The organism is Aporhodopirellula rubra, from assembly GCF_014192335.1.
In the GTDB taxonomy this organism is placed as follows: domain Bacteria; phylum Planctomycetota; class Planctomycetia; order Pirellulales; family Pirellulaceae; genus Rhodopirellula; species Rhodopirellula rubra.
On sequence record NZ_JACHXU010000014.1, the window covers coordinates 115343 to 173013 of the forward strand.

The 57671-nt window shown below is 56.5% G+C and carries 43 protein-coding genes and 1 CRISPR repeat array (1 of these 44 cut by a window edge); of the genes, 19 read left to right on the forward strand and 24 right to left on the reverse strand.

Features of this window, described 5'->3' with window-relative positions:
* Nucleotides 1-2288, reverse strand: partial view of a hypothetical protein gene (locus tag FHS27_RS18725; RefSeq protein WP_184306410.1) — the 5' portion only. 52 nt of this gene lie to the left of the window's left edge; the window shows 2288 of its 2340 coding nt (coding positions 1-2288); its start codon is at nucleotides 2286-2288; the stop codon falls past the left edge of the window.
* A gap of 252 nt (nucleotides 2289-2540) precedes the next feature.
* Between FHS27_RS18725 and FHS27_RS18730 the strand changes: the two genes are divergently transcribed.
* The 6 genes from FHS27_RS18730 to FHS27_RS18755 all read left to right on the forward strand — a co-directional run bounded on the left by FHS27_RS18730 (nucleotide 2541) and on the right by FHS27_RS18755 (nucleotide 9896).
* Nucleotides 2541-3149 (forward strand): putative molybdenum carrier protein, encoded by a 609-nt coding sequence (locus tag FHS27_RS18730; RefSeq protein WP_246420141.1) that lies wholly within the window; start codon nucleotides 2541-2543, stop codon nucleotides 3147-3149.
* A 112-nt stretch (nucleotides 3150-3261) separates the two neighbouring features.
* On the forward strand, nucleotides 3262-3504 hold the full coding sequence (locus FHS27_RS18735) for a hypothetical protein (RefSeq protein WP_246420143.1): 243 nt from the start codon (nucleotides 3262-3264) through the stop codon (nucleotides 3502-3504).
* Nucleotides 3501-4910 (forward strand): tRNA (N6-isopentenyl adenosine(37)-C2)-methylthiotransferase MiaB, encoded by a 1410-nt coding sequence (gene miaB, locus FHS27_RS18740; protein ID WP_009105362.1) that lies wholly within the window; start codon nucleotides 3501-3503, stop codon nucleotides 4908-4910. Before FHS27_RS18735 ends, miaB begins: the two co-directional genes overlap by 4 nt.
* 249 nt (nucleotides 4911-5159) lie before the next feature.
* Nucleotides 5160-6512: a M16 family metallopeptidase gene (locus FHS27_RS18745; RefSeq protein WP_184306411.1), complete on the forward strand. Its 1353-nt coding sequence runs from the start codon at nucleotides 5160-5162 to the stop codon at nucleotides 6510-6512.
* Nucleotides 6505-7764, forward strand: coding sequence for a M16 family metallopeptidase (locus tag FHS27_RS18750; RefSeq protein ID WP_184306412.1), 1260 nt, complete (start codon nucleotides 6505-6507; stop codon nucleotides 7762-7764). Before FHS27_RS18745 ends, FHS27_RS18750 begins: the two co-directional genes overlap by 8 nt.
* Nucleotides 7761-9896 (forward strand): hypothetical protein, encoded by a 2136-nt coding sequence (locus tag FHS27_RS18755; protein ID WP_184306413.1) that lies wholly within the window; start codon nucleotides 7761-7763, stop codon nucleotides 9894-9896. The genes FHS27_RS18750 and FHS27_RS18755 overlap by 4 nt, the downstream gene beginning before the upstream one ends.
* Nucleotides 9897-10272: 376 nt before the next feature.
* On the opposite strand, the gene FHS27_RS18760 is transcribed toward FHS27_RS18755, so the two are convergent.
* Nucleotides 10273-10572, reverse strand: a complete 300-nt coding sequence (locus tag FHS27_RS18760; RefSeq protein WP_221225226.1) for a hypothetical protein — start codon at nucleotides 10570-10572, stop codon at nucleotides 10273-10275.
* Here FHS27_RS18760 and FHS27_RS18765 point away from each other — a divergent pair.
* Entirely contained in the window at nucleotides 10544-12376 is a 1833-nt protein-coding gene (locus tag FHS27_RS18765; RefSeq protein ID WP_184306415.1) for a heavy metal translocating P-type ATPase, read from the forward strand. The two genes, FHS27_RS18760 and FHS27_RS18765, sit on opposite strands and share 29 nt — an antisense overlap.
* Nucleotides 12377-12434: 58 nt before the next feature.
* Here the strand turns inward: FHS27_RS18765 and FHS27_RS18770 are convergent, their stop codons facing one another.
* Nucleotides 12435-14654, reverse strand: a complete 2220-nt coding sequence (locus tag FHS27_RS18770) for a serine/threonine protein kinase (protein ID WP_184306416.1) — start codon at nucleotides 14652-14654, stop codon at nucleotides 12435-12437.
* Between the two features lie 317 nt (nucleotides 14655-14971).
* Between FHS27_RS18770 and FHS27_RS18775 the strand changes: the two genes are divergently transcribed.
* Nucleotides 14972-15340, forward strand: a complete 369-nt coding sequence (locus tag FHS27_RS18775; protein ID WP_184306417.1) for a GxxExxY protein — start codon at nucleotides 14972-14974, stop codon at nucleotides 15338-15340.
* Between the two features lie 1394 nt (nucleotides 15341-16734).
* Here FHS27_RS18775 and pstB read toward each other — a convergent pair.
* Genes pstB through pstS form a run of 4 tightly spaced genes read right to left on the reverse strand, consistent with a single transcriptional unit; the run spans nucleotide 16735 to nucleotide 20588 of the window.
* The gene (gene pstB / locus FHS27_RS18780) at nucleotides 16735-17565 is read right to left on the reverse strand and encodes a phosphate ABC transporter ATP-binding protein PstB (RefSeq protein WP_184306418.1); all 831 of its coding nucleotides are present in this window, start codon (nucleotides 17563-17565) and stop codon (nucleotides 16735-16737) included.
* 8 nt (nucleotides 17566-17573) lie between these two features.
* Nucleotides 17574-18491: a phosphate ABC transporter permease PstA gene (gene pstA / locus FHS27_RS18785; RefSeq protein WP_184306419.1), complete on the reverse strand. Its 918-nt coding sequence runs from the start codon at nucleotides 18489-18491 to the stop codon at nucleotides 17574-17576.
* The gene (gene pstC / locus FHS27_RS18790) at nucleotides 18488-19465 is read right to left on the reverse strand and encodes a phosphate ABC transporter permease subunit PstC (RefSeq protein WP_184306420.1); all 978 of its coding nucleotides are present in this window, start codon (nucleotides 19463-19465) and stop codon (nucleotides 18488-18490) included. Before pstC ends, pstA begins: the two co-directional genes overlap by 4 nt.
* A 52-nt stretch (nucleotides 19466-19517) precedes the next feature.
* On the reverse strand, nucleotides 19518-20588 hold the full coding sequence (pstS, locus tag FHS27_RS18795; RefSeq protein WP_184306421.1) for a phosphate ABC transporter substrate-binding protein PstS: 1071 nt from the start codon (nucleotides 20586-20588) through the stop codon (nucleotides 19518-19520).
* Between the two features lie 532 nt (nucleotides 20589-21120).
* Here pstS and FHS27_RS18800 point away from each other — a divergent pair.
* The 4 genes from FHS27_RS18800 (at nucleotide 21121) to FHS27_RS18815 (ending at nucleotide 24822) form a co-directional block, all read left to right on the forward strand.
* Complete coding sequence (locus FHS27_RS18800) at nucleotides 21121-21519, forward strand: hypothetical protein (protein WP_184306422.1); 399 nt, start codon at nucleotides 21121-21123, stop codon at nucleotides 21517-21519.
* Nucleotides 21520-21741: 222 nt separating this feature from the next.
* Nucleotides 21742-22371, forward strand: a complete 630-nt coding sequence (locus tag FHS27_RS18805) for an ECF-type sigma factor (protein ID WP_184306423.1) — start codon at nucleotides 21742-21744, stop codon at nucleotides 22369-22371.
* A 236-nt stretch (nucleotides 22372-22607) separates the two neighbouring features.
* Complete coding sequence (locus FHS27_RS18810) at nucleotides 22608-22799, forward strand: hypothetical protein (protein WP_009099256.1); 192 nt, start codon at nucleotides 22608-22610, stop codon at nucleotides 22797-22799.
* Between the two features lie 463 nt (nucleotides 22800-23262).
* Nucleotides 23263-24822 (forward strand): S10 family peptidase, encoded by a 1560-nt coding sequence (locus FHS27_RS18815; protein ID WP_246420149.1) that lies wholly within the window; start codon nucleotides 23263-23265, stop codon nucleotides 24820-24822.
* A gap of 111 nt (nucleotides 24823-24933) precedes the next feature.
* Here FHS27_RS18815 and FHS27_RS18820 read toward each other — a convergent pair whose 3' ends face one another.
* Both FHS27_RS18820 and FHS27_RS18825 read right to left on the reverse strand, forming a co-directional pair.
* Nucleotides 24934-26742 carry a LamG-like jellyroll fold domain-containing protein gene (locus FHS27_RS18820; protein ID WP_184306425.1) on the reverse strand — a complete coding sequence of 603 codons (1809 nt, stop codon included), beginning with the start codon at nucleotides 26740-26742 and terminating at the stop codon, nucleotides 24934-24936.
* Nucleotides 26739-27290, reverse strand: a complete 552-nt coding sequence (locus FHS27_RS18825) for a sigma-70 family RNA polymerase sigma factor (protein ID WP_184306426.1) — start codon at nucleotides 27288-27290, stop codon at nucleotides 26739-26741. Before FHS27_RS18825 ends, FHS27_RS18820 begins: the two co-directional genes overlap by 4 nt.
* Before the next feature lie 196 nt (nucleotides 27291-27486).
* Between FHS27_RS18825 and FHS27_RS18830 the strand changes: the two genes are divergently transcribed.
* The 4 genes from FHS27_RS18830 (at nucleotide 27487) to FHS27_RS18845 (ending at nucleotide 33810) form a co-directional block, all read left to right on the forward strand.
* Complete coding sequence (locus tag FHS27_RS18830) at nucleotides 27487-27657, forward strand: hypothetical protein (RefSeq protein ID WP_009099271.1); 171 nt, start codon at nucleotides 27487-27489, stop codon at nucleotides 27655-27657.
* Between the two features lie 131 nt (nucleotides 27658-27788).
* Complete coding sequence (locus tag FHS27_RS18835) at nucleotides 27789-29048, forward strand: DUF1559 domain-containing protein (RefSeq protein WP_184306427.1); 1260 nt, start codon at nucleotides 27789-27791, stop codon at nucleotides 29046-29048.
* A gap of 289 nt (nucleotides 29049-29337) precedes the next feature.
* Nucleotides 29338-32310 (forward strand): PSD1 and planctomycete cytochrome C domain-containing protein, encoded by a 2973-nt coding sequence (locus FHS27_RS18840; protein WP_184306428.1) that lies wholly within the window; start codon nucleotides 29338-29340, stop codon nucleotides 32308-32310.
* A 9-nt stretch (nucleotides 32311-32319) separates the two neighbouring features.
* Nucleotides 32320-33810, forward strand: coding sequence for a DUF1501 domain-containing protein (locus FHS27_RS18845; RefSeq protein WP_184306486.1), 1491 nt, complete (start codon nucleotides 32320-32322; stop codon nucleotides 33808-33810).
* Nucleotides 33811-33818: 8 nt separating this feature from the next.
* Here the strand turns inward: FHS27_RS18845 and FHS27_RS18850 are convergent, their stop codons facing one another.
* The 8 genes from FHS27_RS18850 to FHS27_RS18885 all read right to left on the reverse strand — a co-directional run bounded on the left by FHS27_RS18850 (nucleotide 33819) and on the right by FHS27_RS18885 (nucleotide 41991).
* Entirely contained in the window at nucleotides 33819-34634 is an 816-nt protein-coding gene (locus FHS27_RS18850; protein ID WP_184306429.1) for an ATP-grasp domain-containing protein, read from the reverse strand.
* Nucleotides 34635-34774: 140 nt separating this feature from the next.
* The gene (locus tag FHS27_RS18855; RefSeq protein ID WP_184306430.1) at nucleotides 34775-35956 is read right to left on the reverse strand and encodes a glycoside hydrolase family 71/99-like protein; all 1182 of its coding nucleotides are present in this window, start codon (nucleotides 35954-35956) and stop codon (nucleotides 34775-34777) included.
* Between the two features lie 251 nt (nucleotides 35957-36207).
* A complete protein-coding gene (locus FHS27_RS18860; RefSeq protein ID WP_184306431.1) occupies nucleotides 36208-36462 on the reverse strand; it encodes a (2Fe-2S)-binding protein in 255 nt (84 codons plus the stop codon).
* A gap of 5 nt (nucleotides 36463-36467) precedes the next feature.
* On the reverse strand, nucleotides 36468-38468 hold the full coding sequence (locus FHS27_RS18865; RefSeq protein ID WP_246420151.1) for a GntP family permease: 2001 nt from the start codon (nucleotides 38466-38468) through the stop codon (nucleotides 36468-36470).
* 48 nt (nucleotides 38469-38516) lie between these two features.
* Entirely contained in the window at nucleotides 38517-39095 is a 579-nt protein-coding gene (cyaB, locus tag FHS27_RS18870) for a class IV adenylate cyclase (protein ID WP_184306432.1), read from the reverse strand.
* Nucleotides 39096-39134: 39 nt separating this feature from the next.
* Nucleotides 39135-40127, reverse strand: a complete 993-nt coding sequence (locus tag FHS27_RS18875; RefSeq protein WP_184306433.1) for a hypothetical protein — start codon at nucleotides 40125-40127, stop codon at nucleotides 39135-39137.
* Nucleotides 40124-41257: a thiamine phosphate synthase gene (locus FHS27_RS18880; RefSeq protein ID WP_184306434.1), complete on the reverse strand. Its 1134-nt coding sequence runs from the start codon at nucleotides 41255-41257 to the stop codon at nucleotides 40124-40126. The genes FHS27_RS18875 and FHS27_RS18880 overlap by 4 nt, the downstream gene beginning before the upstream one ends.
* Nucleotides 41254-41991, reverse strand: a complete 738-nt coding sequence (locus FHS27_RS18885) for an apolipoprotein acyltransferase (protein ID WP_184306435.1) — start codon at nucleotides 41989-41991, stop codon at nucleotides 41254-41256. Before FHS27_RS18885 ends, FHS27_RS18880 begins: the two co-directional genes overlap by 4 nt.
* An 818-nt stretch (nucleotides 41992-42809) precedes the next feature.
* Here FHS27_RS18885 and FHS27_RS18890 point away from each other — a divergent pair.
* Nucleotides 42810-43250: a thioredoxin family protein gene (locus tag FHS27_RS18890; RefSeq protein WP_184306436.1), complete on the forward strand. Its 441-nt coding sequence runs from the start codon at nucleotides 42810-42812 to the stop codon at nucleotides 43248-43250.
* 379 nt (nucleotides 43251-43629) lie between these two features.
* Here FHS27_RS18890 and FHS27_RS18895 read toward each other — a convergent pair whose 3' ends face one another.
* The 3 genes from FHS27_RS18895 to FHS27_RS18905 form a co-directional block, all read right to left on the reverse strand.
* Complete coding sequence (locus FHS27_RS18895; RefSeq protein ID WP_184306437.1) at nucleotides 43630-44748, reverse strand: hypothetical protein; 1119 nt, start codon at nucleotides 44746-44748, stop codon at nucleotides 43630-43632.
* 4 nt (nucleotides 44749-44752) lie between these two features.
* Nucleotides 44753-46240: a sulfatase family protein gene (locus FHS27_RS18900; protein ID WP_184306438.1), complete on the reverse strand. Its 1488-nt coding sequence runs from the start codon at nucleotides 46238-46240 to the stop codon at nucleotides 44753-44755.
* 379 nt (nucleotides 46241-46619) lie between these two features.
* Nucleotides 46620-48380 (reverse strand): TolC family protein, encoded by a 1761-nt coding sequence (locus tag FHS27_RS18905; RefSeq protein WP_184306439.1) that lies wholly within the window; start codon nucleotides 48378-48380, stop codon nucleotides 46620-46622.
* A gap of 474 nt (nucleotides 48381-48854) precedes the next feature.
* Between FHS27_RS18905 and FHS27_RS18910 the strand changes: the two genes are divergently transcribed.
* The gene (locus tag FHS27_RS18910; protein WP_315854624.1) at nucleotides 48855-49676 is read left to right on the forward strand and encodes a YwiC-like family protein; all 822 of its coding nucleotides are present in this window, start codon (nucleotides 48855-48857) and stop codon (nucleotides 49674-49676) included.
* Between the two features lie 80 nt (nucleotides 49677-49756).
* Here FHS27_RS18910 and FHS27_RS18915 read toward each other — a convergent pair whose 3' ends face one another.
* Together FHS27_RS18915 and FHS27_RS18920 are read right to left on the reverse strand one after the other, a co-directional pair.
* On the reverse strand, nucleotides 49757-51358 hold the full coding sequence (locus FHS27_RS18915; RefSeq protein ID WP_184306440.1) for a c-type cytochrome: 1602 nt from the start codon (nucleotides 51356-51358) through the stop codon (nucleotides 49757-49759).
* 53 nt (nucleotides 51359-51411) lie between these two features.
* Complete coding sequence (locus tag FHS27_RS18920; protein WP_246420153.1) at nucleotides 51412-52614, reverse strand: hypothetical protein; 1203 nt, start codon at nucleotides 52612-52614, stop codon at nucleotides 51412-51414.
* Nucleotides 52615-52929: 315 nt separating this feature from the next.
* Between FHS27_RS18920 and FHS27_RS31420 the strand changes: the two genes are divergently transcribed.
* Nucleotides 52930-53064, forward strand: coding sequence for a hypothetical protein (locus FHS27_RS31420; protein WP_261363945.1), 135 nt, complete (start codon nucleotides 52930-52932; stop codon nucleotides 53062-53064).
* A 217-nt stretch (nucleotides 53065-53281) separates the two neighbouring features.
* Nucleotides 53282-55206: a CRISPR direct-repeat array (repeat unit 36 nt; unit sequence GCTTCAATGAGGCCGCGTTCCAATGAACGCGGAAGG).
* 233 nt (nucleotides 55207-55439) lie between these two features.
* Here FHS27_RS31420 and cas4g/cas1g read toward each other — a convergent pair.
* Both cas4g/cas1g and cas2 read right to left on the reverse strand, forming a co-directional pair.
* Complete coding sequence (cas4g/cas1g, locus tag FHS27_RS18925; protein ID WP_184306442.1) at nucleotides 55440-57215, reverse strand: CRISPR-associated endonuclease Cas4g/Cas1g; 1776 nt, start codon at nucleotides 57213-57215, stop codon at nucleotides 55440-55442.
* Nucleotides 57216-57348: 133 nt separating this feature from the next.
* Complete coding sequence (cas2, locus tag FHS27_RS18930; RefSeq protein ID WP_184306443.1) at nucleotides 57349-57639, reverse strand: CRISPR-associated endonuclease Cas2; 291 nt, start codon at nucleotides 57637-57639, stop codon at nucleotides 57349-57351.
* Nucleotides 57640-57671 lie beyond the last annotated feature (32 nt).

The following is a 57671-nucleotide window of genomic DNA, read 5'->3' on the forward strand; positions in this document are numbered from 1 at the left end:
CGGTGTGCGGACGCCGCCAGTCCGAGCAACATCATGACGCCGAGAACGACCAGCGAAGCGGCCACCAACAATTTGTACAACTTGCGACCGCCGAACATTTGATTCCACAGCAACCGATCCGATTCGGCGAGCCCTTGCAGGCTGGCCATTGCCGAGGGCTGACCCGCTTTTGGGGCGGGCCCCATGGGCGTGACAGTGGAGGCGAAGATCAAACCGTCATCGGCGTGACATTCCAGACAGCCCGTCGCTCCGAGTGACCATCCGGCCGGCCGGACGTTGTGAGCCATCGGCCAAGAAACCATCGAGACGGCTTCAGGATTTTCGACGGTAATCTCTTCGAGGAGCCGCGTCGGGACTTCCGTTTGATCGTCTTCGGCATTGGGTTTGGCCTCACTGCGTTCCGCGTCCGCGACCTCGTCTGCTGAATCTGGATCCGATGGAGCGGCCCGGGCATAGACGACTCCGGTGGAAACGTAGACGGCCTGTTCAACGCCGAGTTCTTTTTTGAGAGTTTCCAGCGACAAGGCGACCTTTTCGTCGAACAGCTCTTCGCCTTGCTTCATCTGCAACGCGTCGACCAGGTCACGCTCCTCCGGCGTGTATTCACTCGCATCCACTTTGCCACGTTCTTCCCCGAGCAACTCGACGAGGTCACGTGATGAAAGTTTTGGCTTGGACACTTCTTCGATGAAACCACGTCGAACCCGGAGAGAACGACGCGTCGCGGTGTAGACCTTCTCGGGCGACAGCGGGATCACTTTCCCATCTCGGATTTCGCCCCAGTAAGCAGGCCACATACCGCGGGCCACGGTGACTCGCGAATGAGCCTCCTCGTCGCTCGCGTGATCGAGATCCGAATGATCATCCGCTGATGTCGATTCGGGAATGAACAGCGGGCCACGGATGGAAGGCAGTTCGGGACCCGTTCGGTGACCTTTGTCACCGAGACCGTGTGACAGCGAGGTCATCAATCCGCCCGCCGTCGACGAAGGAATCGGGCCGCTGTGGCAGGCGGTGCAGGTCAATTTTTTAAAGTGGACGGGAGGCAGGCCTTCATGGTTGGGCAGAGGGGCACCGAGCCGACCGGGCCGGTTCATGATTTCACGCTGCGTGATCGAATTTTCGGCTTCTTCTTCGTCGAGATAAAAGTCCGTTCCGAGGTGGCACCCGACGCAATTGAGCGTGGTCATCGATGCGAACGATTCAGGATGCTGTTCGCCTTCGAATCCGCGAGCGATTTGGTGGTCGATGCCGTTGCGATGGCAATCGGTGCACTTCATGCCCGCTCTCAGGTGAACGTCGGTGTCGTGGATGAACCGTTCGTCGATTCCCACACCCTCAGTCACCGTCCGCTGGCTGTGACATTGGTAACAGGCATTGTTTTCGACATGGCGAACGAGATCCATGAACACCGAACCGTCGGGGCCGAATCGACTCGCGTCGTACTGTACTTTCGGAAGTTTGGCTTGAACCTTTGGATCTTCGGGATCGGAACCTTCTTTGATTCGAGCGACCGATCCATCGATCTGCCCCAGTCGAAGAGCGGCAGTGGGCGCCCATGCGAAGTTTTCGGATCCGATCGTGCTTCGGCGCAGTTCGAAATCATAGGCACCGGATACCGCGTGGCAGACCATGCAATCGACTTCCAAGTCACCGGTTAACGCCCATCGAGAAGGTTCGGCGTCTTCGCTTGAATCGTCTGCATCTGATTCAGGCGAAAGTGTTTTTCGCTCGTCTTCGGAACCCGCGCCGCCTCCGGGGAGTCGACCTCCGAATTGCCGAACCATTTCCAGTTCGCTGATTCCAATTGACGCCGGATTGAATCGGCCGGGCCAATCGCGATAGCTCAGCGGCAGTTGCGTGCCGGTCCGTTCGTCGGTCCAAATCCAGGGTTCGCCGGGACGACCGTCGACGACGTGTTCATGTGATGGCTGTTCCAACTCGATATCAGCGTCCTCATCCGCTGCGTCGTTTTCGGCGGCAGATGATCCTTTCGACGTCGCACGAAGGGCGTGGCTGCGGAATGCGTTGAAGTGCCAACCGTGCGAGATTGTTTCGAAATCATGACATCGCCCGCAAGTGTTCTGGGGCGAGTACGGCTGGTCGGAATCTGGTGTGATTTTACGATTGTTGAGATCGTAGAGATCGATGTGGTGCAGATACCGCTTATCGCTGTCGGAGTGCGCGAAACGGCGTCCCCCGTCTGCAGCAAAACTGACACCCGGGACGGTCGCGAATAGCACCGCGCCCCACGCAAGCTTCGTCAAGAAAATTTTGAAGTATTCCATGATTCAGGTTTTCGTGTTCTCGGAGAACCAAGTCAACATGGGGGACAGTACGCCGCAGGGGGAGCTTTAAAATAGGCAATCTCGGCGTAAGGGGCTTTTGAGCTTTTGAGCAATGTCGAGTCCCGATCGAAAGGAGAACTGCGCCTCAGGGGTTATAGACTAGAGCAACGGAAGTCGCCGCGGCGTTTCGTGGCATCCTTCGCGTTTTTGGGGTTCGGATGAATCCAGCGACTGCGACCGGTTCATCATCACATGAATCGCATTGGTCGTGGGTTTCGTATGCTGGTTGCCATTTTGACGACGTTCGGTGGTTCGCTCGCGATTCCCCGGTCGCGGACCCGTCGCTATATTGTGCCCATGCATTCACCCGATCTTTTTACCGGACTTAACCCCGCTCCTGAGCGATTCGTTCCCGACAAGATTGTTTCGGGCGGCCAGACGGGCGTCGACCGTGGGGCGCTCGACGCGGCCATGGATCTCGGCATCGCACACGGTGGTTGGTGTCCGGCGGGGCGATTGGCTGAGGATGGGCGTGTGCCGTCGGAATATCAGCTCGACGAGTTGGAGTCGCGTTTTTATCCAGACCGGACCGAGCAGAACGTGATCGATTCCGACGCGACTTTGTTGCTGTACCGCGGTCAGATCAGCGGCGGCACCAAATTGACGCTGCGGATTTGTCGAAAGGCGGGCAAGCCGTCTCTGAGCGTTTCGATCGTCGATGCAAGCTCCGCGGCAGAGGAAATTGCGGTGTGGCTGTCCGAAATCCGGCCCGCGGTGCTGAACGTCGCCGGCCCACGGGAGAGTAACGCGGCGGGGATCCAAGCCGAAACACGTGAATTATTGGTCCGATTGCTCGGATGACGACCCATTTGCCGTGAGGCGATTGCCACACCGGCACCTTCATTTGCCTCGGTCATTCGTGGGCGAGATACCGACAGATGCCTTTCGGAAAACCCTCTCGGGCGGTTATCCTATGACAATGAACGGATTCCCGAAGCCTCCCCTTGTCGCCCCGAACCTGATCGCCGAGGGCGTATTCTCATCCATCAATTGGTTGTGGGTCATCGGAGCCGTTGTGGCGGCCTGCATCATCACGTCGGCGATGGGACGTCGCCAAACGAGATTGACCGAGTTGCTTCGCGTCCACGTTAAAAAACATAAGGACGCAAACATGCCACCCGAACCCGCTAACGAGACCGAAGATTCTCCGCAATGACCAAAACTGTTTACATCAAAACCGTCGGCTGTCAGATGAACGTGCTGGACAGCGAAATGGTCATCGCTGACCTCAAACGTCATGGCTATCGCGTTGTCGAGACGCCCGCCGAAGCAGACCTGCTGCTGTACAACACGTGCAGTATTCGCGAGCAAGCCGAGGAGAAAACGTATAGCGCGTTGGGCAAACTGCGAGACACGAAGGCTCGGCATCCCGACAAGAAAATCGGCGTGCTCGGTTGCATGGCGCAAAAGGATCAAGAAGTCATCTTCCGTCGCGCTCCGTTTGTCGACATGGTGGTCGGTCCGGGCCAACTGCACGCGCTGCCTCAACTGATCACGAACATTGATTCGGGGGAAGGTCGCCAGATGGCGGTTTCGCTCTCGCGGACCGATGGCAAGCAAGCCGTCGTGGCACGATCACACGAAACGTTCGATCCTCTGCGTGATCCGTCGCAGCGGCCGACGCCTTTCCAAGCCTACCTGCGCATTCAAATCGGCTGCGATAAGTTTTGCACCTACTGCGTCGTGCCGAACACTCGCGGTCCCGAACAAGGTCGCTCGCCGGCCGAAATTCTTGCCGAAGCACGAACGTTGGCGGATCAAGGTTGTCGCGAAATCACGTTGCTCGGCCAAACGGTCAACAGCTATCGCCATCGCAGCGACGACGGGGATACGGACTTGGCCGCGTTGCTCGAACAGTTGCACGAGATCGACGGGATTCAACGTCTGAAATTCGTAACGAACTATCCGAAAGACATGACGGAGCGGTTGTTGACGACGGTGCGTGACTTGCCGAAGTGTTCGCCGTACCTTCACGTGCCGGCCCAAAGCGGCAGCGACGAGGTTCTCAAACGGATGAAGCGCGGTTACACGATCGCTCAGTACATGGAGATGTTCGAACGAATCGAATCCATTCTTCCCGAAGCCGCCGTCAGCAGCGATTTCATTGTCGGCTTCTGCGGCGAGACGGACGAGGATTTCCAGAAATCAGTGAAATTGATCGAACGCTGCCGTTTTAAGAACAGCTTCATCTTCCAGTACAGTGTTCGTGGTGGAACGAAGGCAGCCGAGCGGCTCGAAGACGATGTGCCACGCGAAGTCAAAGCGGCACGTAACAACGAGTTGTTGGCCGTCCAAGACCGGATCTCGAAAGAGGACAACGAGAAGTTGATCGGCTCGACCGTCGAGGTGTTGGTCGAAGGACCGAGCAAGAAGGCCGACACGTCGGATCCGGATGCGGCGGTCGTTCAAATGACCGGCCGAACACACTGTGATCGCATCGTGGTGTTTGACGGAAATCGACGCCAAGCCGGACAGATGCTGGACATTCACGTCGACCAAGTCAGCAGCCACACGTTGATCGGACGCGTCCGCACGGTCGAACTCGTCTCGATCGGACTCTAGCGGAGCCGACGGGCTCGCCGACCTGGTCCGTTTGCGATTATTAAACGCGAGCCCGGACCGCGACCAACTAAGTCAAGAACCGTCCCTCCGGTCCGATGTTCCAACGCCGCAGCAATACCCAGGTCGCCCACACGCCACCGACACCGCACCAGCTCGCTGAATCCCAGTGTTCTGTGTCCCAGTGATCTGAGTCCTGTGACCTGCAAACCTGAAAACTGCGACCTCTCAACCTCCCACCCCTTCATCTTTATGCTCTCAACCGCGACCCCGCCCGTCAAAACTCGCAAACTCGCCAACGGGATGACCGTGGTGTGGCAACAAATGCCGTGGTTGCGAACGGCCGCCTACACGATGTGGATGCCCGGCGGCGTTTCCGCTGAAATCATGAGCGTGTCGTCGGACTTTGATCCCATTTCGCGTTGTGGTTTGGCATCGTTGACCGTCGAGATGGTGCAACGTGGGGCTGGGCCTTACAACAGTCGCCAACTCGTCGCGGCGGAAGACAATTTGGGGATCGACTCAAACGGTTCGTCGTCGACCAGTATCACGGGATTCTCCGCCGCGATGCCCGCCGACTCGCTAGTCCCCGCGATCGGTTTGCTCGCTGATCTCGTGCGTCGCCCGCACCTTCCGATCGACCAGTTCGACGACGCGAAAATGATGCTGCGTCAGGAGATGCTCGCCAATCAAGATGAGCCGACTCAGCGATTGATGCGGCGACTGCGGGAGCGTCAGTATGGTGTCGCGTTGGGACGCAGCGGCGTGGCGAGTCCGCAAAGCCTCGAAACGCTAACCATGGACGATGTTCGTGAATTTTACACCGAGCATTACCACGCCGGCCAAAGCATCCTGTCGCTCGCCGGTAACTTCGACGACGCTCAAGTCAATGACGCCATCGATGCCGCGTTCGGTGATTCGAAGTCCGGGTCGTGGGATGGGCTGCCGACGCCCGATCCGATCGACGGCCACGAGCACATCGAATTGCCGAGCAGCCAAACGCACATCGGATTCGCGTACGACAACATTCCATATGGGCATCCAGAGTATTTTGTGATGCGTGCCGGAATTGGTATCTTGAGTGACGGGATGAGCAGCCGATTGTTCGATCGCGTTCGCGAAAAACACGGTTTGTGTTACAGCGTTTTCGCGAACACGCATTCGGTGCCCGCGAGCACCAACCGTGAGGGCAAACCGATTCCTGCCGCCGGGGCTGTTTTCGGTTATGCGGGAACGACGCCTCAGCGTGCTCAACAAACACTCGATCTCACGCTTCACGAGATCAAGCATCTTTGCGATGACCTAGAGGAATCGGAGCTCGAGCGTTGGAAGGTTCGCATCCAGAGCAGCCTGATTATGGAACAGGAATCGGCGAATTCGCGTGCCGGATCGCTCGCGTCGGACCAGTTCCAACTCGGCCGCGTGATGCCGACCGAGGAACTCGAATCGATCATCGAAGCGATCACACTGGAACAGATCAAAACCTATTACCAATCGCACACGCCTGAGTCTTTCCGAATTGTGACAATCGGGCCCGAGCCGCTCGCCGGCGGTGTCTTGTTCGACGATTCAACCAACCACGCTGAGGGAGACAACCATGAGTGAGTTTCGGTCGGTTACTTTAGACAACGGATTGCAGGTCGTCGCGGAAGTCGATAACCGGGGATATTCCGCTGCGATCGGGTACTTCGTTCGCGCCGGTGCACGAGATGAAAACGACTCGCAATCGGGGTTGAGCCATTTTCTCGAGCACATGATGTTCAAGGGCACCGCCACACGTAGCGCCGCCGACGTCAACCGCGAGCTCGATGAACTCGGCGGCCAGAGCAATGCGTACACGAGCGAAGAGCAAACGGTTTACTACGCGGCGGTGCTGCCGAAGTATCAACGGCGGATGGTCGATCTGCTTTCCGACATGATGCGTCCACGCCTCGATGCGGATGAATTCGCGACCGAACGCGGCGTGATCCTGGAGGAAATCGCCAAGTACGAGGACCAACCTCCCTTCGGCGCGTTTGAACGTGTCATGGAATGCTGTTACGGCCCCCGTGGGTTGGGACGGCGTGTGCTCGGTACGACCGAGTCCATTACGAACATGCATGTCGATACGATGCGTGACTACTTCAGTGCCCGTTATCGTCCGGAGAACATGGTTCTCGCCGCGTCGGGCAACGTCGACTTCGACGATCTCGTTGAACAAGCAGGCGAAGCCACTGCGGCGTGGAACGACTTGCCGATGCCCGCGGAGTTTGCGAGTGACAATAAGGACGTGTTGCCCGAGGGCGTCGAATTGAATCCGCGATTGTCGGTTCCCGACGCGACGCAGGCCTACCGAGTTACTTTGTCGGGCGGCCCTTCGATGGCGGCGTCCGATCGATACGCGATGCGATTGCTCGCTTCAATCATCGGTGATGACGGGGGCAGCCGTTTGTTTTGGGATTTGATTGATACCGGACGCGCAGAAATTGCGACACTTTGGCCGCAAGAATATTCCGACACCGGTGCGTTGTTCTCGTACCTCGTTTGCACTCCCGATCAGATGGATTCCAACATCCGATTGATGAACGAGGCGATCGATCTGGTGGTTCGTGACGGAGTCAAACAAGATGAACTGGACCAAGTAATCAACAAAACGGTCGCGGGAGTGATCATGGCTTCGGAACGTCCATCCCAGCGACTCTTTGGCTTGGGAAGCCACTGGCTCTGTTGCCGTGAATACTTGTCAACCGATGAACTGCTCGATGCGTATCGACGCGTTGACGTCGCGGCCATCGGAGACGCCGCACGGAACTATCTCTGTTGTGAACCGACCGAAGTGATCGCTTCGGCGAGCGATGAACCGAGCTTAACAACATGAACCGCGGTCAAACCGACGTCCCGCCGCTCCTGCGGCTCGATGACCACACGACGATCCTTCCGATCATCCACGGCAGCGGCCAGTTCGCTTGGCTGACACGTCGGTTTTTGCTCGAACACCGTTTTGACTGCGTTGCCGTTTCGCTCCCGGAATCGTTTCGGGAATCGGTCGAGCAAGCGGTATTGGAATTACCGAAGCCTTCGATCGTAATTCAGAAGCCGGCGCCGACGTTCGAGTCGAATTACGACGCGGCACACGATTTCAAAGGCAGCTACGACGATAGCGACGCGGATGATTTTGATGATGACGGGTTGGATGAAATCGCATCGAGCTACGTGCCGATCGATCCCTGCCAAGGCGTGATCATGGCGATCCGGGCCGCGATGGGCGAACACATTCCCCGGGCGTTCATCGATCTCGAAACGAATCATTTTCATCCCTTTTCGACCGTCATGCCCGACCCGTACGCGGTTCGCCACGTGCAATGCGAAAAGTTTGCAGCGGCTGTCTTGCCCAGCATTCCGCGGCCGAGCGACGAGCAGACGCGCGATCGGATGGCATACATGGCCGCGCGGCTGGTCGGGCTCAGCCAAACGTACGATCAAACGTTGCTGGTAACGAGTGTCCTGGATTGGCCGTGGATACGTGAGGCTCATAGGTTGCTCAAAGAGGGCAAGGGACGAGACGTTGATGCGTTCGAGCACGACCACGTTTCGGTTCCGCAAACCTACGCAGTCGATCCGAAAACGTTGCTGTTCCTTTTCGGTGAGCTGCCTTTCATCACTGCGCTGTACGAACGGGCTCGTCGCGAACTCGAAGAGGACGCCAACCTGCAGATTGACGGTGTCAAGGAACTGTTGATCGCGGCCAAGCAAAGCTACATGTCGGAGTTCAAAAACCGCGCCCGACGCGTCACTCCACTGTTGTTGTCGAAATGCCTGAAGTACATCCGCAACTTGTCGCTCATGCACCGGCGGATGACGCCGGACATGGTGACGATTGTCACCGCGTGTCAGCAAATTCTCGGTGACCAGTACGCGTTGCACGTCGCGGAGATCGCGAGCCAGTATCGTTTGAAGCGATCGGTGATTGATCCGGGGCTCGAGCCGACCGGAAATGAACCGATTACGGATTCGTCGAACATCCCTTTCCACGAGCAATTGACCGACGCAGTCGATCCCGACCTCGATCCAGATCATTTGGACGACGATCCGTTCACTGCTGACCTGAGTGACGAGGACATCGCGGATTTTGGTTCGTGGCAGTTTGAGGGCGAACCGACGGTCACACTCGGTATCGATCAAGGACGGTTGCCCGATGGTGATATCGTATCGTTGGTCAGTCGTTTGCCGGGGCCTCCGCTGACTTGGCAGACTCTGTCGTTGCAACGACGACCGACGAAAGATGAGCGTTCGCGATGGGAATACAGTTGGAACCCGTATTCCCAGTGCAGTTATCCGCCCGAAGACGAACGCATTGAGATGTTACGCAACCGCGTCTGCGAGCGTGCACAAGCGATTATGGGGCAGGACTTGGCGCGAACGGAGAAGTTCACGACCAGCGTCAAGGACGGAATCGATATCCGCGACACGTTGCGGCATTGGTACGAGAAACAAATCTACGTGCGTGTCATTCCGCCGAGTCGCGGGAAGCTCGACGCGTGTTTGATGCTGTTTGATTCGCCCGCGGATCCGCGTGATTATCCATGGCGAACGACTTGGTTCGCCGAGCACCAATGGGAATCGACGTTGGCGTTTTTCGCCAGCGATTTTTCCAAAGAAATGGTCGGCCCGGGCATTGGCTTGGGCACCTACGGCGGCGCCATGTTCTTGTATCCGCCCGTACCAATCCCGGATATCTGGATGGATCGCCGTCTCAACTTTACCGAGACACTCGAAGAGCGCTTGATCGCCGCGGCTTGCATGCATTCACGTGGTCGACAAATCGCACTGATGAGCGGTTTGCCACCGGGGGCAGGATGGCGTCGCTTGGCGAGGCGATTTAAAAAGCAACTCGTCCACGTCCCGCTGACGTCGTTCAGCGACGAAGAGGTGCAACAACTCCGTATGGTCCACGTGCTCAACGGCAGCGAAGTACGAAGCTACGCGTCCGAGTTCATCCGCAAAGCCTAGCTGCCACTCACGAAGCGATCTGGGAAGACGTGAACTGGATTACTGACGAAACCCGATGCAAACCGACCCGCGATGTTCGACCGGCATCAGGCCCGGAGGGCCGGCAGAACCTTTGCCGGGGCTGCTAAGCCCCGGTACGCGTATCAAGCCAAAGCGAAAGGCCTGAAGGGCCGACACAACTGCGGTTTGCGCATGAACTCGCTAAGGGGTGTATCGGCCCTCCAGGCCTAGCTGCGTCATTGACATGGCTGCCGGGGGTTAGCACCCCTGGCAGTGATTGTGTCGGCACTCCGTGCCTAGCCAGTTCCCGAATCGACCCAGCCAATCTAGCGAACTCTAGCACTCGCCAATTTCGCATGTCCAATGATGGCAAAGTTTAGTTGTAGGTAACACGGCCACTGATCCGCACATGTTCGTTTACGCCGGATGCTTCCTCCTCCATCGCCTTCTGACCAATCCGATTGGTGCGACGATTTGCGACACGGTGATCGGTGATGTGCGACGCTTTACGGCGTGGGCGGGTGATTGTGGTCGCGGTATGATGCAAGATTGATTTGACACGATCTTGCAATCTCACTTCAAAGGGGATTCCCCTGGCCGCCAACACGACGAGTTCCGATCTCACGCAGTCGTGGAAGTCTCGTGAGATGCTGATTGCGGTCTTCACCGTAGTCATGATCACCGTGCATCTGGTCATGCGATTTTGGATCATCACGGACGAGACGGCGTGGAATGTTCCGTTATGGTGTGTGCTGCTGTTCGGTGGCGTGCCGCTCGTTTGGGATCTGTTGCGAAAGCTGTTCCGTCGCGAGTTCGGCTCAGATTTATTAGCCGGGATTTCGATCGTCGTTTCCGCGATGCTCGACGAATATCTCGCGGGTGCGTTAGTTGTCCTTATGTTGTCCGGCGGTGAGGCTCTCGAGGCGTATGCGGTGAGTAACGCTTCGTCGGTGCTCCGGGCGTTAAGCAAACGGATGCCTTCAGTGGCGCACCGAAAGTCCGGGGCTACGGTCGATGATGTTGCCCTGGCCGATATCGTCGTCGGTGATCTCGTGGCGGTGTTCCCGCATGAGACGTGTCCCATCGACGGGATCGTGACGGAAGGTCACGGGGTGATGGATGAGTCGTACCTGACCGGCGAACCCTACATGATGTCGAAGGCACCAGGGGCCGCGGTGTTGTCGGGGGCAATTAATGGTGATTCGGCGTTGGTGGTCAGAGCCGACAAACTTGCGATCGATTCACGATACGCGAAGATCATGGAGGTGATGCGGTCGTCGGAACAACAGAAGCCGCAAATGCGGCGAATGGCCGATCAACTCGGCGCCTGGTACACGCCACTGGCCGTTGCCATCGGTGCGGCGGCTTGGATCGCCAGTGGTGATCCGGTGCGTTTCTTGGCGGTGATGGTCGTCGCAACGCCCTGCCCGCTGTTGATCGCGATTCCAGTGACGATTATCGGTTCCATTTCGCTGGCGGCGCGACGAGCGATTATCGTTCGTGATCCGGCATCGCTTGAGAACGCGGACACATGCCGCACGCTGATTTTCGATAAGACCGGAACGCTGACGTATGGCGAGCCCAAGTTGGTGAAACAATCGGTGATTGACGAGAGCCAACGGCAGACCATTTTATCATTGGCGAGTAGTTTGGAAAGGTACTCGAAACATCCGTTGGCCAGCGCGATGAGGCTGGCGGGAAAAGAGGCCGGTGCGGAACAGCATGATGTGACGGAAGTCAGTGAACCTCCCGGGCATGGAATGACGGGGCGAGTGGCTGGTCATCAGATTGAGATCACCAGTCGTAAGAAATTGCTCGCCCGCGACCCCGCAGTAAGCGATCGATTGCCACCGCAATCTGGAGGGTTGGAGTGCGTGATTCTGATCGATGACGAGTACGCGGCGACGTACCAGTTTCGAGACACGCCTCGATCCGATGGTGCTTCGTTTATCAAGCATCTCGAACCGAGACACCAAGTGAGCCGCACGTTGCTGGTGTCTGGAGATCGCGAATCGGAAGTCACGTATTTGGCCGAGCAAGTTGGCATTCTGGAGGTCTACGCGAGCCAGAGTCCCGAGCAGAAACTGGATATCGTCAACGAAGAGACGGCGAAGGCAAATACGATCTTTGTAGGCGACGGAATCAACGACGCCCCCGCACTCATGGCGGCCACCGTCGGTGTTGCGTTTGGACAAAACAGCGACGTGACGACCGAGGCGGCTGATGTGGTCGTTCTCGACAGCTCACTGCAAAAGATTGACGAGTTCCTGCACATCAGTCGTCGCATGCGGCGTATCGCGTTGCAGAGTGCGATCGGGGGAATGGCGTTGAGTTTGGTAGGAATGGGATTCGCGTCAGCGGGCTATCTGCCACCGGTCGCGGGTGCGATCTGCCAAGAAGTGATCGACGTTGTCGCCGTTCTCAACGCGCTGCGTGTCGCGATTGAACCCAAAACGTTGATCGACTTTGAGAGAGCGTGAGCAACCCGTTCGATGGGTGATCGCTTTTCTGGAGAAATTTTGTCGCGGTCGGGTCTGGTTACGATTCTTCGTCGGGAACGTGTTCGACCGTTTCCATAAGTGCGGCGGTTTTCTGAAGGCTCTGCGGACTCGGGGCGAGTGTTTGGGGGAGGTCGTTGGGGCTGGGCGTTTCACCCGACAGGTTCTCATCCCACCACTGCTTTGCGGATTCGCGAGTCCAGGTGGCTGCGACGGTGCAGGCCGCGAATTGATCTTCCAGCACTTCAGCGGTGGCCGGCCGATCTTCCGGTCGCTTGGCAAGACATTGCATGATCAACTGTTCGACGTCGTGGTTGACGACCACGCCTGCGCGTTGCGATGGCGATGTCGGTGTCTGCTCGGTGTGTTGCCTGCAAAGTTCGAGAATCGTGTTCCCATTGAAAACAGGTCCGCCGGTGAGCAAGTAGTAACCGACCGCGCCAACGGCGTACAGGTCGCTGCGTCCGTCTTGCTCTTTGCGTGCGATTGCTTCGGGCGACATGTACAGCGGCGTTCCGATCAGCGAACCGGCTAACGTGACCTCGCGTTGAACCTCTTGCGATTTGACCAAGCCGAAGTCCAGCAGTTTGACGAAATCTCGCATTCCGCCGCACTTGGTCAACATGATGTTCGCGGGCTTCACGTCGCGATGGATCAGGCCCATCGCGTGTGCCTCTGAGAGCGAACCGCAGAGCTGCTGCAGAATGTGGACGACTCGCTCCTGAGGTAGGCGACCAAAACGCGACACGACATCGTCCAATGAAATTCCGTCGAGATATTCCATCGCGTAGTAGAACACTCCTTCGGGCGTGCGTCCGTAGTCGTAAATCGCGATCGTGTTGGGGTGGGTTAGATGGCTGGTTAATTGAACTTCGCGTTCAAATCTGGCGATCGCTTGTTCGTTCGTGTTTTCGGCATGCAGCAGTTTCACTGCCGTCGGACGGTGGAGCATGTTGTGATGGGCACGGTAAACAACGCCCATGCCACCGGCGCCGAGTTTGTCGTCCAACGCGTATTGTCCCAATCGCCGGGCTTCGATCGCGGACCGTCGAGCGGTCAGTTCCAACCGGGACGCGTACATCGCGAGAGCTGCCAAAGCGATCGTCGTCAGGAGGAGGAAGCCTGCCAATACCGCGAAGGCACGGCGTAACGCATTGAGCGGTCGGAATGCCTCCGCCGCATCGACTTCCGTGACAACACCAATGGCGTATTCGGGGAGCCACGTCCATGCACCCACCACGGGAACGCCACGGTAATCACGGTACGAGTCAACATCGACGCCGCTTTCGCCCGCGATTGCAGAGACCGCCATCCGAGTCAATGGTTGGCTGGACCGACGCAATGTGGGACGCAGCCCCCGCGTCATGTCGACACCGGGATCACGCAGTTCGATGTTCAGAAGCGAACGCGTTTTGTCATCGTCGGTCAGCAACCCAAAGTCTTTGAGCTCTTCGTCAAATCGACTATTCGTGAGCAGGACGCCGTCGCGGTTGAAGGCGTAGGTTTCGCCGGTTTCGCCCGCTCGTGCCACACTCAATATTTTGGTGAACTCTTCTTCGGGACGAACTCGCAGGCAAAGGGCGGCGATCGTCTTTCCATCATCAGACGTAACAGGCGCGGCGATAAACATGACGGGAATTCCGGCACGTTGCGTTCCATCGATATCCGGCAACACAAGTTTGCTTTTCAAGGGCGGGATAACGAGAGTCTCGCCGTCAAAGATCGGCTCGAGGATCGGCATGAATGGCTGCGCCAGGTCAGGGTCGCCAATGCCATAGTCGTTATCGCCGGCCAAAATCAATCCGTCTCTACGGATCAGGAGGAAGCCTGGGACTTTGTGTGTTTCCAACCAGTCGTCAATTTTCTCACGAACTCCTTTCAGTTCCCGTGAAGAAACTAACCCTGCGGTCTTGGAAGCCCCCTCACTTTGATTCGCAATGGAATCGAGTGCCTGGATCTCGTCCCTGACGCGTTCATCGTTGGCCAGCACCATGGCGTTGGCCCGCTGTGCGGACAGCCAAAATTCCATCGCCGCGACATCCGCGTTGAGGATCGTCCGGAGTTGTTCGGCGAGATTCGTTTTCACCGCCGACTCGACCGAGGAGTACGTCAGCACGCCGACGACAATCAGCAGGCACGTCAGGAGGGCAAGAAAGAGCCATTGCCGGCCACGCGAGAACAAACCCGAGGCGAGTGCTGAGGTGGCAGCGAACGCGAACCGAGCGGTACGCGAATCCGAATGGGAGGAGCGAACGTTCATAGCACGAGCATACCGCAACAGCGACGGGCCGTGTGAAGTCCAAAAGACCGCCGGGCCCAGCCACACTACCCCGCTACACATTCGATCCGCGTTCCCCATGCTACGAACCGAGAACCAGATGTGATCGACTTTCAAACGCTCGAAGAAACGCGGATAGATGATGTCGTTGCTGCTACGAGAGTTTTGATCAAGTAACCGGCCATCGAGAAGCAGGCTGTCAGAACACCGAGGGCGACTTCGTGCGTGCTCGACGCTGGCTACGGTATACTTCGAGTGGATGTTGTGCAGCCACAGAGATCAATGAGGACACCGAGACGATGGCGAGAGATGAACTGACGGAGAAGGTCATTGGGGCCGCGATCGAGGTACATCGCATTTTGGGGCCTGGGCTTTTGGAATCAATCTATGAGGAAGCCTTGTGTCATGAGTTGCAGTTACGCGGTGTTGCTTGCGAACGTCAAAAGGAGGTAGACGTGATCTACAAGGAACGTGTCATCAAGGGGCAAAAGCTCGACGTTCTAGTTGAGGGCGAAATTGTTGTCGAACTGAAAGCGGTCGCTAAGCTTCCAAATGTCGCAATCGCACAAACCCTTTCGTATCTTAAATCAACGGGTTTGAAACGCGGTTTGCTTATCAATTTCAGTCAGGCAAAACTCATTGACGGCGTCAAACGCATTTCTCTGTGAGTTCCGTGTCCTCTGTGGCAAGATCCCACGGGCGTTTTGCTGGAGCGTGCTCGACGGGTGGGCAGGTTTTTGCCACAGAGATCACTGAGGACACAGAGAGGTTGATGATGTGCGAGTTGACCTCGCGAATTCCATGCTGCACCTTTGAGCGATTTTGAAATCACCTCATTCAATTCAACCGCATCGACGCACTCAGGCTGCTTTCTCTGTGAACTCTGTGCCCTCTGTGGCAAGATCCCACGGGCGTTTCGCTGGAGCTTGCGCGACGCGGGGGCTGGGTTTTTGCCACAGAGATCACTGAGGACACCGAGAGGTTGATGATGTGCGAGTTGACCTCGCGAATTCCATGCTGCACCCTTGAGCGATTTTGAAATCAGCTCATTCAAATCAAATGCATCGACACACTCAGGCTGCTTTCTCTGTGAACTCCGTGCCCTCTGTGGCAAGATTCCACGGGCACTTCGCTGGAGCGTGCTCGACGCGGGGCTGGTTTTTGCCACAGAGATCACTGAGGACACAGAGAGGTTGACGATGTGCGAGTTGACCTCGCGAATTCCATGCTGCACCTTTGAGCGATTTTTGAGCGATTTTGAAATTACCTCAATCAAATCAAATGCATCGACGCACTCAGGCTGCTTTCTCTGTGAACTCTGTGCCCTCTGTGGCGAGATTCCACGGGCACTTCGCTGGAGCGTGCTCGACGCGGGGGGGGGCCACAGAGATCACCGAGGACACCGAGAGGTTGGTGGCTCGCGAATTGGTCGCGGAATTTTCTAGTTGCGCGTTTGTGCGATTTTGAAATCACCTCAATCAATCCAAACGCACCGAAGCACTCAGGCTGCTTTCTCTGTGAACTCTGTGGCAAGATTTCACGGGCGATCCGCTGGAGCACGCTCGACGCGGGGTCTGGTTTTTGCCACAGAGATCACCGAGGACACCGAGAGATTGGTGAATCGCGGATTGGTCGCGGAATTTCATAATGACGCGTTTGAGCGATTTTGAAATCACCTCAATCAATGCAAACGCATCGAAGCACTCAGGCTGCTTTCTCTGTGAACTTTGTGCCCTCTGTGGCGAGATTCTACGGGAACTTCGCTGGAGCGTGCTCGACGCGGGGACTGGCTTTTGCCACAGAGATCACTGAGGACACAGAGAGGTTGACGATGTGCGAGTTGACCTCGCGAATTCCATGCTGCACCTTCGAGCGATTTTGAAATTACCTCAATCAAACCAAACTCATTGAAGAACTCAGGGTGCTTTCTCTGTGCACTCCGTGTTCTCGGTGGTTCAACTCCACGCCAGCTGACTTCAGATAATGCGATGTGAAATGGATCGAGCAGAAGCGAAGTCGCAGCTTATTGTGAGTCCTGTGCTATTTGGCGAGGCGATCTCGGTTAGCTGAATTCGCCTCGGATGTATTGTTTGGTGTATTCCTCTTTCGGGTCCGCGAAGAGTTGGTTGGTGTCTTCGTATTCGACGAGGTAGCCGGTGCGGGCGCCTTCGGTGGTGTCGACGTACATGAATGCCGTTTTGTCGGCGACCCGTTGGGCTTGTTGCAAGTTGTGGGTCACGACGGCAATCGTGTATTTCTCTTTGAGTTCGGTCATCAGTTCCTCGATGCGACGGGTCGCGATCGGGTCGAGGGCCGAGCAGGGTTCGTCCATCAGCAATACCGACGGTTCGGTCGCGATCGCACGTGCGATGCAGAGACGCTGTTGTTGTCCACCGGACAGTGACAGGCCGCTGTTCTTCAATTTGTCTTTGACTTCGTCCCAGAGCGCGGCGCCACGCAACGCGTTCTCGACCCGTTCGGGTATGTCGTCTTTCACACGGTTCAGACGGAGTCCGAAGGCGACGTTGTTGTAGATGCTCATCGCGAACGGGTTGGGTTGTTGGAACACCATTCCGATGTAGCGGCGAACCGCGACGGGATCGACGTTGCGATGATAGATGTCCTTGCCGCGGAAATGCACATGTCCTTCGAATCGGAAGCCACGCACCAGGTCGTTCATGCGATTGAGGCAGCGAAGCGCTGTGCTCTTGCCACATCCCGATGGGCCGATGAACGCGGTGATCTGTCCTTGTTCGACCGGAATATGACTGTCCCGGACCGCACGGAACTTGCCGTAGTAAAGGTTTTTGATTTTGCAGTCGATGACGATGTTCTTCCCATTGGATTCGATCGTCGCGGTGCTTTCGCAGTTCAATACGTTTGCTGTAGCCATAGGTTTTACTATCTCGTTACTCGTTTGCGTGAAAGCACCTGACCAACAATGTTGATGACCAGGACGATAAGCACCAAAACCAAAGCGGCGGCCCACGCCAGTTCGATCTGGCTTTCGAACGGGACACCGGAAAAGTTGAAGATGAGGACGGCCAGGGATGCGGTCGGTTCCATCAATGCGAGACTTCCGTCCTGCACGATCCAGTAGTTGCTATTCAAGGCCGTGAATAGCAGAGGCGCTGTTTCGCCGGCGGCTCTCGCGACCGCCAACATGACGCCGGTTAACATGCCCGGCATCGCCGTCGGCAAGATCACTCGCCAGACGACCTGAGTTTGAGTTGCCCCCATTCCGATCGCCGCTTCTTTCATCTTTTGCGGCACCATCTTGATCGACTCTTCAGCCGTCAACATGACGATCGGTAACATCAAGATCGAGAGGGCGATTCCTCCGGCGGGTGCGGAGTAGGTTCCCGTCAACAAGACGACCGCGGCATAGGCGAACACGCCCGCAAGAATCGAAGGGAAGCCGGTAAGCAGTTTGGCGCAGAACCGTACCGCGGATGCTGTTTTACTCTTCGGACCAAACTCGGCCAGGAACACGGCCGCCAGGATTCCAAACGGGACCGCAATCAACGCCGCGATTCCGACCATCGTGAGTGTGCCGACGATCGCGTTGCCAAATCCGCCACCGCTTTCGAACGCCGATGGTGGCGTTTCGGTCAGCAGGCTGAGGCTCAATCGTTTACCGCCGCGGTAGATCAGCATGAACAATACTGAGAACAACGGGATACAGGCGACAACGGTTACAACTCCCGTCATCAAACTCAGGAATGCACTGAGTAGCGTTCGCGGGTGCCGAAGCGATCGTTCCAAACGTGGGAAGTCAACGTCCGCGAACGATTCGGAGATTTCAATTTCATCGTTCATCGCGCGACTCCCGATAGACGACGTGAGGCGCGATTCATGATTGCGGTTCCCAAGAGATTGACCAGCAACGTGATCGCCATCAGGATCAATGCGGCGTACATCAACACGCCCTCTTCTTGCTTGCCGGCTTCGGGAAAGTTATTCGCCAGCAGAGCAGCCAGCGTGTTTGCGGGCGAAAAAAGCGAGAGGCTGACTTGGTTCGAATTGCCGACCAACATCGCTAATGCCATCGTCTCGCCCAACGCTCGGCCGAAACCGAGCACGAGTGCACCAAAGATGCCCGTTGCGGAGGTCGGAATGATCACCCCGACGATCGCCTCCCATCGGGTTGCTCCCAATCCGAACGCAGCCTCTTTGAGTTTGTGCGGCACCGAACTGATCGCATCGCGCGACACCGCCGAGATCGTCGGCAGTACCATGATCGACAACACCATCGCTGCGGGCAGCATGCCCGGACCGCTCAATGATGTTTCAAAGAATGGGATCCAACCGAGGTGTTCGTGAATCCAGTTCGCCGTGGGGCGAATCGCCGGGATGACGACATAGATGCCCCACAATCCGTAGACCACGCTGGGGATCGCGGCCAACAACTCGACAATGTTCTTAAACACCAACTCCAACTTGGGAGACAGAAAGTCTTGGGTGAGAAAGATGGCGATCGAGACGCCAAAGAAGCCGCCGATCATCAACGCCAATATGGCGCTGTAGAGTGTGCCCCAAATTTCCGGAAACACGCCAAACTCGCCACGGTTGGCATCCCAGGTCGTGCCGGTGATGAATCCGACGCCATACTCTTTGACCGCGGGCGCCGCTTTTCCGGCGATCTCATACAGAATGTACAAGACCAGGAAAATGGTCATCCAGGAGAACATGTACGTCATTCCCCGGAAGGTACGGTCGCCCGCAACGTCGAGACTCGAAGGAGGTGATGCAACCGAATCGGTCGGAACATCACCCTCCAAAGTAATAGCCATTAATAAACCGTTTTATCGCGTAGCGTGGCGAGCGTCGTGGGGAGACAATCAACTACTGAATGTTATCCAACGCAGCGGTCACTTTTTCGACGACGTTTTCAGGAAGCGGCACGTATCCCATTTCGTCGCTGATCTTTTGGCCTTCGGTCAAGCAATAACGCACGGCGTTCTTGAGGACTTCGGCCTTCTTCGGATCGTCGTACTTCTTGTAGCACAGCAACCATGTGTAAGAAACGATTGGGTAGGCGTCTTCGCCTTCGGGATCGGGCAACCAGGCTCGAAGGTCTTCAGGCATCTTGACGTTGGCCAAGGCAGCCTGACCGCTCTCGAGCGACGGTTGGATGAACTTGCCCGATTGGTTTTCGAGGCTGACCATTGGGATCTTGGTCAACTTGGCATAGCCGTACTCGATGTATCCGATCGCACCTGGGGTTTGTTTGATCGTTGCGGTGACGCCGTCGTTCTTAGGTGCGGCGATGAACTTGTCGCTGTTCGGCCAAACCACCGTCTTCCCGGTACCCGGACCGTTCTTCCACTCTTCGCTGATCGTGCTGAGGTGTTGAGTGAACACGTAGGTAGTTCCGCTGCTGTCGGCACGACGGGCAACGGTGATGTCCATCTCAGGAAGATCGATGCCTTCGTTCGTTTTCACGATCGCGGGATCATTCCACTTCGTGATTTTGCCGAGCAAGATTCCGACGTAGGCTTCGCGTGAGAGTTTCAGTCCGTCAACGCCTTCGAGGTTGTATGCCAACACGACTTCGCCGGCGGTCATTGGCAACAGTTGAACGCCCTTGTCGACCTGGGCAATTTCGTCGTCCTTCATTGCCGCGTCGCTGGCGCCGAAGTCGGTGGTGCCGTTGATGAAGTCTTTGATGCCCGCACCGCTACCTTTGGCCTGGTAATCGATTTTTACGCCATCGGTGCTCTCGCTGTATTCTTTGAACCAACGGTCGTAGAGCGGGTAAGGGAAACTCGCGCCGGAACCGGTCAGTTTGACGTTTTCGGTCGATGCCGGCATATCGCCGGATCCATCGGGATCGGTCGAGGTGTTCGATGAACTGCAGCCGACGAACAGAGCCGCCATGCATGCGAGTAGGAGTGGCGAGGTTGCTTTGGACATGTTGGTTTGCTCCGCACTGGGGGGTGATGCTAAGGCGGCATTATCAACAGCGATCCTTTTTCGTTGCAATTACTTAACTCCGTGATACGGCTGCATTTGACCAAGCTTAATTGCATCTTCACATTCTCCTCGCATGCCTCGGAGAGGTTTGACAGTCGGGCAATATCTATGGCCCGATTGACTCCCACGAAGACTCAATGATGTCATCACGCGAGGATGCCATACGACCGTTGCCGTAGGGCGGCGCGGTCCGAGTGGTGTCTTCACCTGCGGAAGTTTTGCAAGGATGGTTTCGCCGACTTTATAGGGCGAGGAGAGCGGGAACTGTCACGTTGGTCGGCGCTGTGGTGCGAACGAAACTGGAGGAGCCTCACGGTCGGCGCGCCGCGAGGACGATCGCGACGGCGGATTCACACGAAAAATTTTTGACTTTCGTGAGCCGCCGGGATGGCGAAATCCCATGTAGTGAATAGATCGGCCCCACCTTCTTGTGCCGACGACTCCACCCACCTTTCACGAAAAGGATTCAATCATGAAGTTGCTTGCCATTTTGATCGCCGGTGCTGTTTGTTTCGCAGGGACCGCGAAGGCCGACTACCCCCACTTCCACCGTTTCCACGGTGGATTCGTGACGCCGAATCAAATCTCAGGTTTCAACCCGGCAACCGGGGGAATCCACACTCACAACACGCAAATCAACGACAGCGCGTTCGACTGGAATCGAAACGGGAGTCGTTTCAACGGAACTCAGCGTTATGTGGTCCGACCCGTCTACGACCAATGGGGGCGGCAAATCGGCGTCAAGAGCGGCATGGTTTGGAATAACAGCGTGACCGGACAGGAACATGGGAATCTACAGAGTCACACGAGCAATGGGCTCGGCGGAGTGCACACTCAGAACCATTTCTACTCCGCCCCGCCCCGACAATAGGTGGCCGTGCCGGAGATGCTAATCGCGACCGCGCCCCAATCGACATGTTGGGGCGCGGAAGCAAGGTCGCTAAGTCGGGAAGGTCACCGACGGCACGGCATCTGACGCCGCTCTTGGCGAGTTTCGCTCTCCAAATACTGAGGTTTCTCAGTTCGATTTCCGCCGAGCAGACGGACTCGCCTGTTCTCCTCTCTGTCATTCGTTCGCCAATGGAAATTTCGCATGTCTGTTGAACTCGAAAAATCGAATCCTTGTATTTCAATCGAAGACGAGACCATCGATTGGATCCGCCAACTCGAAGCGGGCGATCAAGTCGCTGCGGCTAAGATCTGGGATGCCTATGCACCAAGGCTTCAGGCGTACGCGCGGCGAAAGCTCGACGGGATGCCGTGCCGCGACAGCGACGAGGAAGATGTTGTGGTCAGCGCGATGAACAGCTTTTTCCGTGCGGCGCGAGACGGACGCATGCGACCGCAAAACGGCAGCGAACTCTGGAAACTGTTGGCGACGTTCACCGTTCGCAAGGCCTCAACACGCCTGCGACAATATTACGCAAAGAAACGAGGCGGCGGCTTGGTGCGAGGTGAATCGGTGTTCATCAATCCGAGCGAACCGACAAATGCGTCGCCGGGATTGTCGCAAATCACTGCGGACGAGGAGGTCCCGGAACTGATCGACGAACTGCTCGCTCTGTGCGAGACTCGGTTGGGGGAATTACCCAACGCGTTGCTTCGGCAAATCGCATCTTTGAGGCTGCAGGGATACGAAACCAACGAAATCGCGGAGGCGGTCGAATGCAGCCCCGCGACGGTAAAACGCAAGCTCGCGGCGATTCGCGAACAGTGGACGTGAGTCTGTTTGTTTGCGTCGGCGTATTGGTATGGTCCGGTCAGACACGATTCGCATCGTCTATTGAGCACGCGATTCCGCGAGTCGCTGGGGCACGGTGTCGACACCGTGGCGACGCGTTGGCTGTATGGGGAAATGGCGATTTGGCGTATACTCAGGTTCCGGCGACGGGATCGAGCGTGCCCTTCCTCACTGCACGCAGTCCCTTCACCTCATCGTTGGGCACCTCGAGAGAAACAATGGAACAATTCAAAGGTTTGTGGCGCGACACCAAATTCGTTTGGATCGGCTTCGTTGCGATGACGTTGGCGATCGCAATTTTTGGCTCGTGGTACTACCTGTTGCTTTTGCCATGCCTGCCGGTTTCGTTCGTTTACTTTGCATTTATTCGGTACGACGAAGAAGGTAATGAAAAAGGCGATTTTACCTGATCGGTTCGGCGGGCACTGAACGGGACCGGGACGTCGTACCGGCGTTCTCGCAGTGCTGACATGTTCGCTCTTAAAAAATTCTTACGCGTATCTGCCGGGGCTCGCTCTTCTGTCGTGCTGGTCTCTGAGTCGGTCTGACTTGTTTTTCTCACGTCGATTTTGTCGTCCCGTTCGGCCGGTGTGCGCACTCTTTCTGCCAGGGTCGCCGACGCGCACGAAAAGGGGGACACGAACGTTCCATGTGACAACCGGGCTCGTTTCTGAGGCGAGTGAAAGCGGCGTGGTGAACGGGCGATGCCATCACGGTATGGGATCCGAAAATATCCTTGTCGAGGCGGTAGCGTTTTTCGAGGCGTTTGATATCCGACCCGGCGGATGTCAAGCCAAATTGTTGAGCTACAATTGCACCTGCTTCGGTACCGAGATGCAGATGTCTCGGTCGCTTCCCCTCGAAAAGAATGTCATGCGCCGCACCCTCACGTTAATCCTGTTCGTCGGATTTGCCTCGATCTTCGTACTTGGAAACGGTTCTCCCGCTCTCGCGCAATCTAAGAAGGCGTCAGAGAAAGCGGAAACCAAAGAAGGAGGCGAGAAGGACGCCGACGAGAGTGACGTTTCGGAGCCATCGGTGACTCACGGCACGGTCAAAATCGACGGCAAAGACGTGGCGTACACCGCGACGGCGGGCAAGATGGTGATGAAGGATGACGGCGGTGAAGAAAAGGCACACGTATTCTATGTCGCGTACAGCCTCGACGATGCCGATGCGTCCAAGCGTCCCGTCACTTACTGCTTCAACGGTGGACCGGGATCGTCTTCGGTTTGGCTGCATTTGGGGATGCTCGGTCCACGGCGTATCAAACTCAATGATGATGCCAAACCGATTCGCCCACCTCACGAATTGATCGCCAACGAATTCTCATTGCTCGATAAGACCGATCTCGTATTTATCGATCCCGTTAGCACCGGTTTCAGCCGTCCGGCGAAGGGGCAGAACAAGAATCAATTTCATGGATACGACGAAGACCTTCGCAGCATCGGTAAATTCATTCACGATTACACGACCAAATTCGGGCGTTGGGCGTCGCCGAAATTCTTGCTGGGCGAAAGCTACGGTGGATTAAGAGCGGCCGGACTCAGCGGAGAGCTACAGAACCGCTATCACATGTACCTCAACGGTATCGTGTTGGTTTCGGCCGTGGTTGATTTCCAAACCCTGCGAGCGGCGGGGAACAACGACATTGCCTATACGCTCTTCCTGCCTTCGTTCTCGGCGACGGCCTGGTATCACGACGCGTTGCCCGAACACCTGCAATCGCAAACCGTCGAGAAGGTTGTCGAAGAGGCAGAGCAGTTTGCAAAGGGTCCGTACATGCAAGCGTTGCTTGCCGGCGATTCGCTGCCGGACGAACAACGTAAACTGGTGACGGCTCGCATGTCAGAATTGACCGGGTTGTCATCGGACTACATCGACCGCGCCAACCTGCGAGTCAACATGGGGCAGTTCGGCAAGGAGTTGCTGCGTTCGCGTCGCCGCGTTATCGGGCGTTTCGATGGTCGCTATACGGGAATCGACAGCGATCATGTCGGTGAATCGGCGGAGCATGACCCGAGTGCCTCGGCCGTGTTCGGTCCGTTTACGTCAGCGATGAACCAATACCTGCGAGACGAATTGGAAGTCAACGAAGACCGCGTGTACGAAATTTTGACCTCGAAAGTACACCCGTGGGACTACAGCGAATTCGCCAACCGTTTCGTCGATGCGTCGGCCACTCTCCGTAAAGCGATGACCGACAATCCGTACCTGCGGGTCTACGCCGCATGTGGGTACTATGATCTGGCAACCCCTTCGTTTGCGATGGAACACACCCGTGATCATCTGGGATTGCCGGCGGAGTTGCGAAGCAATTTCGAAATGGGGTTCTATCACGCCGGTCACATGATGTACGTCCACGAGCCGTCGTTGATCAAATTGCGAAAAGACTTGATCAAGTTCTACGACGCTGCACTCGGCGATGAATAGTCTGCGGCGTCGTTCGGTTCAACAGCGGTGACACAGAGCCAAGCGTTAACGCAGAGCCAAACCGTGACACAGGTCTGAACAGTACGTTCGTGGTGTGTCATGGTTAGAAACTCAATCGATCGAATTTATCAACCGGTAGTGCTCCGCAATTTCTTCAGGCGTCAGAGCACGCCCGTAAACGGCAAACTCATCCATCGCTCCTGAGAACTGTCGCCAGGCTTCGTTCGCGGTCAGTTGTCCGACCACGATTTGGAAGTCACCCTCGCTGTTCACGCTGCCTTCGGGTAAGACGACCTGACGCACTTTCTGGCCATTGATGTGAATCTCCATCGCGTCAAAGGTTTTGACCGCGACGACGTGGTGCCACTGTCCGGGGACGCACATTCCTGGTGAGAACGCGTTTTTACCGATTTCGTATTCGCCGTTGGGTGGCGTGCGGTGGAGGAAACGCACGGCACCGGGTTCGTGGATCATGAAAGTGTCCGTGACGATCTCAATGACGTTGAGGAAGATTCGCGGGTCACGCCTCGATTCGGGGAAAATGCCCAAGCACGTCGCGTGCTGCAGATCATCGGGCTTCATCCAGAATTCGATCGAGTACGGATTCTCATTGAACGACTGCAACGCGTCGTCGGTCATCAGATAGCGTTTGACGTCGCTGCGTTGGAAGCGCACGTAGCCGTTCTCGATGCGAATGTTCTCGTTCGATTCACCTTGCCCGATTAAGCGAGCAAAGTGAGCGTCGCCCATTTCGTTTCGAACGCGTTCGGCGTTGTTCTCTTCGAAACGCCAGTAAACCAGTGGTTCATCGTCGCGAACTCGCGCGGCGTATTCGTACGATAGCCCGAGCGCTGAGTCATCGTATCCCGAGATAATGGGAAGATCCTTCCCGCCGGACGCGACTTGTTGCAGTTCATCGTCGTCGCGATTCACTCGGACGCGTGAGGCTTCTTGAACGCGTTGGCTGGAGAGCGTGTTTCCGTCGTCGCCGATTAGCGAAAGCTCAACCTCGCCGCTGAGCACCTCGACTTCCGAGACACCTGAAGGAGTCACGCGGACGCCGAATTCGGTACCGAGATCGACGATTGCCGCTTGAGGGGCGTTGATCACGAATCCTTGTGCCCGTTTCGGCACGTGAGCACTGACCGCGCCCGAGATCAGTGTGGCTGCTTCTTTGGAGTGAATCTGCAATTCGGCTGGACCGTCCAGGGCGACGACGGCGCCACTCATGAACTCCATCTGCACCGAACCTTGCGGCAACGTCAGCGTCCCCGCCGTGAGCCGACGGCCGACAGCGAGATTCGGACTGACGTTTCCATCCAATCGTACGACAACGGCCGCGATCGGCAATAATTCGTCTTTGCCATAACCGCTGACAAAAAGCTCTGCCTGTGTCTCGGTAGGCTGATCGTCGCTAGTGAGCGTGTTAGGCGAGGGCGGCACGGCGTCGGCGAGCTGATCATCGCGAGAGTCTTCGTGCGGGAGGAGTGCGACGTCGGCCCCTTTCTCACCACTGCGTGAGAGCGAAACCCAGAGTCCAGCCGAGAGCCCGCCGATGACCAGCACGAGAAAAGCCACGAGGTTTTGTAAGCCAAACGTTCCACCGGAGAAGATCGGTGAGATCCTCGGAGTCGATTTAGTTTCGGTTGGTCGTTCAGGTTGTCTTGTCTCGCGTGGACCCGGACCAGGCAGGCGTTCGCTCAAATGGTTGATCGCATTCTCATCAACGGCTCCCCAGGCTTGCGTGAGTTCAGCGTGAAGTTGCAGATACGCTAGATAATGAGACTGTGTCTCGGGCGAACGTTGCAGGATCGTTGCGAGTTCCTGCTCTTCGTTGGTGTCTAGCCGGGATTCGACGAAACGCGGCAGCAACTCGTTGAGACGTTGAAAATCGTCCGAGTGTTGTGGACGCGTATTCATCGTGGGGGCTCGGTGGAAAGTTTTGATTCGACACAGGTCAGCAGTTTTTCTCGAACGCGGTGCAGCATCAGGCTGACGGCGTTGGCTGATTTATCCAGTTCGCCGGCGATCGCCTTCACCGAGAGCGACTCCGCGTAACGTTGAATGACCAGTTTGCGTTGCACGGGCATCAGGCTCACTAAGCACTCTTGAAGTGCGGTCTCGCGGAGGCGGCAGACTTCGTTGGTGAACATTTCCGAATCCAAGCGATCCAGAGACGCGGCGAGGTCGGCGGGGAAAACCAATCGATCGCGTGACTGCCGTTTGCGAAATGCCATGGTTTGATAGCGGGCGATCGTGAAAGCCCAGGCCATGAAATCTGTTCCTTCGTCAAACTTATTGGCGTCGCGACAGATAACCAGATTGACCTCCTGCAGGACTTCGTGAGCGTGGTCCGGGTTGCCCAATCGTTTCAGCAAAAAACTGAGCAGACGTGGCTGCGCCTCGGTGAGTCGTAGCACCCACTCGGTGGTGAGTTCGATCTTTTCGGGAGGGGTGTCTCTAGCCATGGCATCCTATTGATAGCGTGAGGAGGCGAAATCTTTCACGAAAAGCGAACGTTATCGAAAAATAGAAAAAACGTAATTTGAGCCCGAAAGATTCGAAAAGACCAGGCTATTTCCACCCACATACTTCAGCGGGCTTTTCCTACACCTTGTTTCGCTTGCCCCTGTTTCATTTCTAGTATCGCAAAGGTTTTGATTGATGCCCAAACGCATTGTATTTGCCGTTTTCGTTTCGTTGGTTGCGTTTGCCGGTCTAGGGGTGACGGGATGCTCGGAGCCACAAAACGAGGTGATCGACCAGTCGTCGTTCGATCAGACGGCCCGCGAAGATTACGAAGCTGCCATGAACACGCCGGCGGACGGAATTTGATTTCTCTGGTGGGGCATCGTGTTCGGCTTTTGTATGTAACTTCGCTGGCGTTCGGCGAAGTTCTCACGCCTGTTTGGGTGTGTTTTTTAGTGATTCTTTTCTGTTTAAGTTTCTAGTTTTGTGAGTGTATCATGCTAAATGTTCGAAAAAGACGCGCGTTCACGCTGGTTGAATTGCTCGTCGTGATCGCGATTATCGGAGTGTTGGTTGGCCTCCTGTTGCCGGCTGTTCAAGCGGCACGTGAAGCCGCACGTCGGATGAGTTGCAGTAATAATTTCAAGCAAATCGGATTGGCGATCCACAATTACCACAGCGCCTACAATCAGTTACCAACCAACCACACCGGAACGGATCGTGCGTCCAATGGCGACGTTTCGGTAAACAGCAATCGTCGTTTCCTAAGTTGGTTGGTTCCGATCCTTCCGTTTGTTGAACAACAAGCGTTGTGGGAGCACATTTCCAATCCGAGCCAGGAAACCACGCCGGGCACGACCATGTCGACTGCCACGCTGAACGGGACCTGGCCATCGATGGGCCCCGTGCCGTGGGAGTCACGTTACGTTCCTTGGGCGACTCAAGTTTCGTCGTATCGCTGCCCGAGTGACCCCGCAAACCTTCCTGGTGTTGCGACCGGACGGACGAATTATGCGGCATCGTTGGGTGACACGATCGACTCATGTTACTACGGAGGACGCAACGAAGTAGGAGCGTATCAGCAACCATCAAACTACTCGCGTAACAGTGACGGTGACATGACTCTGCGTGCCCGTGCGTCATACCGGGGATTCTTCTGGAGCCGGCATCGAGTTGGATTCCGTGATTGCCTCGATGGATTGTCCAACACGATCGCCGGTGGCGAAATCTGCACGTCGCTCGGCGCACGTGAAACGCGTGCGGACTGGGTTCGCAACGTTTCGATGCGAGGTGACGGAAGTTGGGACGGTGCCGGAGAACCTATCCGTTGCAAACAGGGAGCCCACATCGACGCCGCCCGCCCATCGTTCTACACGTCAGGGGCCAGCGTTGAGACGAACCCTTTGAACTCGCGTGGTTGTCGTTGGGCCGATGGTCGTTTGACGTACACAGCGGTCCAAACGATCTTGCCACCGAACAGTGCGAACTGTTCCCGAGGATCGAGCGACGGGAACGATTACTTCATCTCAACGGTAGGCAGTCGCCACCAGGGCGGAGCTCACGTTTTGATGGGTGACGGTGCGGTCAAATTCATCACCGACAGTATCGAAACCGGTGACTTGAGCGATAACGCCGTCGTGGCGTCGTTCAGCGGCCACACGTCCAACCCGAACTTGGCCGGTGCGCAAAGCCCATACGGGCTCTGGGGAGCACTCGGAACTCGGGCGGCAAAGGAAGTGATCGAATCAGAATTCTGATTCATTTCACGGTTTAGTATCGCGAGAGATAGCCAAATTCGGTTTGGCTATCTCTTTTTTTGCTAGATGGAGCATCCTGGCTTGACGTTCGAGACCCATAAAGCTTTGCGGATGTCGCCGGACGTCGGGCAACTGAAATTCAGCGAATCTTTCTTCTGGGAACGCACTCGCTCGAATTTGTGATACTCTCGACTGAGTACAGTGGTCCTCGAATACTCGCTAAAATGGATCGCGGCCGTGGAAGCCAATGCAGCACAAACACACACCTTAAAAGTTTGATCGATAGACAATGAAGCTTTTGATTCTTCACGCGAGCAACATGAAATGGCGGTTGGCCTGTGTCGGTTCCGCTGCGCTGATCGGATTGGGCGGTATTGGATTAGGCGGTATCGGTTTCGGCGGTGAGGTGGATGGAGACGAGGTTTCCTCGGTTCCTGAGATCGTCGATTTCAATGATCATGTCAGGCCGATCTTCAATGCGCACTGCACCGCGTGTCATGGCGGTGTGAAACAGGCGGGCGACGTTTCGTTTGTTTACAAGGAGCAGGTGCTCCCACCGAAAGGGTGGATCGTCGAACCGGGCGACCCAGACAGTTCCATCCTGATTGAACGAGTGCTCGAAACCGATCCGGATACGCGGATGCCGCCGCCCGACCACGGTCCCGCTTTATCGCAATCCGATATCGCAATATTGAGTCGTTGGGTCGAACAGGGAGCGGTTTGGGATGCGAGTCACTGGTCGTATGCGGCTCCGAAACCGCGTCCGATTCCCGAAGTTGCCGATTCCTCCTGGCCTCGCCTGTCATTGGATCGGTTCGTGTTGGCGAAAATGCTCGAGCACGATCTGACGCCGTCGGAGGATGCGACGGCTGAGCGTTGGTTGCGCCGCGTGAGTTTAGATCTCACCGGTCTGCCGCCGTCGCTTCAGCAACGCAGCGATTTTCTCGATGAGTATGAGCAAAATGCTGACGCCGCGCGAGAGAATGTCGTCGATCGATTGCTCGCCTCAGAAGCATTTGGTGAACGATGGGCGAGTGTTTGGCTGGACCAAATTCGCTACTCCGACTCGAAAGGGTTGGGGCTCGATGGTCGGCGTTCGGTTTGGAAGTACCGCGATTGGGTGATCGATTCTTTCAATGACGACCTCCCCTACGATCAATTTACGATCAAGCAAATCGCGGGCGACCTTCTTCCGAACCCGACGATGGAAGACTTGATCGCAACCGCGGCCCATCGCCTAACCCAATCAAACGAAGAGGGGGGCACCGACGATGAAGAGTTTCGCGTCGCGGCGGTGCTCGATCGCGTGAGCACGACATGGCAGACATGGATGGGTGTCACCTTTGGGTGTGTGCAATGCCACAGTCATCCTTATGACCCGTTTCGACACGAAGAGTTCTATCAATTTGCGGCGTTCTTCAATAACACCTCGGACACCGATCTCGATGAAGATTGGCCGACGATCGACGCACCGATTGATTGTTCCGACTACGCACGTGCCGAAGAGCTGGACCATCAGATTCGAGAACTTCGTGGTCAGATTTGGAACTCGGAGTTTGACCAGTTGAAGCGTGCGGATAGATGGCAACCGCTCACCGACATGACGGCGAAGACGAACAAGGCGACGCAGATGGACGTCGAACGCGTCGACGATCACGATGAGTTCTTCACCGTCGATACCGTCAGTCGCAACACAGACATTACACTCGAGGCACCCTTGCCTGCGTCGCTGGTACAACTGACCGCGATCCGGTTGACCGCGAAACCGCTCGACCCGCAATCGGCATTGGATGATTCCGAGTGGGGATTTGTTCTGGCTTCCTTCGAGGTCGAGTTGGTTGGTAACGAGGGAACCAAGACCACGCCGTTGTCATTTCGTCGTGTGATTAGCGACGAGATGGATCCGATTTACGATTCGAATGCGAGTTTGGATCCAAAGTCATCGCATGGCTTTGCCGCGTACACGCGCATCAACCATCCACGCGAAGCCGCTTTCCTACTCGAAGCGCCTGTTGAGGTGCCCGCGAACGCGCGGCTCCGTGTGACACTGAAACACCGCAAATTCATTCTCGCTGCGTTTTCGCTGGTGACTCGACGTGGGCATTTGGCCGTCAGTGATAACGATGCGTTTGTGGATCTTGTGAATGATGATTCGATTTCGGCCATGCGGAAATCGCTCGCGGAACTCGAAAAGAAGCGATCGGGAATTCGATCCGTACGAATTCCCGTGATGCAGGAGCGTCCCTCTCACCTGCGTCGCCCGAGCCACCTGTTCGAACGTGGACTTTTTTTGACGAAGGGACAGGAAGTCACACCGGGCACGCCCGCGTCGCTGCCCCCGCTCGCATTCGATGAGTCATCGGGGGATTCGGACGTGCCGAACCGTTTGACGATGGCGAATTGGTTGGTCAGCCCCGAGAACCCGTTAACCGCACGTGTGGCCGTGAACCGAGTTTGGGCTCAATTGTTTGGAACCGGAATCGTTGCCAGTGAAGAAGATTTTGGTTCGTCGGGTGAACTACCAACGCATCCTGAACTGCTGGACTTTCTCGCCCTGCGTTTTCAAAACGAACAGGCATGGAGCATGAAGTCGATGATTCGCGAAATCGTGCTGTCACGCACCTATGCTCAGTCCTCCATGTTGAGCGAAGAGAGCTATCGACGCGATCCGCAGAACCAATGGCTCTCGCGAGGTCCACGGCATCGGTTGTCCTCGGAAGTGGTCCGCGACCAAGCACTCTCGTTGTCGGGATTACTCAGCCGGGAAATGCATGGCGAACCGGTGCATCCACCGATCCCCGATGGCGTTTGGAAACCGTTTCATGGTGGCGACAAATGGAACGTGGCCAAACGGGGTGACGATAGCCGCTACCGTCGCTCGATTTACACTTACATGAAACGCAGCATCCCCTATCCGATGTTCGCGGCATTCGACGCACCGTCTCGCGAATTTTGTGCACCGCGTCGGTTGCGTTCGAACACGCCGTTGCAGGCGTTGATGATGTTGAACGATGAGACGTTTGTGGAGTGCGCCGTCGCGCTCGCTGATCGCATGCGGTCGATCGGAGAGGATCGACGCGAACAAATGCGTCATGGATTCCTGATCGTGACGTGCCGCGAACCGTCCGATGCGGATCTCGCAGACCTGCAAGATTTGCTCGAGTCGCAACCGGGCGTCGTGGACAAAGGGGATGAATCTGCCGACCCGTTGGTCGCAGTCGCAGCGGTGTTACTAAACCTCGACGAAGTCGTGATGAAATAGGAAGACATGATGAGTAACAGGAATCTTTACGCCGAAACTCAATTGACGGCACTCCAACAGCAAACTCGTCGGCACTTTCTCAAAGGGTGCACGACAGGCATGGGGGCGATGTGGTTGGCGATGCAGAATGGCGCTGATGCAAGCACGGTGAAACATCACCCTCTCCATGATGCGCAGAATCCGTTGAGTGCGATCGCGCCGCCGCTGCCCGCCAAGGCGAAACGGGTGATCTATTTGCACATGATCGGTGCGCCCAGCCAACTCGAACTATTCGATTACAAGCCTGATTTGAAGCGGTTGGACGGGAAGGATTGCCCTCAATCCTTTTTGGAGGGCAAGCGTTTTGCGTTCATCCAAGGCACGCCGAAAATGCTCGGTCCGCAGTACCCGTTCCAACAGCACGGCGAAAGCGGCAGTTGGGTATCGGATCGCTTCCCACATTTCGCAAAGCACGTCGATGACGTTTGTTTCATCAAAACGATGCAAACCGACCAATTCAATCATGGGCCGGCTCAGTTGATGGTTCACACCGGTCAAGCACGCATGGGGTATCCGTCGATCGGATCGTGGACGACGTGGGGACTGGGAACCGAAAACGAAAACCTGCCTGGATTTATCGTCTTGTTGTCTGGCGGTCGGCAGCCACGTGTCGGCAAGGCGTTATGGAGCGGCGGTTTCTTGCCATCGGTTTATCAAGGCGTCCAATGTCGTTCGCAAGGTGACCCCGTGCTCGACATTTCCAACCCAGCGGGCGTAACGAGCGACCGCCGCCGCGCGATGCTCGACACACTCAGCCGCTTAAATCAACGAAACTATGAGACGTTCGGCGATCCAGAAACGTTGACCCGAATCGCACAGTATGAGATGGCGTTTCGGATGCAATCGGCAGTTCCCGACGCGATGGATATCACCGACGAACCGAAGCACGTTCACGAAGCCTACGGTACCCAACCGGGCAAGGAATCGTTCGCGAATAATTGCCTGTTGGCTCGGAGGTTGGCTGAACGCGATGTGCGATACATTCAATTGTTCGATTGGGGATGGGACTCACATGGTGCCGACAAAGGCGAGGCTCTTAACGCGGGCTTTAAGAACAAGTGCGATCAAGTCGATCGTCCGATCGCCGCTTTGTTGAGCGATCTCAAACAGCGAGGGTTGCTCGATGACACGCTCGTGATCTGGAGTGGTGAATTCGGTAGAACACCGATGCGTGAAAATCGTGGCGGTGGTGAAATGAAGTACATCGGTCGCGATCACAATCCAGGCGCTTTCACGCTATGGATGGCGGGCGGGGGAGTGAAACCAGGGTTCAGCTACGGTGAAACTGATGCCGTTGGCTATTCCGCGGAAGTCAATCCGGTGCACTTGCGAGACTTTCACGCGACGATGTTGCACTTATGCGGATTTGATCACAATCGTCTGAGCTATCCGTTTCAAGGGCTCGACCAGAAACTAACGGGCGTGCAGCCGGCGCGAGTGATTCACGAAGTCCTGGCATAGTCGCGGAGCTAAAATGACGCGATGGCTTCCTCGTATGCTTGCAGTGCCTCGTTGATAAACAGCGTCATGGTTGCACCAAATCGCGGGTTGATTTCCATCAATTTTGGTTTGCCATCGATGATTTTGTAATCAAGGCAACAAATGCCTTCGTAGTTTAGCGAACGCAACATTAATTCGAAGATTTCGATAAACGGAGTTCGCTCAAACGTCTCCCGCCGTGACGCGAAGCATTGGCTCCCCTTCACATATAGGCCTGGCGGGAAGAAGTATTTGACGGTTCGCGAGAACACGATCCGTCCGTGTGCCATGATGGCGTGCGTCGCGTATTCTTCGGTACCAGGAAGGTGTTCCTGGGTCATGTGGGTATCTGCCGCTAGGTCCGACGCGTGCTCTTCTTCATCGGACGGACTGGCAATGATGTTTGTGCCTTTTCCGAACGCGGAGTGCCGACGTTTCAGCATGTAGGGATAATCGAACGTTTGGTTGTAGGCGGGCAAATGTTCACCGAACCCGTACTCGTTGAGACGTTGCATTAACGTCAGTTTGTCCTTGCATAGTTCGATTACGTCGGTGGTCGGAACCAACGCGGAGACACCATGCAAATGGCGATGGTGCCGATTGAACTCCATCGAATCGTGTACCGTCAGCGGAAAGAGCACGCTGTAACGATTGACGTTGACGGATGCGAAGTCGTAGCAAAACGGGACGTAGCCAATCAACGACTCCCCGATCAGTTGATTCCAATCGTCTTTACGTGAAAACAGTACCGAAGTCTTGCGTTGAAGTCGGCTTTGGGTCAGTCGTATCGTGTCAGTCCATTTCATCGGCGAACGATAACAAGGCAATCGACGAATTGGAATATCGAGAGTGCCACGCTCTAGAAATGTCCGAGCTAAGGCGAACGTGTGAACCGAAAACGAACCTTAGCGTTGGACGCGTACTCACTACTTCCCGCCAAGTGCGGCTATTGTGCGAGTGCTTTGCGAGCGTTTTCGAATTCTCCGTTACCGATCATCACCGCGACCGCGTCCCATCGTTGAACGTCTTTCTGACTGGATGCTTTTCGTCGCTGCAGCAATAACTGCCACGGTAACCGCAAATCTTCGGCGCCGGCGTTCAGTTTCAGTTCTGATCGACGACGCCGCAAATTTTGTAGGGCTTCCAAGTCGCGATAGCCAAACTCGACGCTCGGTTCGATGCAAGTTCCTTCGCCCCAATCGTTCCACGTGACCAATTGAATGATCCGTGTCCCGGATGCGAACGCATGACGCATCGTTGTCAGGAACGTCTTCCCATCGTTGTCGCCGATTCGCACGTAACCGTCATTCACGTTTGCTTTCGCATACACGTCGACAAAACGAGGATAGACAGCGGGAATGGAATCGGGCCAGCGAAGCGATGCTCGGTCAAAATGTTCGCTCCGAAGTAGTCCTTCGTCCGGGATCGGCCAATCGAATGCACCCGTGGCGCCGTCGCGGCGTGTGTGTTCACTGAAATACGCCAGTGGCGTGCGGGTGTGTTTTAGGAGCGATGTCCATTGCGGACCACTCAGCCCCGTGTTGCCGAAGGAGAGCAGGACGGGTTTGCCGTCCAAGCGAACGTATCCCGGACGCATGAACCAATTTTCCGCGAGCCAGTCGATCTCGGTTGCGACGTGTTGTTCGATTTGGTCTGCCGAGATGCGTCCCTCTTTGACCAGTGGCGTCACAGTTTGGTCTTCATAACAAATTGCGAACTGCATCTCCATTCGTTCGACCGCATCGATCAGTCGCTGTGTGTTGCGATGCAGAACGGCGTAGTCCGACAGGTCCGTCAGCCCGTACCAGTCGACGATGACGCCATCGATGCCGCACAATTTCATCAGCAAGAGATGGTATTCGAGAATTGAGGGATCGGACGAATCGTACGCACCCGCGAGCGGATAGTGATGGGAGGCGACGTCACGGCGTCCGTCGTTAATCGTTTCCGGATCAAATCGGTTCATCGTCCAGTGCCACCCCCATTGGGGACTGACGGGTTTGGCGACGTACCAGGGCATGTAGTGTGCCAGGACCAGCGGTCTGTCGCGGCACTCGAGAGGTTCATCAGCAGGGGCGTTCATGTGGAATGAAAGGAACGCGATCAGTACAAGGGCAATCGTTCGCATGGGGATTTATTCGTCGGTGCTGAATGGGAGTTTGGGCCGTCGCGGATGTCGTTAGGCTGTCTAGGAGATGATGAGGTTTGCTGGCGTTGCTGCCGCGTGTTTGGTTTTCGACTCGCCGGTAGGTATCCCGAAGGGATTGAAGATAATAGCCGGAGGTCGCGCAGCGCACCTACGGATATCCCGGCTAATCTATCGAACGCCTTCGGCGTGCGCAAAAGTGTGCTCAACCGCCCCCGTCCAAGCCCTCACTACTAACGTTTGTTCTCTTGCTCGCGATATTGGGCTCGCTTGCTTGCGTAGGCGTCGATGTCGGGCAATGTCTCTGTTTCAGGGCGTTCGGATTCGAGCAAACGTGTGAGGAAGGGACGACACCAACCGCATCCCGTGCCCGCACCGTAGCACTCAGATAACTGGCTCGCTTTCTGCGGTCGATGCACGCGGATGTACTGGATGACTTTCCGACGCGTGACGTGGAAACACAAGCACAGATCATCGTCGTCGGTCATGCTCGTTAACCCGCGATTGGCAAAATTTGGCTGAGAATGATCGTCGTGATCAGTCCTCCGACGGACAACGTCGCGAGCAACGGCGTCCATGTTTTGAGGGCCTCTGCTTCGGTCAGCCCGCCCATTTTGGCGAACACCCAAAACCCGCTGTCGTTCATCCAACTGCCCATCAACGAACCGCTGCCGACGGCGGTCGCAACGTACACCATGTTGAACGGTGGTTCTTCGCCGCCCATGATCGCAGCGATCATACCCGCGCCAACAATCATCGCGACCGTGCTGCTGCCTTGAGCGACTTTCAAGACCGCGGCGACAGCCCAAGCGAGCAATAGGATCGCGATACCCGATGCACTCTGGCCACTGAAGTATTGTTGAATCGTTTCGCCGATACCCGTTTGGCTGAGCATGGCACCGAACGCGCCACCGGCGGCCGTGATCAGGATAATCACCCCACCGCTCATCAACGATTCTTCGACATCCACGTTGAGTTCACGCCATGACAAGGAGCGAACGATTTTGAACGTCAACATCGCAGCCAAAGCGGCGAGCAGCAACGCGAAGTTCGGATTACTCCACAGGCCCAACGAGTTTGCGGTCTTCCTCATCGGCGATTCCCAACGCTGCGCCGCGATCAGTTCGGGATAGGCTGCGTCGAGCAACGCTCGGTTCATGCGGCGCCGATCGACGGGCTTCATCCGAACTTGATCGGCCTTCATCAATTGGGCGGTCACGTCCGGCATGGCGACGTCCGCGAATGCCTCTTGGCTGTAGTATTCGGGATCCAACAACGCTTCGTTAATGACCGCAACCACGGCTTCTTTCTCGCCATCGTTCTTTGCAGCGTTCGTCAGTCGCGAGCGTTGTTTCTCGTTCAGCAATTCGCTCGATAGGATTCGGCCGGCGGGGGATTTTTCGGTCGCCGATGCGAATCGTTGTGCGAGCAGATCGAAATCCTCAATGTCCGTGGTCAGCACCGAGGCTCGGTCCTCACGATCGGCGAGCGTTGTCGCCAACGTGCCAGCACCGATCAACACGACGGGCAAAATCACGGGCAGCAATGATGCGAACAGCCCAGGCAGTTTCGATTCTTCGAGAGGTTGGTGGCGGTCATCGTTTGCACCGAGCGGACGCATCGGGATCGGAGACTTTTTGTCCGAGTAGATCGAAAACAGAAGTCCGATGATCGCGGAGGGAATCGCGACGGCCGCCCCGATGATCATCATCATGCCGATGTCCACATGCAAAATCGCGGCCACGAGAAGCGGCCCCGGCGTGGGTGGCACGAGTGTGTGAGTGATGCAGCCACCGGTCGCGATCGCCATCAAATATCGCAGGTAGTTCTTTCCCGTCCGCCGGTGAAGGCTGCGAGCCAACGGAACGAGGAGATAGAAAACCGTGTCGAAGAAGACCGGGATGGCCAAGATGAAACCGCTAATCATCAGACCCAGCGACGCTTTCTTTTCGCCCGTCATTTCAACCGCGGTGCGAACGATTCGGTCGGCCGAACCGCTGTCGAGCATGCATTTGCCAATGATCGCCGCCATTGCGATCACGATCCCAACGCCCGCAGCCGAATTGCCGAACGCCGAAACGACCGCGCCCATTCGTTCGCCCATCCCGGCGCCGGTGTCAAAGCCCACCAGGATACTGACCAGGATCGCGGAGAGGATAAGCGCCAAGAACGCGTTTAGTTTGAGGCCTATGATCAACGTCAAGACGGAGATGATTCCGATCAAGACGAATACCGCGGGCCACCAGTCGATCGGTGTATCAGCGAGGGCCGGCGTGACATCACCAAACACAATGAAGTCTATTGACGAAACCGATGCATTCATCAACGCCGATGACTGTTCCGATGTCGACTGTTCCGCCGCGATCGCCGATTGGATCGGCACGGACGCGAACGCGCCAAACAGAACCAATAACAATCCGAATCGTGCGAGAAAGGGGGCGGGGAACGGCATCGTGCTTTGGGCTACCTTAGGAAACGGTTGGGGCCATCCCATGCGTCTTGATGCATCGCGGGCGGCATTTGAGCCGCTATCTTAGCACAGTCACCGTTCTAATTGCATTCGCAGATAACTTCGTGATTCCGGATCGGTCAAACCGAGCTTTCGTGCCAAACCGGAGACGCGTGCTCTCGCCGTTTCGATCTCGCTATCGTCGGGTGTCGCCGTTGGAAGGACGCATTCGATCTCGGCAAAGAGGCCCGGATCGCCATCGTGCCGGAGTGATTCGACGGAGTCGATCGTGATCGTCATCGCGGTCTCGGCAGATCCGAGTCGATAGGTCTCGCGACGTTTCGTCACCGTCGCGACTTCACGGAATCCCAAGACGGTCAAAAGGCGTTCCATGTGCGTGCCATCGGTGTCACCGGGATCGAGTCGCCACTCGAGTTCCTCACGAGCTTTCACGAGACCGGGCCGCCGGGTGCCTTTGTAAGTCACCATCGGAATGTCATCCTCTCGGCGAACCCGCAATGCCTCGCCCGTTTCGACAAAGTCACGACAGGGGTGATTGTAGTAGGTGTCCCTGTTTTCATTTTCTGAAACAAACACTGCGTCTTCCGCCGCCAATCGCTCGGTGAGTTCTTTCCGATCGCTGACGCGGTACTTCTGTTCGATTTCAAACACGCACGTGTTCCTCGAGATAAATTGAAACGGGGCAACGGTTCATTGCGTCGGTGTCTCGGTCGACAACGGATGCAGCAACGCGGGGCTGCCTTCCGTCGTAACCCAAACGCGCGAGCCGGAATCTACCGCGATGGCTTCGACCTGTCTGAGTCGTGGCATTTCGACCGCCCGAGGGACTCCACCGAGTTGTTCCTGCAAACTGGAATGGCGTCCACGTTCAAAGCAGAAGGCCTGGAAATAGCTCGCGATCCAAACATCACCGCTCCTGGCGTCCCGGTCGGCCCCGGTTGCCATCGGCAATGCGAGCGTGGCGATCTGGGACGCGGTAACGCGATGAGGTCCCAGGCCGCTCTTTCGCGGCGAGTTGTTTTTCCTCAGTGCATGACGTTTTGCCGCATCCGCGGACGTCCAACTCGAATCGGAAACGGTGAATACGGCCGCGATCGGCAGTCGTCCTTTGGCGAGCAATACAGTGCAGTTTTCGTCCGGGTCGTACCAAACGGCTTCGCAATCGACTGCACCGTTTGGGAATCGAACCTGCAGCGACTCGTAGTCCGCTAGATCGAGGCGTGTTTGGGCGTGAGGGTCCGGTTCGGCGAAACGATAAAGAGTGATGTGTTCACGAACCGCGTTGTTGTCGCCGCAATCGGCAACGATCAATTTGGCAGGTGCGTCCGTCGATGCCGGGACACCGGTCATCGCTTCCCAGTCGACTGATTTTGCGGACGTCAGCTCGCAGGTTCCCGTCAACCGCCCGCTACGAGTGTCAAAACAGAACAATCGTGCGCGGTCGCCCGAGTCGTTGTGCGTCCAAACGCAGGCGGGATCGCTCATCGAAAACGACAAACCGCTGCTTTCAGTTAGACCGGGTGCACCCGTGAGAGTCACGAAATTGGATTTCGAATCGTCCGCGACCGCGAAAGCAAACAACGCCAAACAGGAAACCGCAACGACCCGGATCACGATCATTCGAACGGGATAGCGAGTCAGGAAGGAATCGGATGCCGACGGTTCTGACGCAAGGCGTTTCATCGGGTTGTTGCTCGCTCGAACGGTTCGTCGTGAAGCACAGTTTCGAGCGACCGACGTAACGTCGCCGCGTTGTCGGATAAATCATCGCCCGCGAGCGCGCCGGTCACCGCCACGCGGCCGAATCCCGCCTCAACGACATCGCGAATGTTTGATGGTCCGATGCCTCCGATGGCAAACGCCGGACGGGTAAGGCATCGATCTTCGGCCAAAGCGATCATGTCGGACACTTCTAGCAAAAAGGGACAACCAGGAAAGTGATCGAACTGTTTTGTTTGGCCTGGGAACACAGGGCCGCAACCGATGTAGTCGGCGGTTGACGCAAACGCGTTATGAACTTGATCGACGTCGTGTGTTGACAACCCAATGATTGCTTGAGGGCCAACGATCCGGCGGACTTGATCCACGGGGAGTTCTTCCTGACCGACGTGCACGCCATCGGCCATCGACGCGGCGGCAATATCGGCGCGGTCATTGATGATCCACAGCACACCGTGGCGCCGCGCGGCCGCCGTTCCAGCAACGGCGCGTTGATACAACGTCCGGTCGTCCATGTTGCGATCTCGCAATTGAACGATATCCACTCCGGCATCGGCGAGAGACGCAATCCGTTGGACCATTGCCTCTTCGCTGCTGCCGCAGTCGATCAGAGCGTACAGCCGAGCATCGTTCAGGCGTGCGAGTCGACCGTTGCCCGCGATGCAGATTTGCTCGAGGTCCGCAAACACGTCGTAGCATCGATAACGAATCCGCTCGATCTGAGACGCGAATCCTGCGTCGATTGTTTTGCCGTATTCTTCCAAACAACGCAGCGCCTGCTGAGTGCGACCGGTGGCCGCGGCGACGATGCTGTTGATGTCCGGACGGGTTTGCTCGCCCGGCGTCGTCGCGGTCGTGCCCACGTCACCGCTCGTGTCGCGTGCACGCAGGAGATTTATTCGCGGAATCCGTGCCATCGCTTCGGTCAAGTCGTGCCGGAGACGTTTCAGTTGAGCTGTCAACGAATGAGCCGACAGCACGAACCTCGCGGACTCCTCCATTGTTCGCAATCCTTCGGCTGCCCGATTCGCGTTAGCATCGAGAATACGCATGCTCGCGTTTGGGAATTCAATGGGCGACGGTTCGGTCTTCATCGGCGTGGCATGTAGAGGTCGATTTGCGTCTCTTGGAACACTCGCCATTTGACGCCATGACGCCACAAACGGAAATACGGCTCGAACGGATCTTCGGAGGCAATGTGTTTGCGATACAGCGGCCACATCAAATAATCACGAAGCATCGCGTCGCAGTTCACAAAATAGAACGGATTGCGAAGGGCCGTGGCGATCGCATGATCGGGCGCGGCCGCTCCCACCCAACTGGGAATGGTTTCGGCGAGCAGAACGAGCAGTTCCGTTTTCTCTTCGGCGAGTTTGGGATGTTTCGGCGGGATGCCTTCGAGGACTCGAATCCGCTCGATCGCGGATAGTTTTTCCGTGGCCTCGGTATGCCCGAGTGAGTCGCCGAGCCGTCTCATCTGGTCGATCCATTCTTCCCCGGCGGTTTGAACGTCCTCGGGAGCGACTACGGCAGGTTTGCGGACGACAAAGAACGCGTCCCGCCCACCGGTTGGTCGCCGATCGTCCCCGGCAACTTCGAAAAGGATCTCGAGCCGTTCGTGCACGTCGTCGCCGCCGACCACGCCGCTGAAGACTCCCGCGAGCCCCCGGCCGTCAGGACGAAACGATTGGAAGTACCCGATCAAATCATCGGTCCCTTGGACCTCGTCGACTGATTTGCCAACGCTCTCCCCCATTCGCCGCAATACCTCCTGATGATCGTCGCTGAGTTCGTCAAACGCGGGCTTCTCGTGCGGTAATTCGGTCATGAACGAAATCGGATACGTGAAAACAGTAGTGTGAATGAAATGACAGAGGTCGCCGTCGCGGCCGGCCGGGGCTGCCTTTTAGCAGCAGAAAGCGTGATGCATTAACCGCAGGAACGACAGCCCAGGTGACAGCGAATCGGGGGTGAATCATCCGGCCGGTTCTGACCCGCACGTGAATGCGTTATTAGCGGATCTGGCTGAGCTAACCCGCACGATTAATCGAAGATTAAGTTTATCAAAACAGTCGCAAAGACCCCCGTTTGCCTATCTCGCCGTCGGTGTGGGGGGGATAGGCAAAGTAGCAAAGTGGGAATCTGCCCCGCAACGAGGCATTAAACGTCGCCGCACGGCCCTAGTCGACGGATTCGAAAAAACGCTTTCGAACTGCTTGCACGTCACCATAGCACTCCTACAATCCTCGCCAGCCTGTTTCAACAGCACGAACAAGACAGTTTAACCAGATCCCGCATTCAGGAAGGTTCGCTCGTCTTGCCTGCTTCGTTTCTCAGGCCAAGGTCATTTCCTACGTTTGCGTGGAGTACGCAGACGGGAGCCGACTTTCTGGAAGCCATAATGTTGCCCCGCACGTCGGAATCTCGGAACGGAGTTTTCCAGCAATCCGGTTGGTGAGGCATTACATCTTGTCCCGACAGTTACTTTTCTCGTTTTGTACTGAGTTCGCTTTTTCACACGGTTGTGCGAGTCGGTAACGGCAGACACGAGCGGTGAGATTCATCCGGCGTATGATTCGCCTGACTCAATCGACGGCATGGTGCCGCCACTGTCCTGACAAGTTAACTTGCACTAGGAAGCATGGAATGTTGTCACTGTTCTTTGGTCTTACACTTGTTTTCGTAACCACCGGCGTTGCCACGGCAGAGCCATCGCGAGAAAATATCACTCACACGAGTGACCAGAACTACACTTTGGCGTACAAGAAATCAGTCGAACAAGACAAACCCCTGATGGTCGTGATCGGTGCACCTTATTGCCCGGCATGCCAAGTTCTCAAACAAACCACGATCGCCAACATGAGCCGATCGGGTGAACTCGACAACGTCAGCCTGGCGGTCGTCGACCGTGACGCAGAACCCGAGTTGGCCAAACAGTTGATGGCCGACGAAAAGATGATTCCGCAAATCATCGTTTATAGCAAATCGTCAGACGGTCACTGGAAACGTCGCCGTTTGATGGGCTACCAGCCCGTTCAACCAGTGCGAACGTTGTTGCAAAAGGTTCGCGATCTGGGACGTGGCTAACAACGCCCGGATCCACAAGAACAACTAATCACCGGTCTCAGTCGATCGACAAACGGGATCGGAATACAAACGCGTCTCGTGAATGAACGTGTTTGCGAGAATTCAATCAAGAAAGCCCGCTCGGCCACCGGCCATGCGGGCTTTTTTTGTGCGCCGCATTCACCGCGCCGGACGTTAGCTAAGGAAGTTTTGGTTGTCGCCGCACGTTTCGTTGGTCGCCGCGAGTTTCGGTTGTCGCTTCGTCGGCATAGGGTGGCCGAGGTTTTGGCCAAAGTTTCGGTAGACGCATTGGTAGACGTTTTGGCAAATGTAGACCGACCAACTCTGTGTCGTTTTTCGACGATCGTTCTCCGTGTAGAAAACAAATGGCCTGGGCGACTTACCGGGAATTCGATCCGGCTTTCGCACCGACCTGTGCCGCGATCACGCGGTAGCCGGTTTCGTTGAGGTGGCCGCTTCCGATTCGGCCGTTGTTGAATCCGTGTGGAAAATGTCCCTGCGCCGCTGCCCCCCAAAGTCCGTCCCGGCAATCGATGACTGTGATCCCCTGCTCAGCCAGTGCAGCCTCGAGCATTCGAAATTGCGAATCGTGGGCATCCGAACGAATGATTCGATCGCCCATCACAACAGGAATCTGTGGTGCGTAGATCATCGTGATCGGATTCGTGGTCGCATCGGCCAAACGCCGAGCAATCACGCTCGCCGGAAACGCCTCCGGTGGCTGGTTCGGATCAACCGTGGCGGACGTCTGAGTCGACTGAGTCACTGCCGTGGACGCCACCGGTCCGGGCCGGAATCGAAGCGTTCGAATTTGGCTGGTATCACCATCGAAGATCAGCCCCCGCGCCGCGTGGACGACGAAATCAGGAACCAAGTCCAACCATTGCGGCACAGCGTTGACCGAAAGGGATTCGACCGGGACATCGATATCTGTTCTGCCAGGTATGGCCGCCTCGGCGAGCGCGTTCGAGTCCGCGTTCGATTGCGATTCTGCCAGCGACTCCAGATCCTCGAGTTCGCAGATCAGCACAAAATGCTCCGTCACGCCGAGCTGTTTTTCGACTCGCGCGAAACGGCTCGTCCAGTCCAACGCGTCCTCGCCACTGCGGGCCATCGGCAGAACCGCGAACGAAGCGTTTTTCGAACCAGCGATTTCGCTTTCGAGTTGGCTCCACAACTTGTCCGAATCCGCGACGCAAACGCCTTCCGCCTGCGAGTCGCCCCACAATGCGATCACTCGCTCGGTGGTGGACGGTGGCAGGTTGGTGCGGCCCGGCATGCCGTGCACACCGATCGTGGTCGTCGCGTATCCTTCGCTCCGCCAACGGTATTGGGTGGAGGCGGGATACACCCAGTCGTGACATACCGGGTCGAAAACGCGCGAGTGATAACTACGCACGAACCAGGGTGACGTGCCCCAAACGAGCAGCGTGCCGGCGGCGAGCCCGAAGGCCCACCGTGTCAGGTAATCGCGAGTTTGGAGCGGGGACACGTTCACGCGTTCAATCTTCGTCAGGAACGTCGTACTGGTCTCGCAGGCTAGCGAGCTCCTTCTTAAGCGATTCAATGCGTGAAGCGTACTCGGGATTGCCGGCCAAGTTCTTCATTTCGCTGGGGTCGGTTTCCAAATCGAACAGCTCCCATTCTTCGTTGTTAGGGACATTTCGGCCGTAGTATCGGATCAGTTTCCAACGACCGTCAAAGACACCCTCGTGACGACGAACGCTGTGCACGGCAGGGTATTCGTAGTAATGATAATACAGCGAGTCACGCCAATCATCCGGTGTGTTGCCCTCGAGCAACGGCACGAGGCTATTGCCTTGCATTTCCTCCGGAATCGGTGCGTCGGCGAGATCCAAGAACGTTTCGGCAAAGTCGATGTTTTGGACGAGGTCGGTGTTCACCGAACCGGGTTTGATCTTACCGGGCCAACGCGCGATCAAAGGTGTTCGGAACGACTCTTCATACATAAACCGTTTATCAAACCAACCGTGCTCGCCCATGTAGAACCCTTGGTCGGAGCTGTACATCACGATCGTGTTGTCGGTCAGACCTTGTTCTTCCAACGAATCGAGGATCTTGCCGATACTTTCGTCGACTGACCATGTGCAACGCAGGTAATCCTTTAAGTACGTTTGGTACTTCCATTTGATCAAATCAATTCCGGTCGGCTTGTTTTCGGCAAACCATTTTTGACGATCCGCATATTGAGGATCGTTGGCGAATCGGCTCGCCAGTTTGAGATCGCTCTCGAGGTTCATGTGGCGGTTGATTTCCATTTCCTGTCCCGCCGCCGCGACGCCGCGTGTTTCATACGTGTCGAACAAATTGTCAGGTTCAGGAATCTCGATGTCTTCGTATCGGCTCATCTCGCGTTTCGCCGGTTGCCAGTTCCGGTGTGGCGCCTTGTGGTGCACCATCAACATGAATGGTTTTTCCTCGTCGCGTCCGTTCTCAAGCCAATTGATCGCACGCTCGGTGATCACGTCGGTAACGTATTCGCCTTCGTAGCGTGTCTTGCCTTCCTCAGTAATGAACTCAGGGCTGTAGTATTTGCCTTGGCCGGGCAGCACTTCCCAGTAGTCGAAACCTTGCATCTTCCCGCTCAAGTGGATCTTACCGACCATGACGGTTTGAAATCCGTTGGCTTGCAGGATCTTTTGGAACTGTTGCTGGTCGTGATTGAAGGGGCCGATGTTGTCAATCTTGCCATTGAGATGGCTGTGCAATCCGGTCAACAATGTCGCTCGACTCGGAGCACAGATCGAGTTGCCGACATAAGCACGATCGAATCGCATTCCCTCGGCCGCGAGCCGGTCGATGTTGGGTGAGGGGTTAAGCGATTGCAACCGACCGCCGTAGGCACCAATCGTTTGGTAGGAGTGATCGTCTGAAAAAATCCAGACAATATTGGGACGTTCGTCGGCAACGACGCGTCCGGGGGCCATGATGCAGGTGGCAGCTGCGAACAGCAGGATCCATTTCGACATTCTTGCTCTCTCACATTCGTGGTGGTTGTCGGTGTCATTGTGCGCAGCAACGTATGATTGGAAGGATTCTATACCAATGCGATGTTAAGGCTCTTCAAAAGTGTTTGCGAACGACGCATACACTGTGAATAGATCGCCTCGACAACGACATTCTCCTTCGGTGCGTTGACTGCGAAAGGTCATCATACTGTATAGAGACAGCGATGAAACATGCACCAAATTGTCTGTGAGAATCACATCCCGTGTGTCATAACGAAGGACCGTTTGACGGTTTCGTCGACCAGATTCCTAGGTCGATTCTAAGACACGGCAATGCGTCGAACGTTCAAATATCCCGAGTGTAAAAAAGGGACAAACAAGATAGATGTGTCAGCGGTCGCTATTGGCCGCCGAAGGAAGCCCCACGGATTCCGTCGCCATCGGTATAGTCCGTCGGGGAGTCGAGCCCACCCGTCAGCAGCAAGCCGTCGACCTTCGCGGACGCACCCGCGAGGCGACCTTTGGCGTCGATCAAGCGAATCGATGCTTCATAGAAACTCCGCCGCACGATCAACACCTGCAGGAATTCCAACTCGCCCGCCCGGTAGGCTTCTTCAGAGAGGTCGAGGCTCTTTTGCGCCTGCGGCAGAATCTCGTCTTCGTATTTTCGTACGGCCGCCAACGCCGATTCGAACTCCTGTGCCGTGCGGGCTAACCGAGACCGGATCGACTGCTCGATTCGTTTGACCTCTTGAGTCGCACGCACGTAGTCGGCATAGGCTGCGGAAATGTTGCCTTGGTTCTTATTCCAAACGGGGATCGGCGCGGTGACTTGTAGGTTGATCATTCCGTTATCGGTACCGACGTCGTATCCAGCGCCCAATTGCCCCGTGATGTTGGGGATGTATTGAACCTGTTGACGACGCAACAACGCTTGTTTCTCGCAGACGATCGCGCGAGCAACCGACAACTCGGGGCTCTGGCTGAAGATCGATGCGTAGGTCGATTCCCAATCGGGAGCGACGCCGGACGGATTCAGTTCCGCAACCAAATTCGCCGGCGTTGTCGCATGGATACCCGCGATTGCGGCCAGGTCTCGCCACGCGCCCTGATAGGCGAATTCGGCTTGCTCGGCCGCTAACTGGATCTCGCTGAGGAGTGTTTGGGCTTGCAACGTTTCGATCAACGTTCCTTCTTCGGCGCGTTCGCGATCCTCGGCGACTTCCACGCCTCGTTTGGCGACGAGTGAAAATCGCCGCGTCGCTTCAAGACTTTGTTGAGCCGCGAGAGCTTCGAAGAATCGGACGCGAACGTCGGTCAACACACGGTGGCGTTGTGTTTCGGTTTCCATCGCTTGGGCACGCGTCGTATGACCGAGCACCTCGCGATTGAGTTTGAGTTTGTTGCCGCGAACGAATTCTTGCTCGACGAAAATGCCATGCTGGTCCGTGTTGCGGTCCGCCATCTGTTGGCCGAAGTAGCCGAGTGTCGGGTTGGGGCGAGTTCCCACCTGTGCACGCAATCCGGCCGCCTTGCTGTGCGTCGCGCTTGCTGCAGCGATCGCGGGATGGTTGCCTAACGCCAATTGCTCGACATCGGCCAACGTGTAGGTTTGCTGAGTTTCCCCGTAGGCAATGCCATTGAAGTCAAACGATTCGGGGCAGTCGGCGCTGACGATCGGCGGTATCGAGAACGGCTCGATCACGAATGTCTCACCATTCGTGTTCACGTTGGTGGACGACTCGTACGCTTCGTCATCGCGAGACGCAGCGGTCTCTTTCGGTGCAAAGGTCGTTTGCAGGCGTTGTTTCAAACTCGGCTTCGAATCGCTGTTTGGATCGCTCGGCAGATTGATTCCGAACGCGCCGTCGTCGGTGTAATCAACCGTCTCAATGATCGGAACGGCTAACCTCATGTCTGGCTTCTGCATCAGCGCCGTAGGACTTCCGCTCGCGTCTTCCAAATGCGATTGAGCAGGAGATTGTCGCTGGCTTACGGGTGAGATCAGCGGCGCGTCGGTCGCCGTTTCACTGATGATGATCGAGTCCGTTGCGGCGTTCTTGTGAGCCTTCGTGCCGAAGTGAGCGTAAGTGCCGAGTTGTGCACATCCCGTCATCGCGAGAACCGAGCAAGCGGTCGTGGAGATAAGCAGCTTTTTCATTGACAATCACACAGGTGGTTGATGGCGCGGCGAAAGTCGCGTGGCCCGTTTTCGAGCGTGCTTTTCGCGTCGCAGTTGTGAAGGCGACTCGCGGGGACGATCGTCACATCCCGACCAGACAGTCCCCGCTGGAACTATCGGCTCGATCGGTCTAATCGCGTGTGGCCGAACGGCCCGCAGAATGGAAACAACCACGCCGCGTCCGACAAACCCGCACGACCGGAACAGTTTTCCTGGGATTGCGTGTACGGTTGTGCGTCCCTGCGCTGACTCGCGTCGAATCGTTTCGTCTCAAGAATGCCTTGCAGGAACTGGAAATCGCCGCGTTTTGGAGCGGCTGGTGGATAGACGCCGTGTGACGTTGTGCCGCACGAAAACCAGGCGACAAACATGCTCCTGGTGGTGTAGGTTTGGGGTTAGGTCCTGATCCATTTCGCTTTCAGGATGCGTCCGACCGTTTGAGCAAAGAATCCCGTGAGTTCCACCACTGCAATGCCCGCCGACTCGGCTTCTTCCCGTCCTCAATCCAATGCCAGCCAATCTCCGGGCGCGTCGGCCAAGTTGCAGCCGAAAGAGCATGGGGCGTATGCGATTTTGGGGATTCCGATGGTGACCGCGCTAGTGATTGCGGGACCGAGCGTTCCGGGGTGGTGTGTCGTGGGCGCGTCGATCGCCGGTTTTTTGGCGCACGAGCCGCTGCTCGTTGCGGCGGGACACCGCGGGCAACGAGCCAAGCGTGCGACGCCGGCGGCGCGAGGGCAACTGGTCGCGCTGCTTGGCATCGCAACGGCGTGTGGACTGATCGCACTCTTCACTGGATCCAATGCGGTCCGTCTCGCGTTGGCGGCGTGTGCGTTGATGGCGGTCTCATCGTTTGCGTTGGGACTAAATGGGCAACACCGAACGCTGGCCGGGCAAATGTGGGGTGTCGTCGGTTTGTCGATCCCCTGCGTTCCGATCCTCTTGGCAGGCGGTGTCGTTCCGGTTCATGCCTTCGCGGTATGGTCAACGTGGTTGATCGGATTTGGTGCAACGACGATGGCGGTGCGTGGTGTGATCGCGGCTCAGAAACGTCGCTCGAAGATTCTGCACTGGTCCTGCCTTATCGCGTTCTCACTGTTAACCGGCGTGCTGATCGCCGTCGGTCACTCGCTCGCGATCACGGTAGTCCCGATGCTCGTCATGAGTGTTTATCTGTTGCTCTATCCGCCCCCTGCCCGTCATCTCAAACGGGTTGGATGGACGTTGGTTGGTGGAACGGTCGCATCGGCAGCGTGGATGATCGTGATCGCTTGAACCGCACAGCGTGTTGCCGATCACATCGCCTCTTTTGATAAACGCTCTCATTGGCAACCTCGCGTTTATCGCCGCGGCGGCTAAAGCGTTTTGAGGTATTCGAGGACGGCGAGTTTTTCGTCTTCGTCGAGAGCGTCGGGGTAATCATGCCCGGCTGCGGATTTGCCGAACCGACGCGTGTCGAAGTAGCCGCGACGTATTGCTACGTCCGGTTCTTCCAACGGCACCCGTTCGACCTCTTCAACCGTCAAGCCGATTTGGCGTTCATCCATCGCCTCACCAACGCGGCGCCACACAGTCGGTCGTTCACTCGGGTTCAGCACATGCCATAGCGTCGGCACGCTGCCGTTGTGAAAGTACGGCGCACTCGCCCACACGCCATCGAGCGGTGGTGCGACGTATCCCTTCGGATCCGTCAACGTCGTCTGTTCATCCGGTTCACCGGCGTTTGCGAACCAACTGCGAGAATATCGCTCTCGTCCGGCGACCGTTAACGCTCGATGACGCACCGCGTCGGTGCCAATCTCGTCGATCGGTACCATTCGGTTCGGGTAGGCGGCAATGGATTCCGCATCGCTTGCATGCCCATAGGTGCCATGGCACTCGGCACACGTTTGCTCAAACAGGTGCCTTCCCTTGTCTGCCAACGCGGCGTCAATCGATTCGGAGTATTTAGGCGGGCGCAGTGACGAGAGATACGCGTAAACGTCTCGGAATGAGTCTTCGTTTTCGGGATAAAAGCTCGCGTCATTTTCGGGAACGAGAGTGAACTGCATCAATCCTCGGTGTCCCTTTTCCGCGAACCCGTCGATGTAGATGTAGGGACGACGGTAGAAGTACCACCACGGCGGCGCGTCCATGTCATGGTGAGTGAATGAAACCGGCGTTCGTTGCACGACATTCAAATTGTCGTCGCGGTAATGCATCAGCCCCATCCCGAAAACGACCGCATTGGTCGTCCCGTGTGTCGTCCCCAACGGGATGATCAGCGAACCGAGTTCCATTCGTCCGAGCGGTTTCCCTAGACGAAACTTGGTGCTGCGGACATCCTCGGTTAACGTTTGCAGTGCGAATCGGTTGTTGGGGGCGCCGGGTGTGGGGCGTCCGTAAACCGAACCGCCGTGGCATGAAAAGCAGTTCATTGTCCAATTGCCTTCCTCGTCAACCACATACTGCAGCGGCAGGCCTGGATCTTCTCTACCGTCGGTCGTTGGTTCCAACGCGGCTGGTTTGGCAACGCTCGTCGATGAATTGTTCGTGTCGGTTGTTGGCCCGGTCGCGTCAGGACGTGGCGTCAGCCCGTATCGGTCAAACGCCATGGCTCGTCGTTCGGCGATTGATGCGTCCGCCGCTCGGCTCTTTAGCGGTTCGGGCCAACTTCGCCATAGATCATCAAAAACTTCCTGATCGAAATCACTCGGCAGCAACGCGTGGTTGGTCAAGAAGTCAAAGCCGCGATCGGGATCCGCGTCGCCGGATACCTTCTCGGTTTCGTTCGATTGCTTCGCATAAGCGGAAGATTCCGCGGCATGGATCGATGGCGTGACACCGGCGTCGCAGGCGAACACGAACAGCAGAGCTAGCCCGAGTCGAGCGAGGAAGGATGTCGAAACAGCGGTGGATACGAAACGGCACACGGCGAACCAATGCGGGAGAGATCGAATGAAGCCGGCGAGGATCACGTTGATCGCTCGCCTCCTTCATTATGCCCGCCGTCAACCGGAATGATTAACCCTTATTGTGGTCGCCCGATCGAAGATTTCACCAAATCGGTCAGTTGAAATTCTGCGTTCTGACTGTTTGCCATCCGCGTTTGCAGTGTTTCCACGGCACGTCGTGCGTCGCAGTATTCCAGTGCGACCACGCGGACATCGGCGGGCAGTTTGCGAATAATCGGGTCGGTGTAAGGATCGGCGTTGGCGAAAATCAACCGTTCCGCCCAATCACTGTGCAGGTCAACGGCATCGGAATCCAGTTTCGCGGCAACGTGACGCAGCAGCGTCGACAGCGATCGAGCGGGAGAGGTGGCACGAACGTTACGGGCCTCATGTCGCAGAGTGGCTTCGGCGTCAGCGAAATCGCGAGCGGCTTGCCAAGCGACGGGGTCGCCCTCGGCGTGGACGGCGACGACGAACCGGCCCTCACCGAGAGGTCGCATCGCGTCACGATCTTCACCCAACACTGGAATTTGCGAGAACGCGTCACTGACGGAACTCTTCTTCGACGAGCGTCCGAATGCGACGACCGACACGTCGACAAGTCCCGATCGGAAACCGGCGGGAACGTCAAACGTGAGCTTGAACTCCTTCTCGCCTTCGAGCACCTGAGTCGAGGTCCACCGGAGCTTGTAGTAAACGCCACGTCCACGCTCGATCGTTCCCGCCGCGGTCACGGCATGCAGCGGTGCGTGACGATCGAATTGCAACGACTCGGTTTGCTTGGACCCCTTGTCGCCGCCCACGTGAGCTTTACCGATCGATCCTTGAACCACGTCGACCGCCATTCCGAACGACTGGCTGTCTTCGTCCGACGTTTTGACTTGGATCGGTCCGGCGTACTCGCTAGCCGTTTCCGTTCGTGGGCTGTAGTTAACAACACGCCACGACGGATTGCGAGGCACGCAGCGAATCATCCAGCGATCGATTTGCGGGAAGACACTTCCGCTGACCAAAGAGGACAATCGTAACGTGATCTCGACAGGCTCACCCGCGTCACTGGTGATCAGGTCATCGGGGCGTTCGCAAACGACCGGCACCGCAACGGCCGTCGCGGGCAAGTCAAACGAGATGACCGGAGCATCGGCCCCGACCGCGACTTGACTCGGCGATCCCATGGCCACTGACATCGCACCCACGAAAAGCAACATCGAGCAGGAGGACGTTGCGTGTGCGATTGATTCACGTGTGAAGCGTGAGACAAATTGGATGGTAGTGTTCATTGCGTTGGTGCTCCGTTCCATTTCGACATTTCCAGGTGGCTGTGTCGCAGCAAGGCTGAGAGCCTTTTGCAAACCATGTGCCGGGTCATCCGGCCAGCTACCGTTCCGTCATGGATACGGGCCATGCGAGAGGAGCGAGAGGCCATTCGCCTCATCGCCGTCGTCTCTCCTGCACAGCGTTGCAATGATGCCCAATGTCGTTGCCAAGACAAGTGATTCGAGTCAACGAACAGCCCCAATGCCCGCTATTTGAGAGCATTTCGGTGTCTGCGTGAAACATGCTCGCCCAGCTGGAAATGTCGAGCGACCGTGATCGTGAAACATGGCAACGTCGGTGATGACGCGCCGCATGCCGCCGATGCCATGCCCGCCCGTTTGACTCGATTGGACAGTTGGTTTGACGAGGATTCTCTCGTGGAAACCGCTGTGAACCTGCGTCGGCGAGGCTGAGTTTGACGTGCCGCATCGACGGACCACGCTGGAACGAAAAAACTTCGTATCGCGCATCGGAGGCAAAACGATCAAATGATCTGCCAGAGTAAAATTGACCATCGACGGAACGTTTTACTCACCCAGAGAGTCACGCGTGCGCGAAACGTGGACGAAGAGCGTGAGTTTGCGGCTTCTTCTCAAATGGCGACGATTCCCATGCACTGCTGGCAAAGAGCATTCAATAAGGCCGCGTTCCAATGAACGCGGAAGGAAGCTCGCGAGCACTAGCGCGGCGATCAGCAATGCGCTTCAATGAGGCCGCGTTCCAATGAACGCGGAAGGGTTGCTCGCACGCGGCCGAGAAACTGACGCCTTCGGCGCTTCAATGAGGCCGCGTTCCAATGAACGCGGAAGGTCGGCGTTTTTTGGCAGTATGCGAGCGCCGAGGCCAAGCTTCAATGAGGCCGCGTTCCAATGAACGCGGAAGGGCGATCGAGCAGCACTTTCGCACCCTCGATCCGCTCGCGGCTTCAATGAGGCCGCGTTCCAATGAACGCGGAAGGCCGTTTATCCGACCCTCAGCGATGAAAGCACTCACCCGCTTCAATGAGGCCGCGTTCCAATGAACGCGGAAGGCCAGCATTATGTGCGGCTAGAAGATAGCGAAGGACTGCTTCAATGAGGCCGCGTTCCAATGAACGCGGAAGGCATGCTTTTTCTCCTGATAGCACCCCCGGCAGGGTTCGCTTCAATGAGGCCGCGTTCCAATGAACGCGGAAGGATGGTTAAGCAAGCCAGTTACGAAGTGTATGAACAAGCTTCAATGAGGCCGCGTTCCAATGAACGCGGAAGGGACATGAACGGGCTGGTAAATACGATCCGGCGAACGCTTCAATGAGGCCGCGTTCCAATGAACGCGGAAGGAAGTTGATTTGGTTGACCGTGCTCGCTTGGTCGAGGCTTCAATGAGGCCGCGTTCCAATGAACGCGGAAGGGTGATATTGCCTGCGGTGTGGGCTCTGGCGAAACCCTTGCTTCAATGAGGCCGCGTTCCAATGAACGCGGAAGGTTGGCTGCGGCGGCGGCAGGTCGTCGATCGAAAAGCAGCTTCAATGAGGCCGCGTTCCAATGAACGCGGAAGGGTTGGGTTATCCGAGCCGATTGAAACCAAACACCCTCGCTTCAATGAGGCCGCGTTCCAATGAACGCGGAAGGATGTGACCGATCATCAGGCAGCACTCGAAATCACGGGCTTCAATGAGGCCGCGTTCCAATGAACGCGGAAGGCCGAACCTTGGCGGGTCGGCGGGGCAACCTTTTCCACGCTTCAATGAGGCCGCGTTCCAATGAACGCGGAAGGGCGAGCGATCGGATACGCACTCGACGCGATTGACGCGCTTCAATGAGGCCGCGTTCCAATGAACGCGGAAGGCGTTGGAGTATCTCAACCCCAACATGCCGAGGATGGCTTCAATGAGGCCGCGTTCCAATGAACGCGGAAGGGGTGGGCGATGCTGGTTATCACAACCGTTGGTCGGACCGCTTCAATGAGGCCGCGTTCCAATGAACGCGGAAGGCCGGAGAACCGCAAGGCGGCCGGCGGCAAGAAGTTCGCTTCAATGAGGCCGCGTTCCAATGAACGCGGAAGGTTGGTCGGCTCGGGGTGCGGGGTTTTCTATTACTTCAGCTTCAATGAGGCCGCGTTCCAATGAACGCGGAAGGCGATCACTCAAAAGAAATCAACGTATTTTTACCCTTGCTTCAATGAGGCCGCGTTCCAATGAACGCGGAAGGGTCGACAAGCTGATTGAAGCGAAATCAGATATTATCGCTTCAATGAGGCCGCGTTCCAATGAACGCGGAAGGTTTTCGTTTGATCGTAGAAGAACGCACGCAAACGTTTGCTTCAATGAGGCCGCGTTCCAATGAACGCGGAAGGGTGCAAGTGTAGTGTACGCTTTGGAAAACTACTTCCCTGGCTTCAATGAGGCCGCGTTCCAATGAACGCGGAAGGGTGAGTATCTTTCTATTAGGGAACAAGATTACCTAGCTTCAATGAGGCCGCGTTCCAATGAACGCGGAAGGTTCGCACGGATTTGACGGCTATCATTGCGAGCGATGCCGGCTTCAATGAGGCCGCGTTCCAATGAACGCGGAAGGGGGCCCCTGGCGTATGTCCAGAAATTTAGGCGATTTCGGAGCGTTTTGCGAGCGGTACGTTGGTTTCATGAGATTGCGGTTCTTCCATTGAGAGGAATCGACGTTTGGCTCATGTTTTACACGTGTTTGTGATTGCGAGCGGGGAGGGGGAATTGGTCGTTACCTGACCGCTCGCGTCTTTCTTATGCGAGAATGGCCCCTTGCGCGAGCTGGTATTGCGTTGTCAAAGATTTCTATCGTGTGACGAAGATCGGTGCCGCCTCAATCTCGCCTGAGATCATTTTTCCGACCAGTCTCGTCTGAATTTCCAACAACCGTCGATAGCTCACACGGTAATCAAACAGCGGATGCGTCACCAATTGATCCATCCGGATTTCATAAGCTCTGAAAAACGCTTTGCGTCCGGACTCGGTCATGTGGACTGCCTCGCCACCGGGCGTGAAGTGTTCTGGTGTGACCATCCGGTTGTTGACCGCTGTGATGACCACGGATTCGGCGATCAAGGGACGAAAGGGCTCCATCAAATCCAGCGCCAAGGCGGGCTTTCCGGGGCGCGGCTGATGATAGAAACCCAAATAGGGATCCAGTCCAACGGATGCGGCGGCAACGGTCAAATCTTTGGACAGCAGGCTGTAGGCGAATGACAGCATGGCGTTGACCGGATCACGTGGCGGGCGGCGACTGCGAGTCGTGAAATCGAACGCCCATCTTGGCGGTTGTGGCACCGCTGCCGCCGGATCGGCTGGCTCACTGCCGGGTTTCAACATGCCGGAAAAGTGGCTGAAATAGATTCTGGCAGCGTTGCCTTCGACGCCGAGTAAAGTCGCCGCCGATGTGACCCGGTCGCAACTCGACGCGATGCGTTTGAGCTCTTTGATCGCGGAGACGGGCGGTTCGATATGATTTCGCATCAAAAGAACGCGTGAGTTGGCGATCTTTCCCTTTACCAACAACTTGGCAATTTCCAAGCTGCGTTCTGCGTCATCGGCGATCCGAAACTGGCTGCGTCTGAGCAGAATATTTTTCAAACCGGTCGTCTGAAGCATGCCGCGAAAGCCGCCGTGACTGGAAAACATCACCGTCGGCACGTCCAACTCACAAAGCGTCTGCAGGGACTGGATCGACATTTGGATGTTGCCGAACAGGTTGACTTGATTGATTTCTCGCAGCCGGACCTCTTGAACGATACGTCCATCTTTCTTGATTTGCAGGACTTCGCCGGACTTGCCGACAAACAGTCCCTGCGTATTCAAATACAGTGGTCGTTGGTCGTCGCGGGGTGTGGCGGGCAACCGCACGACGGGTTTGGCGCCGTCGACTTCAGGTGCGGGGAGACAGCGGTTGGTCTCGTCGGGCAGACATACCGGCGAGAGCGAACAATGGGGGCACTTTGGGCTGGCGATGAGCGGAGGTGGTGGCTTGGGAAGGTCGTCGAGTTGGCGAGCTCGCATCACGGCAGCCTTGGTCAATTCGATGAGCGCTTCGTCGATCTCGATTATCACACGTTGACGCGTTTCGTTGAAATACAGGACTCCTCGATCGCATTGAAATCCGTTGGCACGCAATACCAACGCTTGCAAGCAAATTTGCACTCGCTCGGGATCCCAAGCGATGATCGATCCGTCGGGACCACGTTTCGGCGATCCCCGTTTGTAGTCGACCGGTGTTGCGATGGTTCCATCGGTCTCGACCAAATCCAGTTTGGCGATGACTTGGAGATCGTCGCAGCCCAAGGTGACGCTCCGTGCGTGGATATCACGCGGAGGCGGTTCTGGCAGGAGCGGTTGGTTCGTGTCGACGCCATTCTCCGCGTCGCGTGCTTCCACGTCCGCCGCCATGCCAGGCAATCGTGCTTGGGCAATCAATGCATCCGTTTTGGCATCGACACGTCGATGGACAAAATCACCATCGGCGGTAAAGCGATTGGTTAGGAATTGTCCTTCGACATGCATCAAGTAATACAGGCGGTCACAGTAAACCGCTTCATTGATCATTCGCGCAGGGATCATGGTGTTGCTGCCTTTAGGGAACGAAGTGGATGACGGAATCCGTTGAAGTCGTGGTTTAAAACGCGGAAGCTGGCTGGATGTGGTAGCCGTCAAACCGCTCTATCTAAAGAGTGGATCTGGCGTCGAAGGAAGATCATACAATCACGCAGGCGTTATCCACGGGTGTGTAGGGTTTTCCAATCGCTGTGATCGCGCGGTCACCGCGACCGGCAGCGGGCCCGAGATTGATGAAGAGGACTTGGTCTTCGTGATGGTGCACGATGTCGACAATCCGCGACTTCAGGTTGGTTAATTCTTCTGGGTTGAGCTGGCATTCAAAAACGCTGTACTGCAGGTGATCCCCCCAGTTACGCATCGTCTTGAACACCTTGCGAAGACGTTTCGGGTCACAGATGTCGTACGTCACCAGGTAAGAATGTCTCATGGAAAGCAACCTTCCGAAAATGCGCAACCGCC

Bases quoted from the DNA above. Each gene is read 5' to 3' on its own strand.
- FHS27_RS18730 (WP_246420141.1), top strand. From the start codon at position 2,541: ATGAATCGCATTGGTCGTGGGTTTCGTATGCTGGTTGCCATTTTGACG.
- FHS27_RS18735 (WP_246420143.1), top strand. From the start codon at position 3,262: ATGACAATGAACGGATTCCCGAAGCCTCCCCTTGTCGCCCCGAACCTG.
- miaB (WP_009105362.1), top strand. From the start codon at position 3,501: ATGACCAAAACTGTTTACATCAAAACCGTCGGCTGTCAGATGAACGTG.
- FHS27_RS18745 (WP_184306411.1), top strand. From the start codon at position 5,160: ATGCTCTCAACCGCGACCCCGCCCGTCAAAACTCGCAAACTCGCCAAC.
- FHS27_RS18750 (WP_184306412.1), top strand. From the start codon at position 6,505: ATGAGTGAGTTTCGGTCGGTTACTTTAGACAACGGATTGCAGGTCGTC.
- FHS27_RS18755 (WP_184306413.1), top strand. From the start codon at position 7,761: ATGAACCGCGGTCAAACCGACGTCCCGCCGCTCCTGCGGCTCGATGAC.
- FHS27_RS18765 (WP_184306415.1), top strand. From the start codon at position 10,544: ATGCTGATTGCGGTCTTCACCGTAGTCATGATCACCGTGCATCTGGTC.
- FHS27_RS18760 (WP_221225226.1), bottom strand. From the start codon at position 10,572: ATGACTACGGTGAAGACCGCAATCAGCATCTCACGAGACTTCCACGAC.
- FHS27_RS18770 (WP_184306416.1), bottom strand. From the start codon at position 14,654: ATGAACGTTCGCTCCTCCCATTCGGATTCGCGTACCGCTCGGTTCGCG.
- FHS27_RS18775 (WP_184306417.1), top strand. From the start codon at position 14,972: ATGGCGAGAGATGAACTGACGGAGAAGGTCATTGGGGCCGCGATCGAG.
- pstB (WP_184306418.1), bottom strand. From the start codon at position 17,565: ATGGCTACAGCAAACGTATTGAACTGCGAAAGCACCGCGACGATCGAA.
- pstA (WP_184306419.1), bottom strand. From the start codon at position 18,491: ATGAACGATGAAATTGAAATCTCCGAATCGTTCGCGGACGTTGACTTC.
- pstC (WP_184306420.1), bottom strand. From the start codon at position 19,465: ATGGCTATTACTTTGGAGGGTGATGTTCCGACCGATTCGGTTGCATCA.
- pstS (WP_184306421.1), bottom strand. From the start codon at position 20,588: ATGTCCAAAGCAACCTCGCCACTCCTACTCGCATGCATGGCGGCTCTG.
- FHS27_RS18800 (WP_184306422.1), top strand. From the start codon at position 21,121: ATGAAGTTGCTTGCCATTTTGATCGCCGGTGCTGTTTGTTTCGCAGGG.
- FHS27_RS18805 (WP_184306423.1), top strand. From the start codon at position 21,742: ATGTCTGTTGAACTCGAAAAATCGAATCCTTGTATTTCAATCGAAGAC.
- FHS27_RS18810 (WP_009099256.1), top strand. From the start codon at position 22,608: ATGGAACAATTCAAAGGTTTGTGGCGCGACACCAAATTCGTTTGGATC.
- FHS27_RS18815 (WP_246420149.1), top strand. From the start codon at position 23,263: ATGCGCCGCACCCTCACGTTAATCCTGTTCGTCGGATTTGCCTCGATC.
- FHS27_RS18820 (WP_184306425.1), bottom strand. From the start codon at position 26,742: ATGAATACGCGTCCACAACACTCGGACGATTTTCAACGTCTCAACGAG.
- FHS27_RS18825 (WP_184306426.1), bottom strand. From the start codon at position 27,290: ATGGCTAGAGACACCCCTCCCGAAAAGATCGAACTCACCACCGAGTGG.
- FHS27_RS18830 (WP_009099271.1), top strand. From the start codon at position 27,487: ATGCCCAAACGCATTGTATTTGCCGTTTTCGTTTCGTTGGTTGCGTTT.
- FHS27_RS18835 (WP_184306427.1), top strand. From the start codon at position 27,789: ATGCTAAATGTTCGAAAAAGACGCGCGTTCACGCTGGTTGAATTGCTC.
- FHS27_RS18840 (WP_184306428.1), top strand. From the start codon at position 29,338: ATGAAGCTTTTGATTCTTCACGCGAGCAACATGAAATGGCGGTTGGCC.
- FHS27_RS18845 (WP_184306486.1), top strand. From the start codon at position 32,320: ATGAGTAACAGGAATCTTTACGCCGAAACTCAATTGACGGCACTCCAA.
- FHS27_RS18850 (WP_184306429.1), bottom strand. From the start codon at position 34,634: ATGAAATGGACTGACACGATACGACTGACCCAAAGCCGACTTCAACGC.
- FHS27_RS18855 (WP_184306430.1), bottom strand. From the start codon at position 35,956: ATGCGAACGATTGCCCTTGTACTGATCGCGTTCCTTTCATTCCACATG.
- FHS27_RS18860 (WP_184306431.1), bottom strand. From the start codon at position 36,462: ATGACCGACGACGATGATCTGTGCTTGTGTTTCCACGTCACGCGTCGG.
- FHS27_RS18865 (WP_246420151.1), bottom strand. From the start codon at position 38,468: ATGGGATGGCCCCAACCGTTTCCTAAGGTAGCCCAAAGCACGATGCCG.
- FHS27_RS18875 (WP_184306433.1), bottom strand. From the start codon at position 40,127: ATGAAACGCCTTGCGTCAGAACCGTCGGCATCCGATTCCTTCCTGACT.
- FHS27_RS18880 (WP_184306434.1), bottom strand. From the start codon at position 41,257: ATGAAGACCGAACCGTCGCCCATTGAATTCCCAAACGCGAGCATGCGT.
- FHS27_RS18885 (WP_184306435.1), bottom strand. From the start codon at position 41,991: ATGACCGAATTACCGCACGAGAAGCCCGCGTTTGACGAACTCAGCGAC.
- FHS27_RS18890 (WP_184306436.1), top strand. From the start codon at position 42,810: ATGTTGTCACTGTTCTTTGGTCTTACACTTGTTTTCGTAACCACCGGC.
- FHS27_RS18900 (WP_184306438.1), bottom strand. From the start codon at position 46,240: ATGTCGAAATGGATCCTGCTGTTCGCAGCTGCCACCTGCATCATGGCC.
- FHS27_RS18905 (WP_184306439.1), bottom strand. From the start codon at position 48,380: ATGAAAAAGCTGCTTATCTCCACGACCGCTTGCTCGGTTCTCGCGATG.
- FHS27_RS18920 (WP_246420153.1), bottom strand. From the start codon at position 52,614: ATGAACACTACCATCCAATTTGTCTCACGCTTCACACGTGAATCAATC.
- cas4g/cas1g (WP_184306442.1), bottom strand. From the start codon at position 57,215: ATGATCCCTGCGCGAATGATCAATGAAGCGGTTTACTGTGACCGCCTG.
- cas2 (WP_184306443.1), bottom strand. From the start codon at position 57,639: ATGAGACATTCTTACCTGGTGACGTACGACATCTGTGACCCGAAACGT.